Source organism: Devosia sp., assembly GCF_014860165.1.
Taxonomy (GTDB): domain Bacteria; phylum Pseudomonadota; class Alphaproteobacteria; order Rhizobiales; family Devosiaceae; genus Devosia.
Genome location: NZ_JACZKG010000059.1, coordinates 1 through 56185, shown reverse-complemented (window position 1 = coordinate 56185; position 56185 = coordinate 1). Strand labels below are relative to the sequence as shown.

Below are 56185 nucleotides of genomic sequence, written 5' to 3'. Positions count from 1 at the left end.
GCGAGGCTGATGGTCACGGGTTCGCCGCGGCTGGGCGGGGCCGTCCGCTGGTCGTTGAACGTGTCCAGGCTCAATGTGTTCCGGCCCAGCGCAATGCGCAAGCGGATCACCGAGCCGAGGAAGGTGACATCGGCAATGGTGCCCGTGAGGGTGATGTCATTGCCCTCGCGCGCGCCGACGGACAGCACTTCGGGGCGAAGCGTGAGCGAGACAGGCGCGCCGGCGCTCGCGGTCGCGGGCAGGGTGGGCACGGTGACCGTCTGGCCATCGATATCGACCAGCCCCGTGGCGGCGTCGACGACCGTTGCCTCGATGGTGTTGAGGTGGCCGACAAAGGTGGCGACGAAGCGGGTGGCCGGCTTGTTGTAGACTTCGTGCGGGGCGCCGAGCTGTTCGATACTGCCCGAATTCATCACCACGATGCGGTCGGAGATGGAGAGGGCCTCTTCCTGGTCGTGGGTGACGAAGACGGTGGTTATGCCCAGGTCGAGCTGGATGGCGCGGATTTCCTCGCGCAGGGAAACGCGGATCTTGGCGTCGAGGGCAGACAGCGGCTCGTCGAGCAGCAGCATGCGCGGACGGGGGGCGATGGCGCGGGCGAGGGCGACGCGCTGCTGCTGGCCGCCACTCATTTCATAGGGGTAACGCCTCTCGAAGCCGGGCAGGCCGATGAGTTTCAGCATTTCATCAACGCGGGCGCGGCGTTCCTCGGCCGGCATGCCCGCGATCTTGAGGCCGAAGCCGATATTGTCGCCGACATTGAGATTGGGGAACAGGGCATAGGCCTGGAACACCATGCCGAGCTGGCGCTGGTTGGGCTTGAGGGTGGTGATATCCTGCCCATCGACCAGGATGGAGCCGGAAGTCGGGGTCTCGAAGCCGGCGATCATGCGCAGGATCGTGGTCTTGCCGCAGCCGGAGGGACCGAGCAGCGAGATGAACTCGCCCTTGTCGAAGGCGAAGCTGACCTCCTTGACCACGGTGGTGGTGCCGAAGGTCTTGGTGAGGTTCTGGACGTCGAGAAAGGCTGCCATGGTCAGTCTGTCCTGGCGGAGGTGCGGGGGGCGAAGCGGCCGAGCACGTTGATCATGCCCATGGCACCCCAGGTGATGATGAAGGAAATGATGGCCAGGGCCGCCGGCTCATAGGCGCGGTTGGCGCCGATATTCTGCAGGTAGGGGCCGAAGGCCGGGCGGTTGAGGAGGCTGGCAATGGTGAATTCACCGATGACAATGGCGAAGGTCAGGAAGGCGCCAGACAGCACCGCCACCAGGATATTGGGCAGGATGATCCGGCCGATGATCTGGGCAGTGTTGGCGCCGGCAATCTGGGCGGCCTCTGTGAGGGTCTGGATGTCGATGGTGCGCATGCCGGTATCGACGGCACGATACATGTAGGGCAAAGCCAGGGTGACATAGGCGCAGGTCAGCAGGATATCGGTGCCGAGGGCGCTGCCGGTAAAGGGGATGATCGAGGAGGAATTGTAGAGCCGGATATAGCCATAGACGAGCACGATGGCCGGAATGATCAGCGGCATCAGCGTGATGAACTCGACAGCGGGTCTGAGCCACGGCAGGCGCAGCCGCACGAAGTAGACGGCCGGCACAACCACCAGAATGCCCACGACAATCGAGAACAGGCCGATGACGGCCGAATAGCCGAACGTTGCCTGGAAACGCGGGTCGGAAAAGACCGAGGCGTAGCTGTCGAAGCTGTAATAGCCGCGCCGCATGCTGAGCGAAAACATGAACGTGGCAACGAGCGGGATAATAAAGTAGGCGGCGCCCAGGCCGAAAACCAGCCAGGACCAGAATTTGTTGGGTTTCATTTCATCCACCTCTCGGCGCGGGCGGAGATGACGAGATAGATGATGTTGGCAGTGGCGGTGATCAGGATCATGCCCAAGGCCAAAGCGGCGCCCAGGCCCGGATTCTGCAGCGCGTCGCCGCGTATCTGGGCGTAGAGCAGAATGGGCACGATGTTGAGCGAGGAGCCGGTGAGGGCATAGGCGGTGGCGATGGCGCCGAAGGCATTTGCGAAGAGCAGGCTCAGCGTGCCCAGGAAGCTTGGCCACAGGATCGGCAGCCCCACATAGCGCCAGAACTGCCAGGGCGATGCCCCCAGGATTGCCGCCGCTTCGCTCCATTCCTTCTTGAGCCCGTCGACGGCTGGCGCAATGATGAGGATCATCAGCGGGATCTGGAAGTAGAGATAGGTCAGGGTCAGGCCCCAGAAGCTCAGCAGGTTGAAGCCCGACTTGTAGAGGTCGATGCCGATGAACTTGAGTATGACGGTCACCAGGCCCAGCCGCCCCAGGGTCGAGATAAAGGCGAAGGCCAGTGGGACACCGGCGAAATTGGACGCCACCCCGGAAAAGGTCATGACGGCGGCGCGCAGGCCCTCGGGCAGGCGGCCACGGATGATCGCCAGCGCAATCGCCAGGCCGACCAAGGCACCCAATATGGCCGAGGCGCCGGAAATGCGGATGGAAATCCAGTAGGCGGCGATGATCTGGTCGGTGAAAAGGCCGGCTATGTTTTCGAGGGTGAACTGGCCGTCGCGGCCAATGAAAGCGGCACCGACCAGATAAAGGGTGGGCAGCATCAGAAACAGCACGGCAAAGATGATGAATGGCGCCACACCGAGCCACTCGAACGAGAGGCGCCGCCTTGTACGCTGCCCTGCAGTGGTATCGGTCATCTTCCCTTGCCCCCAAGGACTCAACCCGTTCCGGACCACGTGCGGCCGGATAGAAAGTGCCTCCGCCGCATCGGCGGCGGAGGCGTTGAGCGGAATTACTCGGAGATGTTGGCGCCGACCACGGCGTCCCACTGGCCGGTAATGACAGCCTTGGCGGCGTTCTGCTGCTCGATGGTCGGGAACACGGCCTTGGCATAGGCTTCGGCAGCCGGGAGGGCGTCGAGCAGATCCTGAGGAATGTTGCCGGCTTCGGCGAGCGCGTTGAAGCGGATCGGGTGGCAATAGCCCTTCAGCCAGCCAAGCTGACCTTCGTCCGAGTAGAGGTATTCCATCCAAAGCTTGGCAGCGTTGGGATGGGGCGCATGGGCAGAGATGGCCTGCACATAGACGCCGGCGACAACGCCGGTTGCCGGGACGACGATCTCGGCGGCGGGGTTGCCCTCGAAGCTGTCGCGCCAGGCGAGCAGGTTGTAGTCCCAGGCGATCAGGATCGGGGTGGTGCCCTGGGCAACCGAGGCGGCTTTGCCGATGACAGGCACGAAGTTGCCAGCGTCGTTGACGGCCTTGAAGAATTCGAGGCCAGCCTCGGCGGCGCCTTCATGAGTGCCGGTCTTGCCCAGGCCAGCGGCATAAACGCCCTGGATAGCCTGGTTGGAGGCACGCGGATCGCCAGCAAGAGCGACCGAGGAGGCGTATTCCGGCTTGGTCAGGTCGGCCCAGTCGGCAGGGACTTCCGAGACGAGATCGGTATTCACCAGCATGGCCATGGCGCCATAGTAGTCGCCATACCAGAAGCCATCGGCATCCTTGGCGTCGTCAGGAATGTCTTCCCAGGTGGAGACCTTGTAGGCCTGAAGCAGGCCCTCATCCTTGGCCTGCGGGCCGAAGGAGAGACCGATATCGAGCACGTCGGGCGCCTGCGGGCCAGTATTGCCGATATTGGCGCGGACCGCTTCGAGCTCGTCGGCCGAGCCTGCATCGGGGTTCAGTTCGTTGACGGTGATGCCCGGATACTTGGCCTTGAAGCCGGCGATCACCTCGCCATAGCCGCACCAGGAGTGGGGCAAAGCGATGGTGGTGAGCTGGCCCTCGGTCTTGGCGGCTTCATAGAGCGCGTCGAGGTCGGTCTGGGCGAAAGCGGGGGCAGAAACGGCGAGTATGGCGAGCATCGAAACGGATGCGCCAAGGGTCTGCTTGATGGACATGTTCAGTCTCCCTGAAAGTCGTTCGAGATCGTCCATCTGGGGACGGTCCGGCGAACTGAGGAGGCAAGTAGTGTGGTGGTATGACAGTGCGATGACGGCCTGTAGAAGCGCACATGACGGCCGCAGGGCGGCCTGTGACGCCCACTCTTCAACCGATTGCGCGCAATCCCCCGCCCAAGCCCCAGCCTCCCTGCTGCAATTGTGACAGTGCCCGTTTGTGACAGTTTAGTCCAGATGGTCAAAAATTGGGTGAGGCGGATCGATCTTGCTGGTCGGGACGGCGGACGCAAGGGTGGCTTCGTACTTTAGACTCTCTCTAAACTATTGAAATTGAATTGCTTTATAAAGATGACAAAGGTAGTCCAGTTGGAAAATCACCTGGAGGATCGCTCATGATCTCGACACAGCGCACCCTGCGCAGCTTTGCCATTGCCCTGACGCTGTCCGTGGCACCAATGGCCGCCCATGCCCAAGCGCCCGATGATGCCGCTGTGCTGGCAAACTATGCCGACATCGCACTGGCGGGTTACGAGGATTCCCTGGTGACCGCCAAGACGCTGGACGCTGCCATCGATGCGCTGATTGCAAGCCCGAGCGAAGCGACACTCGCGGCAGCCAGGGATGCCTGGAAGGCGGCGCGTATTCCCTACCAGCAGACCGAGGCCTTCCGCTTCGGCAATCCAATCGTTGATGAGTGGGAAGGGCGGGTGAATGCCTGGCCGCTGGACGAGGGTCTGATCGACTATGTCGATGCCAGCTATGGCAGCGAGAGCGACAGCAATGGCCTCTATGTCGCCAATGTCATTGCCAATCCCAGGATCACCATCGATGGGGTCGAGCTGGACGCCAGCCTGATAACCCCAAGCTTGCTGCAAGAAAGCCTGCAGGAAGCTGCGGGCGTGGAGTCAAATGTGGCGACCGGCTACCATGCCATCGAATTCCTGCTCTGGGGGCAGGATCTGAATGGGACCGGTCCCGGCGCCGGGGCACGGCCGTTCACCGACTATTCGAGCGCCGAGTATGCCGATCGACGTGCGGCCTATCTCAAGGCGGCCTCGACGCTGCTGGTTGATGATCTCGAAGAGATGGTGGGTAACTGGACTGCTGAGGGCGCGGCTCGTGCGGCGCTGCCGGAACTGGGGATTTCGGCAATCCTGACCGGCATGGGCTCGCTGAGCTTTGGCGAGCTGGCCGGCGAGCGGATGAAGCTGGGCTTGCTGCTGCACGATCCGGAGGAGGAGCATGACTGCTTCTCGGACAATACGCATGTGTCGCATCTCAATGACGCGCTGGGCGTGCGAAATGTCTATCTCGGCAAGTATGTCCGCACCGACGGTTCGGTGGTCGATGGCCCGTCGCTGTCGGAGGTGATTGCGGCCAAGGATACGGCGCTTGATGCCGAAATCAAGGCGCTGCTGGATGACACCGTCGCCAAGATGAATGTGATGGCTGAGCGCGCCGAGGGCGGCGAGGCCTATGACCAGCAGATCGGCGAGGGCAATGCGGAAGGCAATGCCGTGGTGCAGGCGGCGATTGACGGTCTGATCGCGCAGACACGCGGCATCGAACGGGCCGTTGCGCTGCTGGAGCTTGAACATGCGGTGACGATCGAGGACAGCGACAGCCTGAGCAACCCGGATGCGGTGTTCCAGTAGGCGATAGCCTATCCACCAACCACGGTGTCACCCCGGCTCCGTCCGGGGTTCATCCTGAGGTCCTTTCCGCGTCCAGCGCGCGTGCAGTCATCTCAGGATGGATTCCGGCCTTCGCCGGAATGACATTGGGATTGTTTGAAACTGCGCCCAGCCAATAGAAGCACGCCATGAAAACCCGCCTCACTGCTACTCTCCTCGTCCTGCTCGCTGGAGGCCTGGCCATTGCGCAGGATCATCCGGTCCGCGCTGACCTGACGGCGGAAGACCTGGCGCGCGTGGTTGCCGTGACGGCGCCGACCACCGACTTTTCGCGGGCGGAGAATTTTGAAGCCAAGCCGGCGGGAGCAGGGACGACGACATTTGCGCCCAATGCCGATGCGTTCAGCCATTTCCTCGACAATCTGAGCTTTGAGCAGGAAGAGCAGTTCAAGCTGGGCAATGCGCTGTTCCGCAAGGTCTGGGTTTCGTCGCCCAGTTCGACGCAGGCGTCAGACGGGCTGGGGCCGTTGTTCAATGCGCGGGGCTGCCAGAGCTGCCACATCAAGGATGGGCGTGGGCACCCGCCGTTTGAAGGGCAGGCGGAGAATGTGTCGATGTTCCTGCGGCTATCGGTGCCGCCGGGCGCGGACGATACGCGGATGGCGCTGGACGGCGTGGTGGCCGGCGAAGTGGGTGACCCGACCTATGGCACGCAGTTGCAGGATTTCGCGGTGCCCGGACTCAAGGCCGAAGGGCGGATGGTGATCGACTACACGGAGCTGCCGGTTACGCTGGGTGACGGCACTCAGGTGACGCTGCGGGCGCCGCATTATTCGGCGGCCGACCTGGCTTACGGACCTTTGGCAGAGGACGTCATGCTGTCGCCGCGGCTGGCCAATCCGATGATCGGGCTGGGGCTGGTGGAGCAGGTTCCCGTCGAGGATATTCTTGCACTGGCCGACCCGGAAGACCGTGATGGCGACGGCATTTCCGGTCGGGCGAACTGGACCATCGAGCCCGTCAGCCAGAGTGTCATGCTGGGGCGGTTCGGCTGGAAGGCGGGGATGGCCACCATCCGCAGCCAGTCGGCGGCGGCGTTTGCCGGCGATATCGGCATTTCGACGCCGCTGGTCAACCGGCCGCATGGCGACTGCACCGAGAAGCAGGCGGAATGCCTGGCCATGCCCACGGGCGAGCAGGTGCGGCTGGGCGCCAGCGAGGCGCCGGACCCGGTGCTGGATCTCGTGACATTCTATGCGCAAACGCTGGGCGTGCCAGAACGGCGCGACGTGGACGATCCGGCGGTGCTGCGGGGTAAGGCGGCGTTTTATGGCGCGGGCTGCGCCAGCTGCCATGTGCCCAAATTCGTCACCAGCCGCACGGCCGTAAATCCGGCGCACCGGTTCCAGCTGATCTGGCCCTATGCGGATTTTCTGCTGCATGACCTGGGCGCGGGATTGGCTGACAATCGCCCCGAGGGACTGGCGGATGGCCAGGAATGGCGGACGCCGCCGCTCTGGGGCATCGGGCTCACCGAGACCGTATCCGGGCACACATTTTTCCTCCATGATGGCCGGGCTCGCAACCTCGTCGAGGCCATTCTGTGGCATGGCGGAGAGGCGCAAGCCGCGCGCGATGCCTTCGCGCAGATGTCTCAAGCCACGCGCGACGATGTCGTCGCCTTTCTGGAATCGCTCTGATGCGCCTGGTGCTGATCGTTCTGATGTTGTTCTGCGCGGGCCCGGCGCTGGCGCAGGCCATTACCCCGGCCCAGGTGTTGGCAGCGGCGGTGAATCAGGTGATCCGCCCCAGCGTTGCCGCGTTCAAGAACCGCGCCAACGGGCTGGAGAGCGCCATGGGTGGGCTTTGCGCCGCTCCTTCGGATCGGGCGCTCGGCATTGCCCGCCAGCAATTCGGCCTGACCGCACAGGCCTATGGGCGGATCGAGTTCCTGCGGATCGGGCCGTTGATGGAGGACAATCGCGCGGATCGGCTGCTGTTCTGGCCGGATCGGCGTGGCATCGGGCTCAAGCAGGTGCAGGCCATTCTGGCGGAAGAGGATGCCAGTGCGACCGAGGTAATGGGCCTGCGCGAGAAAAGCGTGGCGGTGCAGGGCCTTGGCGCGCTGGAATTTGTGCTGTTCGGCACGGATGCGGAGGGGCTGTTGGGGGCCGGTGGCGCCTTTCGCTGCCGCTATGGACAGGCCATCGCGGCCAATATCAGCAGCATTGCCGACCAGGTGGCGATGGGCTGGTATCGCTATGACGGGGTCGCTTCGCACCTGACGCGGCCAGTGCCTGAAAATGCCGATTACCGCAGCGAAACCGAGGCGCTGGAGGCCTTGGTGGGCCTGTTGTCCCATGGCCTGGAGGGGCTGCGCGACACCAGGATCAACCCGTTCATCGCCCAGGGCGATGCGGCGTCCAATCCGAAGCAGGCCCTGTTCTGGCGCTCGGGGCTGACCATGGCAATGATCGCCGCCAATATCGAGGGCATGGAGGCGTTGGTGGCGGGTTCGGGCCTGGCGCGGGCGGTCGGGGCCGAACATGGGGGGCTGGACAATTCGATTGCCTTCGAGTTCCGCAATGCCCATCGGGCGATCGGGCTGGTGACGTTGCCGGTGGAGCAGGCAGTGGCGGACGAGAAGCAGGCTCTGGCGCTCGACTACCTGGTTATCGTCACGCAATCGCTGCAGGGGCTGATCGGCGAACAATTGTCCGGGGCGCTGGGCCTTTCAGTGGGTTTCTCGTCGCTGGATGGCGACTGAGCCATGTGGCAGCGGCGGGCCTTTCTGAAGTCGGCCGGGGCGGGCTTCGCGGCGGGCTTGTTGCCGCGGCAGGTGCAGGCGCTGGAGCGCAACGAACTGGTCTTTGCCAGCGCGGTACAGACGGCAGGTGGTGGCTATGGCGCGGTGCTGCTGGGAGAGCGGGGCGATGTCATCGCGACAATCGACCTGCCGGACCGGGGGCACGATATCACCATCAGCCGCGAGGCCGGGCGGGGCGTGGTGTTTGCCCGGCAACCGGGGACGTTTGCCCTGGTGTTTGACCCTGCTGGCCGCGAGGCGCCGGTGACGCTTACCAGCGTGGAAGGGCGGCATTTTTTCGGGCATGGCCTGTTCTCGCCCGATGGGCGGCTGCTCTATGCGACCGAGAGTGATTTCGAGGCGGCACGGGGCGTCGTCGGGATCTATGACGCCACCGACGGCTATCGGCGCATCGGTGAATTTTCGACCTATGGCACCGGGCCGCATGAAATGCTGCTGATGCCCGATGGAGTGACTCTGGTCGTGGCCAATGGCGGGATCGAGACGCATCCCGATTTCGGCCGGGCCGAACTCAATATCGAGACAATGGACCCCTCGGTGGTGTTCATCGACAGGCGTGACGGGGCGCTAGTGGGGCAGTTGCGGCTCGATGCCGGGTTGCACCAGCTATCGATCCGCCACATGGCGATCGATGGACGCGGGCGGGTCTGGTTCGGTTGCCAGTACAAGGGCGCATCAGGGGACAGTCCGCAGCTGGTTGGCCATGCGACCATGGATGGCGAGATCAGCCTTATCGACCTGCCACCGGGCACGCTGGTCGACCTGCGCAACTATGTGGGGTCGGTTGCCGCATCGGCCGATGGCGCGATGGTGGCGGTGTCCTCGCCGGAAGGCGACCTGCTGGTGGCCATCGACGTCGAGGGCAGGCGGCCGGTGCTGGTGGAAACGCTGCGCAATGGCTGCGGGCTGGCGGCGGACGGCAGAGGGTTCGTGGCGACCAGCGGCGAGGGCGAGATGGTCGGCCTGGCCGGGTCGGAGCGCGCGCCGCAGAGGTTCGATTTTCTCTTCGACAACCACGTGCTGCGCGTGGACTAGCCTGAGGCGGGGGGGGCGCTATTGCGGCGCCGGTCCCGAGCTTTCGCGGAGGACCAGCTCGACCGGCCAGAGCTCATGCACATCGGCGACCGGCTTGCCGCCGAGGACCTGCAGGATCAGCTCGGCGATCCGCATGCCGGCCTGGCGGATGGAGGAGCGCGTCGTCGACATGCTGGGATACATGTTGTCGGCGTTGAGATAGGGGAAGACGTCGTCATGGGCGATCATGGAGACGTCCTTGCCCAGCACCAGCCCAGCCTGGCGGATGGCGCGGAACACGCCAAGGGCAGTCATCATCGAGCCGGCGAGGAAGGCGGTGGGGCGGGGGCGCAGCTCGAGCATGGCCTGGGCCATGCGGAACGCCACTTCGTCGGTGAAGAGTGAATTGCCCATCAGCGCTGCGTCGAAAGGCACACCGCGCGCCGACAAGGCCGCGAGGTAGCCGATTTCGCGGTGTTCGGCAAAGGTGCGGCCCTTGACGCCATTGAGCAGGGCGATGCGGCGGTGCCCCAGATCGAGGAGGTGGCCGGTGGCGCGCTCCATGGCGCCGGTATTGTCGATGTCGAGCCAGGCGATCGGCGCGCCGATATTGGTGCGGCCATGCATCACAAAGGGAATCTTGAGGTCGAGCAGCAGTTCGGCGCGCGCGTCGTGGAGCGTTGGCGAGTGGAGCACTATGGCGTCCACTTTCTGGCTGGCTGCCAGCCGCCGATAGGCGCTCATCTCATCCTGGAAGTTATCCACGGTGATCAGCAGGATGTCGATTTCCTCGGTGCTCATTCGGCCGCTCATGCCGGCCATGAACTCGCTCATATGCGGACCGAGTTCCCCCACCCCGCGCAGCACCAGGCCGATCGCGCCCGAGCGGCCGGTGGCAAGGCGCAGGGCGCTGGCATTGGGGCGGTAGCCCAGGCGCGCAGCCGTTTCGGCGACGCGCAGACGGGTGGTCTCATTGACTTCGGGATAGCCATTGAGCGCACGACTGACTGTGGTCTGCGACAGGCCGAGATGTTCGGCCAAATCCTTCAGTCTCATTGCTGCAACTGGCCCCATGGCACGACATGACCAACGCTTCTGGGCGGCGTCTCTGCTTGGGCGCGCACCCGGTCACCTTGCCTTTAGGGCAGGCAGGCCGCCTTGAACAGCGGTTCCTGCTCCCTCCTCCGTCGATCATTCAAAGCGATTTCAAATTTTGATGCAAGAGCCGAAATTGCAGCCAATTCTTTGAGGTGCGTACGTCAGTTAAAATGGCAGTGATATTCACCTATGAGGCAGCGGCAAGAGTATAAGATATTGATATATAACACTAAAATTCTGTTCAGTCGAAAATTTCACAAAAATCCGTTGAGTGACCGCTTGACAGAATTTCGGCGCTCTGGTTCCTTTTCGTTCAAAGCGCTTTGGAAATGTAGGCGGAACAGCCGCTGAAACGGGGCGCTTTTGCAGGGAGGAGAATCGCTCGGGGCCGGCGCCAAAAGCGCAGGGCCGGATCGGTGCGCCTCCCTGACAGTTGGTTCATTCGGGAGGATATCTAATGAAAATCAACAAGTTGCTCGTCGGTCTGTTGACGAGTGTGACGCTGGTGGTGGGCTCGGCCCAGGCTGCCGACCTGTCGATCGTGTCGGGCGACACCGGCAATGGCCTCGCATTCCTGCGCAGCCAGCTCGACAAGTTCGAGGCCGATACGGGCCACACCGTCACTGTCGTGCCGATGCCATCCTCGACCTCCGACCAGTTCGGCCAGTACCGCCTGTGGCTCGCTGCCGGCAATACCGACATCGACGTGTACCAGACCGACGTGATCTGGGCGCCGCAGCTTGCGGACCAGTTCCTCGACCTGACCGAAGCCGCCGCAGGCGTGGTGGGCGACCACTTCCCCTCGATCATCGAGTCACAGACGGTTGACGGCAAGCTCGTTGCCCTGCCGGCCTTCACCGACGCTCCGGCGCTCTACTACCGCAAGGACCTGCTGGAAAAGTACGGCAAGACCGTGCCGACCACCTGGGCCGAAATGGAAGCGACCGCCAAGGAAATCATGGATGCCGAGCGCGCTGCCGGTAACCCTGAAATGTGGGGTTTCGTGTTCCAGGGCAACGCCTATGAAGGCCTGACCTGCGATGCCCTCGAATGGGTCATGTCCAATGGCGGCGGCCAGATCGTGGAAGCCGATGGCACCATCTCGATCAACAATGAACAGGCTGCTGCCGCTATCGATCGCGCTGCCAGCTGGATCGGGACGATCTCGCCGGAAGGCAACCTGGCCTATCAGGAAGAAGAAAGCCGCGGCGTATGGCAACTCGGCAATGCCGTGTTCCACCGCAACTGGCCCTATGCCTATTCGCTCGGCAACGGCGATGACTCGGCGGTGAAGGGCCTGTTCGACGTGGCTCCGCTGCCCAAGGGCGACGGCCCGGACGCACGTTCGGCTGCAACCCTGGGCGGCTGGAACGTGGCCGTGTCCAAGTACTCGCCCGATCCGGAAGCCGCTATCGAACTCGCGCTCTTCCTGAGCTCGACCGAAGTGCAGAAGGAACGCGCGATCAACCAGTCCAACCTGCCCACCATCGTTTCGCTCTATGACGATGCGGATGTCGCGGCTGCCCAGCCGATCATCCCGAGCTGGAAGGATATCTTCCTCAATGCAGTGCCGCGTCCGTCGGCACCGACCAAGGTCAAGTACAACGAGGTCTCCTCGCTGTTCTGGAGCGCCGTGCACAACACCCTTTCGGGTAACGGCACCGCGGCGGAGAACCTCGAATTGCTCGAGGCCGACCTGACCGACCTCAAGGGCGGCGAGGCCTGGTAAGTCCTCCCAGGTCTCAGATGCAAGGCGGACGGCTGGGGTTTCCCGGTCGCCCGCTTTGCGCGATGATTGCCATAGGCGCATGGACCGTCAGGTGAATCCCTGGCGCACACCACAATAAGCGCAATAACGGGGAGGAGGCCGCAATGACGACCGATACGCTGGCGCCGCCGGTCACGGTGACTGTGCCGAAAATCAAATCGGAACTGATGCAGCAGCGCGTGCGCGCTGCACGGTGGTTCCTGTTGCCGATGCTGCTGGCATTGGCCGTGGTGGCGGGCTGGCCGCTTCTTCGTTCTATCTATTTCTCCTTCACCGATGCCTCGCTGACCGATCTCTACGGCGCCGAGTGGATCGGCTTCGGCAATTACCTGCGCTGGACCACGCTCGAAAGCGGCGTGACGCGCTATCGTGGCCTGCTGGTGGACCCGGCCTGGTGGAACGCGGTGTGGAATACCCTGCGCTTCGCTGCGACGTCGGTGTTCTTCGAAGCCATCCTCGGCATGATCGTGGCGCTGGTGCTCAATGCCGAATTCCGCGGCCGCAGCATTGTCCGCGCCGCCATCCTCATTCCCTGGGCAATTCCCACCATCGTGTCGGCCAAGATGTGGAGCTGGATGCTGAACGACCAGTTCGGCATTCTCAACGACCTTGGCCTGCGCCTTGGCCTGTTGAGCCAGAAAGTGGCCTGGACGGCCACCGCCGAGACCGCCATGCAGGCGGTGCTGATCGTCGATATCTGGAAGACCACGCCGTTCATGGCGCTGCTGATCCTGGCGGGCCTGCAGATGGTGCCTCGGGATATCTATGAAGCTGCCGATCTCGACGGTGTGCATCCGGTCAAGCAGTTCTTCCGCATCACGCTGCCGCTGGTTCGCCCCGCCCTGATGGTGGCGATCATCTTCCGCCTGCTCGATGCGCTGCGCATTTTCGACCTGATCTATGTGCTGACGCCCAACAGTACCGCCACCAAGACCATGTCTGTGCTGGCGCGGGAAAACCTCTTCGACTTCGACAAGTTCGCTTATGGATCGGCAATGTCGACCTTGCTGTTCCTGATCATTGCCGTCCTGACCATGCTTTACATCTGGCTGGGCAAGGTCCGGTTCGATGGGGGAGACCGCTGATGGGCGCGACGATCGATCTCTGGAAAATCACCAAGACAGTGCTGTTCTATGCGCTGGTGGTGTTCATCGTCGTGGTGAGCGTGTTTCCGTTCTACTACGCGATCCTGACGAGCTTCAAATCGGGCACGGACATTTTCCGCATCACCTATTGGCCGGTGTCGTTCAGCTTCGAGAACTACCAGGCGGTGTTCAGCCAGGGTAGCTTCCCGCGCAACCTGCTGAATTCGATCTTCGTGGCTTCGGTCACCGTGATCCTGGCGCTGTTCCTGGCGGTGACTGCCGCATTCGCGCTCAGCCGCGTCCGGTTTCGCGGGCGTGGTTTCCTGCTGATGGTGATCCTGGCAGTGTCGATGTTCCCACAGATCGCGGTGCTGGCCGGCCTGTTCGAACTGGTCCGGGCTGTGCGGATCGGCGACTGGCAGATGTACAACACGCCCTGGGCGCTCATCTTCAGCTACACGATCTTTACGCTGCCATTCACGGTCTGGGTGCTCACCACGTTCATGCGTGACCTGCCGGTGGAAATCGAGGAAGCGGCCATTGTCGACGGGGCGTCGCCCTGGATCATCATTACCCGCGTGTTCATGCCGCTGATGTGGCCGGCGCTGGTGACCACGGGCCTGCTCGCCTTTATCGGGGCCTGGAACGAGTTCCTGTTCGCGCTGACCTTCACCTCATCGAACGATACGCGGACCGTGCCGGTGGCCATCGCGCTGCTGTCGGGCGGGTCGCAGTATGAAATCCCGTGGGGCATCATCATGGCGGCCTCTGTCATCGTGACCGTGCCGCTGGTCATTCTGGTGCTGATATTCCAGCGCAAAATCGTCAGCGGTCTCACCGCCGGCGGCGTCAAAGGTTAGGGAGCATAGAAATGGCAAGCATCGAGCTTCGCAATATTCGCAAGGCCTTCGGCGCCGTCGAAGTGATCAAGGGGGTCGACCTCGAAGTCCGCAAGGGCGAGTTCATGGTGTTCGTGGGGCCATCGGGCTGCGGGAAGTCCACGCTGCTGCGGCTGATCTCGGGGTTGGAGGATATCACCTCGGGCGAGATGCTGTTCGACGGCAAGGTCGTCAACGCGTTGGCGCCATCCAAGCGCGGTATCGCCATGGTGTTCCAGTCCTATGCGCTTTATCCGCATATGACGGTCTATGAGAACATGGCTTTCGGGCTGACCCTCGAAAAGGGGCATTCGAAGGACGAGATCCAGAAGCGGGTCGAGAAGGCCGCCGACATGCTGCAGATCCGGCAGTATCTCGACCGCCTACCCAAGCAGCTTTCGGGCGGCCAGCGGCAGCGCGTGGCTATCGGCCGCGCCATCACCCGCGACCCCAAGGTGTTCCTGTTCGACGAGCCGCTGTCGAACCTCGACGCGGCTTTGCGCGTGGCGACCCGCATCGAGATCGCCAAGCTGCATGAGAGCATGGACAACGTGACCATGGTCTATGTGACGCATGACCAGGTCGAAGCCATGACCCTGGCCGATCGCATCTGCGTGCTGCGCGATGGCCTGGTCGAGCAGGTGGGGACGCCCATGGAGCTCTATGAGCACCCCAATTCGGTGTTCGTGGCCGGCTTCATTGGGTCGCCGAAGATGAACTTCATTTCCGGCGAGAAGGCCAAGGCGTTCAATGCCGATACGGTCGGCATACGCGGCGAGCATATCAACATCGTGCCGGGCAACGGCACCTGGACGGGTACGGTGATCCATACCGAAAACCTGGGCGCGGACTCCTATGTCTATCTGGAGATGGGCACCGAGGAGCCGGTGGTGGTTCGCCTCGACGGCGCCAATAACTACAAGAGCGGCGACACGGTGCATATCGCGCCGATGCCGGACAAGGTTCATCGCTTCGATGCGGCCGGCAAGCCGATCCGCTGAGCGATCACACTTTTGGTGACGGCCACATAGCCGTCACCGAGATCAACCACTGCGTCATTCCCGCGCGCGCGGAAATCTCCCTGAGGATTGGGGGATTCCCGCAGGCGCGGGAATACTGCAGAGAACAACGGAATGGCCGGTGCCTCCCCACTTGGCCAGTCAACCCAGGAGCCTGAAAATGCCGATCCGTACCCTGATCTGGGGCGAAAACGTCCACGAGCAGAAGAACAAGATCGTCGCCGACAATTATCCCACCGGCATGCACAACCAGATTGCGAGCCTGCTGGCCAAGGACAGCAACATCGTGACCAAGACCACGACGCTGCAGGAGCCCGAGCATGGCTGCACCGTCGAGGCGCTCGCCAATACCGACGTGCTGGTCTGGTGGGGCCATGCCGCCCATGGCCAGGTCGAGGACGAGATCGTCGAGCGTATCGCCAAGCGCGTCTGGGAAGGCATGGGTCTGATCGTGCTTCATTCGGGGCACTTCTCAAAGATATTCAAGCGCCTGATGGGGTCGCCCTGCGCGCTGCACTGGCGCGAGGCCGGCGAGCGCGAGCGCCTCTGGGTCACCAATCCGGGCCATCCGATCGCCAAGGGCCTGCCGGCCTATTTCGAACTCGAAATGGAAGAGATGTATGGCGAACCCTTCTCCGTTCCCGAGCCGCTGGAAACGGTGTTCGTCAGCTGGTTCCAGGGCGGCGAAGTGTTCCGCAGCGGGCTGACCTATCGGCGCGGCGCGGGCAACATCTTCTACTTCCGCCCGGGCCACGAGACTTACCCGACCTATCACGACGATACGGTCGGCCTAGTGCTGCGCAATGCGGTCAACTGGGCCTACAATGCCAACCAGCATCCCGAACTGCTCGAGGCGCCCAATACGCCGGTGGAAGAGTCGATCGAGCCGCTGGTGGAACGCGGCCCGAAGCTGCATCACGGCCGGGAAGAAGGCTTCCGGTAGGGATACGCTAAGCGGGCGCCGACTTCCTTCCTTCAGACCTCATGGTGAGCTTGTCGAACCACGAGGTCGGGCACACGGCGCCTGCCACGACCTCGTCCTTCGACAGGCTCAGGATGAGGTCTACTGATAACGAGAGCCTGACCACGAATTTGCGGACCAAACGGGTGCCGCCTAGGACATAGATTATGCGTATCCTCATTCTGGGTACCGGCGGCATGGCCAATCAGCATGCCAAGCATTTTGCGGCGATCGAGGGCGTGACCCTGGCCGGCGGCGTCGACGTCGACCCGGCGCGGGTCGAGGCGTTCTGCACGACACATAATATCGAGCGCGGGTTCGGGTCGCTGGATGCGGCCCTGGCCTGGGGCCAGTTTGATGCAGTGGCCAATGTGACGCCCGACAGCGTGCATCATCCGACGACGATGGCGGCGCTGAAGGCGGGCAAGCACGTATTCTGCGAAAAACCGCTGGCGACCGACCATGCCAAAGCGATGGAAATGACCGAGACTGCCGAACAGGCTGGGCTCATCAACATGGTCAATCTCACCTACCGCAATGTCAGCCAATTGCAGAAGATGCGCGAGATCGTACAGTCTGGCGCTGTGGGCAGGGTCAAGCATTTCGAGGCTAGCTACCTGCAGAGCTGGCTGGTGAGCAAGGCCTGGGGCGACTGGCGCACGGAAAGCCAGTGGCTGTGGCGCCTGAGCAAGAAGCACGGCTCCAATGGCGTGCTGGGCGATATCGGGGTGCATATCCTCGATTTCGCGGCCTATGGCGCTGGCAGCGATTTCTCGAGGGTGTTCTGCCGGCTGGAGACGTTCGAGAAGGCCGAGAACAATCGGATCGGCGAGTATGACCTGGATGCCAATGACAGCTTTGCCATGACGGCGCAGCTGGAGAATGGCGCGCTGGGCGTGATCCACGCGACGCGCTGGGCGACCGGGCATTTCAACGAGCTGCGCCTGCGCGTCTATGGCGAACTGGGCTCCGTCGAAGTGCAGCACCGGCACGACTGGTCCAAGCTTTTCACCTGCCTGGGCGCGGATGCGGAGACGGGGACCTGGACCGAAGTGGCGGTCGATCCGGTGCCGACCAACTACATGCGCTTCGTCGAGGCGGTGCGGTCGGGCCACAACCAGGAGCCGAGCTTCCGCCACGCAACCAATATCCAGAAGGTGCTGGACCTGGCGACGGTAACCGATCGCGACCGGACCGAGCACAAGGTCTGAGCCGCCAGACGCAATCGACATGAAAAAACCCCGGCTGCAAGGCCGGGGTTTCTCGTTCGCGCCAGAGATCAGGCGCGGTCGTCGACATAGACGATGACGGAGCCATCGGCATTGCTCTTGACGGCAACCACGTCGCTGGTGGCGTGGCCTTCGGCCTCGAGCTTGGCCTTGATGGTCGCATTGCCATCGATATTGGTGTGCAGCGTGGTCATGCCATCGGCATTGGCGGACAGCGCCTCATCGAGCGCGGCGGCCTCGGTGGCCGCATCGCCCTGCAGCGACGACAGCAGCACGATGGTGACCTTGGACTCATCGGTCACGGTCGACAGATCGACATCAGCCGAGCCCTGGATCGACGAGACAACCGAGCCATAGGTGTTGTCGGACATGCCGCCGGCATTGGCATTGGCGTTCGCATTGGCATCAGCACCGACGGCCGCATCCACGGCCGGGGTGTCGACGGTGACGCCGGCGCCGGTATCAACCTGGACGCCTGCATCCTGTGCCAAGGCCGGCAGGGAGGTCGCCGCAAGCAGGGTTGCGATGGTGGTGGCAATAATGGTCTTCTTCATATCTTGTACTCCTCAGTGGGATTGTGCCCCCCACTTGAACAGCGCCTTAACGAGCCCGCCGGGGATGAGTTGCACAAAAACTGATCACAATCCGGGCTGCGCGGCACCGGTCTTTGCCATGTTGCGATGTAGCAACGACGGTCGCTCTGCGATGGCTTTTGCCGCGGCAAACTCCTGAAAACCGGCGTCGGCGCCTATGGGTCTTGCAACCCGATACAGCGTTGCCGACTTATCCTGATACGGACACAAGGAGCGTCGTAATGGGTATTATCTGGGCCATCATCATCGGATTTCTGGCGGGACTGATCGCCAAATGGATCACGCCGGGCGACAAGAAGCCTGCCGGATTCATCCTGACCACCGTCCTGGGCATTATCGGCTCGGTGCTGGCCACATGGTTGGGCCAGGCTATCGGCTGGTACGGGCCCAATGATGGGGCCAACTTCATCGGCGCTGTCGTGGGTGCGGTGATCATCCTGCTGGCCTGGAACCAGATCGCCCGCAGAACCTGAGTACCCGGCCAGAATGAAAAAAGGGCGCCCATTGGGCGCCCTTCGCGTTTCACAGGCTAGGCCTTACTCGATGACGGTGATGCGGCCGTCGGTGAAGGGCGTGTATTCGCCGCCCTGCTTGGCGATGAAGTCGGCCAGCACCTGCTCCAGGGGCGGGCCGAAATCGTAGGCGTTGTCGCCCTCGGCGAAGGTGCCATAGCCGTCGCCGCCGCCACGCATGTAGTTGTTGGTGACGATGGTGTAGGTCGCGGCTTCATCGATCGGAGCCCAGCTGTCGCCGGAGCCGACCATCACGTCGCTGATGCGCTCACCAGCCGGCTTGGCCAGGGTGTAGCTGTATTTGAGCCCGGCAACCTGCGGGAAGCGGCCGGCGGCATTCTCGATATCGCTGACGCCATTTTCGAGCGCCTCGATGACGTCGGCACCGGTCAGGTCGACAGTGGCGAGCGTGTTGGAGAAGGGCAGCACGGTGATGACCTCGCCGACGGTGATTTCACCGGCGTCGATCGAGGCACGCAGACCGCCGCCATTCTGGATGGCAATGGTGACGCCCTGGTCCTTGACGCGGTCGAGCATGGCCTCGGCGACGAGGTTGCCCATCTGGCATTCAACGGCGCGGCAGGTTTCGCGGGCGCCATCGATGGCGGCCGTGGTGGTGCCGATGACGACGCCCATGGCTTCAGCGATGGGGGCAGCCAGTTCGGCGAGCTGGCCCTTGAAGTCCTCGTTGCCGATGACCGAGGCGTCGATCAGGAAGGGCTCGCCCTCGGCCTTGGTGACGACGCCATTGTCATCCCAGGTGATGGCGATGTCGCCCAGATACTTGCCATATTGATTGGCCTGAACGACCGGCACTTCGACGCCATCGGGGTTCTTGACCATGGTCGGGTAGGGGCCGGCGGCGCCTTCGGCGGTGTTGGACAGCAGGGTATGGCTGTGTCCGCCCACGATGACGTCGACCAGCGGCAGGGCCGCGGCTACGTCCATGTCGACGGTGTAGCCGATATGGCTGAGCAGGATGATCTTGTTGACGCCAGCGGCGTCGAGCGCTTCGGAGGCGCCGCGCACATACTGGATGACATCGGTGAACTCGACATTGGCACCGGGCGAGGCGATTTCGGGCGTGTCTTCGGTGGTGGCGCCGATGATGCCGATCTTTTCGCCGCCGACTTCAATGACGAAGGAGCCCTTGATCTTGCCGCGCAGGTTCTCATCGCGCGTGACGTCGAAATTGCCGCCGATAATGGGGAATTCGGCCGCCTCGATGAACTTCATGAACTCTTCCGGGCCGTCATCGAATTCGTGGTTGCCGGTGGCGACCACGTCAAAGCCCATCTGGTTGAAGAAGTCGGAGACCACCTTGGATTTGTAGGTGGTGTAGTAGAGCGAGCCCTGGAAATTGTCGCCGGCCGAGAGCAGCAGCGAATTGCCATCGGCATATTTGGCGCGGGTATCATCAATGATGGTCTTGAGGCGAGCAATGCCGCCGAAGCACTCGCCGGCAGCATCATCCTCGGCGTTGCAGTTGGAATCGCTGCCGGTGATCGGATCGAAGCGGGAGTGAAAGTCGTTGATGTGCAGGATGTTGAGCGTGAAATCCGCATAGGCGGCGCCCGAAAATCCGGCGCAGAGGGTGAGCGCCGTAGCGCCGAGAAGCAATCGTTTCATCCCTGTATCCCTTTGTTTGCTTTTGGCAGTCCGGGCCTTGCTGATGTCGGGCGTCCAGATAGACGGTCCCGCGCTTCGGCCAGGGCAGTGCCATGAGTTAACCAGTCTTTTGTGACAGTGAAAAGTGGACCTTTTGGTCAATTTTCACGCGGTCACGCTGCGTTCATGGGCCGCATGCAGCAATGGGGGTTCAACATCGGTCAACCATGACGCAAAACAGCGAGGCGTGGCGGCATGGATAAACCGACGGGAAAGGCCGGAGACGATAGTCTTCGCGTGGACCCGCCAGACGACAAGGACCAGGCCGATCATGAGCGCAGCCCTGCAGAGCCTGATGCGTGACGTGACCCCATCGCGGTCGAGAGCGCCGCTGTTTGGCGGGCTCATCGCCTTCATCACCATTGGTGCTGCCGGCGCGGCGGCCTTCGTGGTGCTGTCGACGGCGATGATCTGGCTCGATACGGGTGTGGCCGACTGGCTGGTCAATGCGGCGTGCTATGCCGCGCTGATCGTGCCGGTCTACACCATGCACCGGCGCTATTCGTTCGATTCCGACGCGCCCCACAGCCATGCGCTGCCGCGCTACATGGCAGTGCAGGGCATGGCGCTGCTGCTGGCGGCGCTGTTTTCCTTCGTGGTCCACGGCATGCTGGCCGTGCCGACGGTGGTGGCCTCTATGATCGTCATCGCCCTGACATCAGGCGTCAATTTCATGGTGTTGCGCAGCTGGGCCTTTGCCCGCGCGCAATGGGGCATTGTCGTTCCGGCGTGATGCCGGGGTTTCATTAGCGGTTCAGTCAGGTAATCTCCGCGCCGTTTGGTTTGCGGAGTTTGCGGCATGAAAAGCGCATTGATCGTCTATGGCGGCTGGTCCGGGCATGACCCGGAGGAATGTGCCGCCATCTATCGCCGATGGCTGCACGAGGACGGATTTTCGGTGCGCATGGCCACCGAAACCAGCGCTTTCGCCGATCCGTCCATCCATGAGTTGAGCCTGATCATCCCCATCTTCACGATGAGTAAGATCGAGAAGGCGGAGGTGGAGAACCTGACCAAGGCGGTCGAGGGCGGTGTGGGACTGGCGGGTCATCATGGCGGCATGAGCGACGCTTTCCGCGACGCGGTGGACTATCAATTCATGGTCGGCGGCCAGTGGGTGGCCCATCCGGGCAATATCATCGACTATACGGTGGACGTTGCCGATCCGCTCGACCCCATCATGGCGGGGATCAAGTCGTTTCGCTACACGTCCGAGCAGTATTACATGCATGTCGACCCCGCCAACCACGTGCTGGCGACGACGACATTCAGCGGCGAGCATGCGCCGTGGATTGCCGGCGTGAAGATGCCCGTGGTGTGGAAGCGCATGCATGGCAAGGGCCGGGTGTTTCACTCGACGCTGGGGCACCAGGCCAAGGAGTTCGATGTGCTGGAAATGGCCACGATCATGCGGCGGGGCATGAACTGGGCGGCACGGGAAGAGTGACGCAACCGTTTGGAACCGAGGGTGTCTGCGGCTTCGGGATCCAATTACCACCGAAGCAGCGGTCGACCCAGCAGGGCTCCCAATGCAGCTGTCGCCGCAACGCCTAGCGAGTACCAGACCGCCATGAACATCATGCCGGTTTCCCCGCAATAGAACGAATAGATGGCCGCACCAAAACCGCCGGCCAACAGCCCGGCAGCAAAGCCGGCCATGGTTGACGAGCGTGGGGCCATGGCTCGCAGGGCAACCAGCATCGCCGCCAGTATGGGGGTGCTCGTCAGCACGATCAGCCACGGGCAAACCATGGATGTGGCGCCCATAAGTTCGGACATGGACCAGTCTGTGGTCATCCAACTCATGGTGCCGAGAGTCAGGCTAGCCAGCAACAGGATGGCGGCGGAAGCCATGGGCCAGAGGATGCGCCCGTCGGGCCGAGCAAGCACTGGCAGCGCGGCGCAGCCGAGCAAGCCGAAAGCAATGGTATAGCCCGCCTTGACCCAGAACATCATGCCGCCCCAGGTGGCGCCCATGGGCCGGTCGAGCAGCAAGTGCAATACGGGATAGGCGAGCAACAGGGCAGCGCTCAGCCCTATCCCGACGGCGATCCACAGACGGTTCTGCAAGGCCTGAGGGGGCACCCGGTTGAGGTTGGAAGAGAGGCGCGCGATCAGCTCATCGGTCATTTCGGCCCCCCGCAAAGCGCGCTGCCAACGATTTGAGGCCGCGGTGGATGGAGACCTTGGCAGCCGTCTCGGTCATGCCATGGGCCGCGGCCGCCTCGGCCACCGAGGCGCCATCCACCCTGGTGCGGCGGATCAGGTCGCTGGTGCGGGGCGGGACGGCCTCAAGCACGGCATTCAGATCGCGCCGTGCGATGGCGTCGGCGCTGTCGTCATGAGCAAAGATCGGGGCGTCGTCCTCGAGCGGTACGGTGAGCCGGATCGACTGGCGGCGGACGTGGTCGACGAATTTGTGGTGCGCCACCGCATGCAGCCAGGCCGTGAAGGGGCGGCTGCGATCATAGGTCATGCGGCGGGTGTGAATGGCCAGCAGAGTGTCCTGCACGAGGTCCTCCGCGTGCGATGCAAAGGCGGGGGTGAGCCGCCGGGTGAAATACGGGCGCAGATGGCGACCAAGTTCGGTCAGCAGCGACCGATAGGCCGCGGCGTCGCCGTCCAGCGAAGCAAGCATCAGCGCCCGCAGTCGCTTCTCGGTCGGATCAGTCTGCATTACTCGCTCATTCGGCCCCATGGCCGATATGGTTACATCGCTAAGAGAAATCAGGGAATGGCGTTTTCCTGATCACGACCGCGTGAACGCGTAACGACCAACAGGAATCTCGCGAATGGCAGGGCATGAACCGCGCCACTTGGGCGTGGTCTATGTCCGGGAGACAACAATGACCTTTGCCCTGCGCACTCTTTCCTTTGCCGCCGCTACTGCCATTGCCTTTGCCGCTGTTCCTGCCAGCCTTGCGCAGGACGCCATGGCGACCGATGCCATGGCTGGCGACGCAATGGCGGCCGATGCCATGATGAGCGACGACGACCTCAAGCTCTGTCTTGAACAGGCGGGTATGATCACCTTCGCACATGTGATGGAGGTGGCGGTCGCCGCCTGCAACGAGGCCCATACCGGCATGATGGGCGATGCGATGGGCGGTGATGCGATGGCCACCGACGCCATGGCCACCGACGCGATGGCGCCTGCCACGAAGTAACGAATACGTGTTATCTGTGATTTTGCCCCGCGCGGAGCCGTTGCTCATGGTGCGGGGCAGTTTGGTCCCAAGACCAGCGGGGAAAGCATGAGCGAAACATCCGGCTTGTCGACGGCCAAGGGGCCGCTGATTTATCGCCAGTCGGTCTGGACGCGGGTGACGCACTGGATCTGGGCAATCTGCCTGTTCTTCCTGCTGCTGACCGGGCTGCAGATCTTCAATGCGCATCCGGCGCTCTATATCGGGCAGGAATCGGGGTTCGAATATGAGAACGCCATTCTTGAGATCGGCGCCATCAACACCGATGCCGGACCGCGCGGGCAGACGACAATCTTCGGCAACACGTTCGATACGACGGGCGTGCTGGGCATGAGCGGGGCGGCCGAGCGGCCCACCTTCACGGCCTTTCCCGGCGCATTGACCATTCCGGGCTATCGCGACCTCGGCACCGGCCGCGTGGTGCATTTCTTCTTTGGCTGGATATTCGTCGCCACGATCTTCATCTGGTTCGTCGCCAGCTTCGTCAACGGCCATATCCGCCGCGATATCGTGCCCAAGCCATCAGATATCGCGGGCCTGCCGAGGGATGTGGTGGATCATGCGACCCTGCGCTTCAAGCACGGCCGCAGTTATGGCCCACTACAGAAGCTGGCCTATTTCTCGGTCTTCTTCATCTTGTTCCCGCTGATCGTGCTGACGGGGCTCACCATGAGCCCGGGCATGGACGCGGCCTGGCCGTGGCTGCTCGACATTTTCGGCGGGCGGCAGACAGCGCGGACCATCCACTTCGTGGTCATGCTGCTGCTGGTGGCGTTCTTCATCGTCCATATCGTGATGGTGCTGGCGGCGGGGCCGTTCAACGAGCTGCGCTCGATGCTGTCGGGTTGGTACCGCGCCAGCCCTGGCACACCCACCGTCGAAGGAGACCGACCATGAGCCGGCTGATCACCCGTCGCAACTTCCTGCGCAGCTCGGCCGTGGCCGGTTCAGGGCTGATCCTGGCCGGTTGCGACCAGTTCAATTTCCTCGGCGACAAGACCAACCCGGTCCGCCATGTGATGGAACAGGCCAATGTGCTGACCTACAACGTGCAGCGCACGCTGATCGGCGACCAGACGCTGGCGCGGGAATACTCGGCCAGCGAGATTCGCCAGGGGCAGCGGCCGAATGGGTCCACCGATCCATCGACGCCGGAATACACGTTCCTCAAGATGCAGAATTTCGAGCCCTATCGGCTGACGATCAAGGGCATGGTCGAGCGCGAGGTGAGTTTCTCCCTCGCTGAATTGCGCAACATGCCCGTGCGCAGCCAGATCACGCGGCATGACTGCGTCGAAGGCTGGAGCTGCATTGCCAAATGGACGGGTACGCCGCTGGGGCCGATTCTGGACATGGCCGGGGTCAAGCCCCACGCGCGGTTCTGCGTCTATCACTGCTACGACAATATCCAGCGGACCCTATCGGGCGATATCCTCTACTATGAGAGCAGCGACCTGGTGGACGCCTATCATCCGCAAACGATCCTGAGCTATGGGCTGAACGATCAGGTGCTGCCGGTGGCCAATGGCGCACCGGTCCGCCTCCGGATCGAGCGGGCACTGGGCTACAAGCAGCCGAAATATCTGCACACGATCGAGCTTGTGGATGACCTCAGCGCGTTCGGCAAAGGCAAGGGCGGCTATTGGCCGGACCAGGGCTATGACTGGTATGGCGGGATTTGAGGGCGGGGTGTACCGATGCCACGACTTGCCCTGCAACCCCGCCATGCAGCGGCGCATCCGGAATTTCCTTGCTATTTCAGTCCCTATCCCCCATATGACACCCATCGTCACCGGCGCATGGACCTTCAATGGATCCGCTGGCGCCAGAACTTTGGTGACGGACTTCTCTTCTTATCCCCTGCGGTGAGCGGCGAAGTCAGCCCGGAAACAGTTTGTCCGGGTTCGAGCCAGCACCCGCGCGATATTTCCCTTTTATCGCCCGATTGCACCTGTTGATCCGTCGTTCCGCGTGGAACGGCGATTTGCGCGCTGCATAGTTCTGCGCGCCTGCAAGCGCCATATGGCGCAGAAAGACGTGTCTTTTGAACGACTTCATTTCCCTCGGCCTGCCGACCATCATCACCGACAGCCTGACTGCCGGCGGCTTCACCGAGCCCACCAAGATCCAGCTCCAGGCCATTCCCAAGCTCCTCGAGGGCAAGGACATGATGGGCATTGCCCAGACCGGCTCTGGCAAGACGGCGGCTTTCGGCCTGCCCATCCTGGCCGGTATTCTGGGCCTCACCGGCCGTCCGCGGCCGCTCACCACCCGTGCTCTTATCCTCGCCCCGACGCGTGAACTGGCCGTCCAGATCGACGAAGCCATCCGCAAGTTTGCCGGCTCCAAGATGAAGCTGGACACCGTGCTGCTGCTGGGTGGCGTGTCGCGCTACCACCAGGTCAAGCGCCTCGAGCGCGGCGTCGATATCGTCGTCGCCACGCCGGGCCGCCTCAAGGACCTGATGGACGACGGCAAGATCCGCCTCAACGAAACCCGCTGGCTCGTGCTCGACGAAGCCGACCGGATGCTGGACATGGGCTTCATTGCCCCGGTGCGTGCGGTGGCCAAGGCCATCGGCATCAAGCGCCAGACCATGATGTTCTCGGCCACCATGGCGCCCGAAGTGGCGGACCTGGCCAAGACCCTGCTCAATGACCCGGTGCGTGTGGATGCATCGGTTGCCGGTTCCACCGTGGTCAAGATCGACCAGCGCGTGATCCTCTCCGGCGCCAAGGCCAAGCGCGGCGTGCTCAACGAGCTGCTGCTGAGCGAAACCGAGAATATGGAACGCGTGATCATCTTCTCGCGCACCAAGCATGGCGCCGACCGCGTCGCCAAGAATCTCGAGATCGACGGCCACAAGGCTGCGGCCATCCATGGCAACAAGAGCCAGAATGCCCGCCAGGCGGCCCTCAAGGGTTTCGCCACGGGCGACGTGCGCATCCTGGTCGCTACCGATATCGCGGCGCGCGGCATCGACGTGCCCGGCATCACCCATGTGGTGAACTACGAGTTGCCCGATGATCCGGAGAACTATGTGCACCGCATCGGCCGCACCGGTCGTAACGGCGCTTCGGGCATTGCGATCACCCTTTGTGATGGCACCGAGCGCGGCAAGCTGCGCGACGTCGAGCGCCTGATCCGCCGCACGCTGCCCTACACGGGTGACCTGCATTCGGGCAACGAGACCGGCGTCGTCGAAGCGCCGCGCTCGGCCTACAAGAAGCCCTCGGGCGGTCGTCCGGGCCCGCGTTCGGCCAAGAATCCGCGCAAGGATCAGACCGATCGCCGCTCGCCGGCCGAGCGTCGTCCGTTTGCCGAGTTCGCCAAGGAAATTGGCGGCAAGGTCCAGCCGCAGCCGCATCACCAGCCGTCCGACACGCCACGCGCCCGCCCGGCCGAGGCTGGCCGCGGTCGTCCGGACAGCGCACCGCGCACCCGTCCGGTGGAAGGTGCTGCTCCGGCTCGGGGCGTGCGCCGCGACATGGAAACCGGCAAGCCCATGGCGGCAAAGCCAGCGGGCGACAAGACCAAGCAGCGCTGGGGCAAGACGCAGAAGGACGCCGTCCGCACCGGCGGCCGCTCCAATGCGGATCGCCAGCGCGGCCGCGCATAAACTCGCGCGGAATCGGATAATGAAAGGGCGGCCCCAGTGGCCGCCCTTTTTGTTTGGAGTATTGCCATGACCTCGATTGCCATTATCGGCCCCGGCGCCATCGGTGGAACGGTCGCTGCCTGGCTGGCGCAAAATCCTGCGCTCGATATCACCGTCTGCGCCCGCACACCGCTCGATGATATCAGGGTCGAGACCCCTGGCGGCGTGATCACTGCAAAGCCGACCGTATTGACCGATCCGGCCAAGGCGACACCGGTCGACTGGGTGATGGTGGCGACCAAGACCTATGACGCGGAGGCCACCAAGCCGTGGCTGGATCGGCTGGTCGTGCAGGGGACGCGCGTCGCCATAATCCAGAACGGGGTGGAACATGTGAGGCTGTTCAAGCATCTGGTGCCGGCCGAGCAGCTGGTGCCCGTCATCATCAACCTGCCCGCGGCGCGCCATGCCCCGGGGCGCATCACGCAGAGCCGGCATGGCCTCATCTGGGTGCCGGCGGGGGAGAACGGCGACGCGTTGGTGGCCCTGTTCGCCCATGCCGAGATCGAGGCGGCCGCTGACGCGGACTTTGCCACCCGCGCCTGGGTCAAGCTCTGCGGCAATTGCGGCGCTATCGTCCCGGCGCTGACGCTGCGCGCCACCGGCCCGGTCTGGAGCGACGAGCTTGAAGCCATTGTGCGCGGGCTGGCGGAGGAATGCGCCGCGGTGGGACGGGCCGAAGGCGCCGTCATTCCGCAAGCGGTGATCGACGGCGTGGTGGACAATGCCCGCAACGCGGCCGAAGGCTCGATCGCCGGCTCCATCCATGCCGACCGCCTGGCGGGGCACCAGATGGAGATCGACGCGCGCAATGGCGTCATCGTGCGGCTTGGCGAGAAGCACGGCATTCCGACGCCGATGAACAGGCTGCTGGTGACGCTGCTCGGGGCGTCGGGAAGTCCCTGGGTGAGCCACTGAAGCACCTTCACCTCTCCCCCAGAGGGAGAGGTGAAGAGGTTACAGCCCCTTGACCGGTGGGGTCATTGTCGCGCGATCGGCCGAGCCCGACGGACCGCCCATCTGGCCGCCCGCACCGCCTTCCGGCGGTTCCGGGCGGTCGCCACCAGGGGCGCCCATCGAGAAACCCACGGCCGACTGCGCCGCCGGATCGACTCCGACAATCATGGCGACCAGGTATTCCTCATCCAGTTCCTTGATGAAGGCAAAGGCGGTGCGGGTCGACTGTGCCGCGATGCTGTCATTGGAGTTGAGCGTATCGCGGGCGCTGGCCCGATCGTTGTAAGGCGCGACGTTGAGGTAGATGTATTCCGACAGAGCGTCGGGAAAAAAGATCTGGCCGGTGAGGATGTTGGTCTCGTCGAGGAAGATCTTGAAGTGGATATGGGTGGTGCGGCCACGATACCAACTGGGATAGACAGTCTCGAATTCGGCGATGCCGTTGTCGTCGGCAAACTGGGTGCCGCGCATGAAGGTCTCGCCCGTCGTATCGATCGAGCCGTCATCGCCCTGGCCGGCATAGCCCGAATAGACGCCTGTGGCATCGCAGTGCCAGATATCGACACGAGCGCCAGGCATGGGGACGCAACCTGCATCGACCACCTGCAGGCGGATACGGGTCGAGATGCCGGGTCGGCCTTCGGTGATATCGACGCGTTCCATGGCCGGGTCGAAGTAATAGGGTCCCTCGGTCACTTCGGGGACGATGGCGCAGACATCGGCGCCCTGCAACAGGCCTGCGGTCTGGCTGGTGCCGGCGCCGGCCTCCTGCGCGAAGGCCTGCTGGCTCATCAGCAATCCGCCCGAAGCGGTGACGGCAACAGCCCTCAGGGCGTCGCGGCGGTTCATCTTGGTCATGGTCATCCCCTTTCTGATCGCCGGGTCGTAGGCTCCGCCCAACACCGGCTGCGTGATGGGTGATAACGCGGGAAGAGCCGAAAGGGGCGTTACAAGGGGGAGAGGTGGATGACGGTTTGGTAAGGGGAAGCGGCGAGGACGGTGTTCTTCCTTCTCAAGCCACCGAGGCCAGATAGAGGATATCCCGCGTGCCCGTGCCCGCTGTCGATGCCGGCGCCAGCCGTTCGAGGAAATCCTTGGACCAGTCCTCGACATTGTGCTTGCGGGCGGCGGCCATCAGCGTCTGCCAGCGGGCGATACGTTCGTCGCGTGGCATGTCCAGCGCCATGCGCAGGGCCTCGGCGGTTTCGTCGGTATCGAAGGGATTGACCAGGATGGCGTCCTCGAAAATCTCGGCGGCGCCGGCAAAACGCGAGAGGACCAGAACGCCGGGATCGTCAGGGTCCTGCGCTCCGATGTATTCGTGGGCCACCAGATTCATGCCGTCGCGCAGGGGCGTGACCAGGCCTACCCGGGCCAGTCGGTACAGGCCGGCTAGGCTGGGCTGGCCATAGGCGCGCTTGACATAGGTCAGCGGTTGCCAGTCGGGCTCGGCGAAGCGTCCCATCACCCTGCCGCAAATGGCATCGAGGGCGTCACTGGTGGCCTGGTATTCCTTGATGGTGTCGCGCGAGGGCGGCGCCACCTGCAGCATATGCACCTGGCGGCGGAACCGGGTGTCGTTGGCCAGCAGCTTTTCATAGGCCTCAACGCGCTGCGGCAGGCCCTTCGAATAGTCGAGCCGATCAACCCCGAGGATCAATTGCTGGTCTTGGAGGGAGCGGTCCATGCGCCGGATCATCTTGACGGCGGCGGGGCTGGTGGCGAGGCGTGTAAAGGCGTCGGGATCCGAGCCGATGGGAAAGGCTGCGACCTCGGTGCGGCCAAAATCAACCGACTTCAGCGGCGAGCCCGACAGCGTGGAGGGCGTCTGGTGCTCGGCGAATTCGGTGAAAGCGGTGACGTCCCTGTTGGCCTGCATGCCGATCAGGTCATAGCGTGACAGGTCGCGCATCAGCTCCTGGTGGTGCGGGATGGCGTAGAGCGCGTCTGTCGTGGGGAAGGGGATGTGGAGATAGAAGCCGATGCGGTTGCGCGCACCCAGATTGCGCAGCTCGCTGGCCAGCGGGATCAGGTGATAGTCATGCACCCAGATGATGTCGTCGGGCTTGAGCAGCGGCAGCAGGGCGCGGGCAAACTGCTGGTTGACCCGGCGGTAGCCCTCATACCAATGAGCCTCGATGGTGGCGAGGTCGAGCCGCAGGTGGAAGCTGGGCCACAGGATGGAGTTGGAGAAGCCGGCATAATAGGCGTGGTGATCGTCGCGAGTCAGGTCGATCTGCGCCACGGAGAGGCCGTCAATGTCCTGAAACTTGGCTGAGGGCGCGGGATCATCCACCAGTTTGCCGGACCAGCCAAACCAGAAGCCTTCCCGCTCGGCCAGCGTCTTGCGCAGGGCGACGGCGAGGCCGCCGGCCGCCGGGCCCTTGCCCGGCGTTCGGTTGGAAACGACGATGATGCGGCTCATAAGGTCCCCCGGTTCAGTCCAGTCAATGCGTCAGTGCGACTTCGCGGTCGCGGGCGGCGATATCGCCCAGGCCCCTGATCAGGGCATGCACTGAGGCGACATCGGCGATGCGCATGCGCGCGGCCGTGTCCCCTTCGCCCAGCTTGATGCCGACGCCGCCCAGATCCTGGGCGGCAATGAAACCATCTTCATCGGTAACGTCGTCGCCGATGAAGATAGGCGTGCGGCCCAGGAAGGGTTCCTCGCGCATGAAGGCGCGCAGGGCCTCACCCTTGCTGACGGCGCGCGGCCGGGCTTCGAGCACCATCTTGCCGGGGACCAAGGTGAAATCGGTCACGCTGTGGACGGCCTCTTCCATGGCGATGCGCACGGCAGTTTCCAGTTCCGGCGCCTGGCGGAAGTGGAGTGCGACAGCGCCTTCCTTGATTTCCAGCAGCAGGGACGGATTGGCCACAACCAGCGGTGAGACAGCCTGGGCGATCTCCTCGGCAGCGAGGATCATCGCCGGGTCGGCGGTCTCAAGGACGCCATCGGCGCGGCGCCGCTGGGTGCCGTGGGCGCCGGCAATGGGCAGGTGGAGCGGGGCGAGGAACCGATCGATGTCGGCGATCTCGCGGCCGGTCAATACGGCAAAGGCACTGTCGAGCTCGCGCACGGCGTGGGCGAGCTGTTCTGCCAGCGTGTCGGGCACTTCGACAGCGTCGGGCGTCTCGGCGATCTCGACGAGCGTACCGTCGAAATCGGTGAAAATAGCCAATTGGGGAATAGCATTGGGGGCAACGGCATCGATCGACATCACAGGGCCTTCCGCGGAAATGATCCCTACAGCAACGCGCGGTGTCGACTTTGGTTCGGTCGGACATGGCTGGCATGCGGCAACCTGCATTCTGAACGGCAGATTAATGGCGCATTGGTCCTGCGTTCAAAGCGGGTCGACTAGAGGAGAGCAACGCTGACGCAAGCCCATCGCGGCCCGGTCAGCCAAAGCGTCAACGCCATGCCCGGAATGAAAAAGATGACCCAGCTCCTCCTCACCGCCCTGTTCGCCCTGTCGATCAGCTTCCTGACCTTTGCGGCGTCGTTTGCCGACGTGCCGCGCAGCGAAGTGCTGGTGATCGAGACGCACGAATAGTCTCGTGACACGCCTCGTGGTTCGACAAGCTCACCACGAGGCTACTCAAGGATCTCGGTCGATTTCATCCTGAGCCCGTCGAAGAGCGGGGTCAGGCCAGCGGGATGCCCTTGCTGCCCTTGCCGTGCTGATAGGTCGATGACAGGTCCGCATAGAGCCCGTTGAGATTGTCGAAGCGCTCCAGCAGGGCTTCCTTGTGGCTGCGGTCGAGGCTCGCGATCAGCTGCGCGATATTGTAGCTGGTCCAATAGGCATTGGTGCGGTTGTAGAGCGGTCTATCGTCAGGAACCGCGGTACGATCCGGGTCGGGCACGGCATAGACGGCCTTGAGGATCTGGATGTCATAGGGGATGGCAAAGCTGTCCCGGCTGTCCTGATGGCTGAACAGGTAATAGAAATTGTCAAAGCCCGACCAGGTGATGCCCGACAGGCAGAGCGAGCACGGCTCGTGGGTGGCGAGAAACAGGCAATCCTTGGCCTCCGGCCGCTGATCTTCCGGCAGTTCGAAGAAGCGCTTGATGGCGTGCATTTCGCCATGCCACAGCGGATTCTCGATTTCGTTGTTGGTTTCGGCCACCACGACCGACAGGTCGGATTTGCGCAGGATGGCGGCGCCGAAGAGCTTGTTGCCGCGCGCCACGCCTTGGCTCGTCACGGGTGCGATGTCGTGCTCGATGACGTCGAGCAGGCGGGAAATCAGATTGGCTTTGTCCATGATGGCTCCGGTGGCTCGCCGCAAAGCCTAGCCATGGCCGGCTGCGTTGGAAAGGCTCAGGGCGAGCGAACCAGCCCTGCGAGAGGAATACCGGCAGCATCCACCAGCTTCAGCGTATCGCCGACAAGATCATAGCCCGCCGTGGCGCCGAGCGCGGCGAAGAAGCGCGCCTCCTGGGTCATGACGACGCCATCGCAGGCCATGCGAGTTCCGGCGATGGGGCCGAAGACGAGGGGCGGGGCGCCGAAACTGGCCTCGGTGAAGTAGTTGTTGCAGCCGCCATTGCCGCCGGCACGGTGGTCTGATGCGATGGAGAAGGTCACCTCGGTCTGGGGCAGGACGGGCTCGCCACCAATGCTGGTGACCATCCACAGGACATCGAGCAGGGCATCGGGAGCCTCGACGGGCGGGGTGACCTGTTCAGCCGGATCGTGCGGCGGGGGCGGAAAGAATTCAACCTCGATGACATTGCCTTCTGGCTCAGCCACATCAACCAGAGCCGGCTGGGTGTTGCGGAAGACGACTTGGCCGCCGCTCGAGATTTCGGCCACGAGGCCATATTGGCCTCCGGCGGCGATGACGTCGCTGCGGACATTGAGAGTGAACTGGATGGGTGAGCCGGCCTTGCCACCAAGACTGGCATTGGCGCCGGCGATGCGGTGCTCGCCAGGGAGATTTACCAGGGTGATGGTCAGCGTCGCGTTAGAGGGCAGGCTCATCCGTTCGCGATAGGTCACCAGGCCTGCGAAGGTGATGTCTTCGGCCATGGCCGGGATGGCGAGTGCGAATGCGAGCAGGGCGACGATAATGCGGACCAGGCTCATGGCGACCTCCATTTCGCACGAGCTTAGCGCAGCAGTGTGACTGTGGCGAGGTGGTGGGCGCCGCCGGCCCAGGCTCCAGAGACCCTCATGGTAGCTGAGCGCGTGGAGGCATTGTGCCACGACCTCGTCCTTCGACAGGCTCAGGATGAGGTCTGCTGGAAAGGACGCGTTACCGCGTGATCAGCCACGGCTCTTGGAAGTCATGCTCTTCGAGATTGTTGCCGTCGCCGCCGCGGTCGACGACGAGGAAATCGGCTGCGACCTCAAGCGGGGTCAGGACGCCGTGCCAAGTGTTCATGGCGATATTGACGCCCTGGCCGGGGCCCGGCTGGAAGGCCCGGAGGCGGACCGGCCTGCCAGCTTCGTCCTCGGCTGTTATCACCAGCCAGGGACTGGCCGACAGCGGGTAGAAGGCCTGGCTGCCCAGAGGGTGACGCTCCACCAGCTTGAGCGTCAGCGGCAAAGCGTAGGGCTGGCCGCGGAAGATGGAAATCAGCGGGCGGGGATGCACGCCGCCTAACTCCACACGCGCCAGATCGTGGTAGCGCTCGGTCATCCCGCCATTGATCGGATAGTGATGCGCGCCATCGATCTCGATCACCTGGCCGAAGGGCGCGAAGGCCGCCGCGGTCAGCGGTTCGACGACGACCGTGTCCATGCTCACAGGCCCAGCTTCATGTGGCGGTTGACGTCCTTGTAGAGCAGGTAGCGAAATCTGTTGGGGCCAGCATAGCAGGCCTGGGGACAGAAGGCGCGCAGCCACATGAAATCGCCGGCCTCCACCTCGACCCAGTCGCGGTTGAGGCGATAGACCGCCTTGCCTTCGAGCACGTAGAGGCCGTGCTCCATGACATGGGTTTCCTCGAAGGGAATGACGGCGCCCGGCTCGAGGGTGACGATGTTGACATGCATGTCATGGCGCAGGTCGGTGGGGTCGACGAAGCGCGTGGTGCCCCAGGTGTTGTTGGTGCCTGGCATCCAGATGATGGGTTCGTCCTGCTCGTTGGCAACGAAGGCGGAGGGCGCCTCGATGCCATCGACGGCTTCATAGCGCTTGCGCACCCAATGAAAGCGGACCGGGACCGTGCCGCGATTGGCCAGCGACCAATTGCAGCCGGGCGGCAGGAAGGCGTAGCCGCCCGCCTTGAGCAGGTGGCTCTTGCCCTCGACGGTGAGGCTGGCCTGGCCATCGACCACGAAGAGCACGCCTTCAGCCGTCTTGTTGGGCTCGGGCCGAGTGCTGCCGCCGCCGGGCATCACTTCCACGATATATTGCGAGAAGGTCTCGGCAAAGCCGGTTAGCGGCCGGGCGATCACCCAGGCGCGGGTCTGGTCCCAATGGGGCAGATAGCTGGTGACGATGTCGCGCATCACCCCATGGGGGATCAGCGCATAGGCCTCGGTGAAGACCGCGCGGCCGGTATGGAGCGCCATTTGCGGCGGCAGGCCGGCTGAAGGCGAGGCGTAGGTGGTGTCGGCCATGAAGGTCCCGAGGTGGTGCCGGTTGGCGGTGAAGTCAGGCAGTCTGGCGATAATCGGCGACGATGCGACCGGCGGCAAGGGCCTCGCGCTCATAGGCGGCCTTGCGCCAGGTTTCCTTGAGCGCGGCGTCATACCAATCGCGCATCGAGGGCAGGTCGAGCAAGCGCTGCGCATAGGCGCGGGCGGGAGCGCTGAGCTGGAGATCGTAGATCTGCACGCGGAAGGCGACAGCCGAGAAGAAGGCGTCGACGGCGGTGAATTTGTCGCCGGCAAGGAACGGTCCGCCGAAGCGGGTCAGGCCATCGGTCCACAGCGCATCGAGGCGGACAAGGTCGGTGGCGAGGCCATCGGGGATGGATGCCAGCTCGACGCGGATGCCGACATTCATGCCGCAGATATTGCGCAGGCTGGCAAAGCCGGAATGCATTTCGGCGGCCGCCGAGCGGGCGAAGGCGCGGGCGGCCTTGTCGGCTGGCCAGACCTGGGGATGCGCTTCCGCCAGGTATTCGGTGATGGCGAGGGAGTCCCAGACCACGGTGCCGCCATCGACCAGGCAGGGGAAGCGGCCGCTGGGCGATACATCGCCAAAGGCCAAGGTCGGGCCGTCGTTGAAGGGGCGGACCTGTTCGTCGAATGGAATGGCCAGTTCGCGCATCAGCACCCAGGGGCGCAGCGACCAGGATGAGTAGTTCTTGTTGGCGACGTATAGCGTGTACATGGAGCCCTCCAGCGCCAAAGGCGCATAGCGCCTTGCCGCGGATGCTGCAAGTCAGACCGGGCTTTCCACCTGGCTCTTGAGCTTGCTCAGCATGGAGGCGGCATAAGCGGCGTAAGGGCCGATCCAGCGCTCGTGGATGGCGTGGATGGGCAGGGCATCGAGATGGTTCCAGCGCTCACGGCCGCGCCGTTCGGCGATGACCAATCCGGCCTCTTCGAGCACGCCCAGATGCTGCATCACCGTGCAACGATCGAGCTCGGGCAGCAGGTCGCAGAGCATGCCAGTGGTGCGCGGTTCGAGCTTGAGCAGATCGACGATCTTCCGCCGCGAGCGATGGCCCAAGGCCTTGAAAATCAGGTCGTTTTCGTCTTCGGTTGACATGTTATGTTTTTATAACATATTGTGCTGTCCGTCAAGCATGAGGAGTGGTAAATGCGTGCTGTCATCAGCAAAAACGAACGCGTTGCGCCGGAATTCAGGGTGTCCGGCCGGATCAGCAAGCCGGTGCATGAGGTTTTCGAGGCGGTGGTCGATCCCGCCCAACTCAGCGGCTACTTCACCACCGGGGGAGCCAAGGGGCGGCTGGAAACCGGCGCCACGGTGACCTGGGATTTCCACGATTTTCCCGGCGCGTTCCCGGTGCATGTGGTCGAGGTGGTGCAGGACAAGAAGATCGTGCTGCATTGGGGTGCCGCCGACGGCACACCCGACCAGGGTGGCTCCTATGACACGACGGTGACGATGACCTTCGAGGGCCTTGAGGATGGTCGCACGCTGGTGAGCATTGCCGAGAGTGGCTGGCGCGATAATCAGGCGGCGCAGAAAGCGGCCTTTGGCAATTGCGAAGGCTGGACCGGCATGCTGTGCGCGCTCAAGGTTTACCTCGAACACGGCATCAATCTGCGCGATGGCTTCTACAAGTAGGGGGGGCGATGAGCAGGTGGATAGAAGGCGGCATCAACATCGCCATGAAGGTGCCGACACATCAATACGCGCAGACCGTGGCGTTCTATCGGGATACGCTGGGTCTGGAGCCTTTCACCGAAAAGCCGGGCAATGTCGGCTTCATCCACGGCCCGAACCGGCTGTGGATCGACGAGGTGCACGGCTATTCGCAGGCCGAGGTATGGCTGGAACTGTTCACGCCGGATTTTCCCCGCGCGGCCGAGCAGCTCGGCGCAGCCGGGGTGGTGCGGAACGATGCGATCGAAGATCTGGGGGCGGGATTTCGCGGCGGCTGGTTCTTCAACCCGGCCGGCATCGTTCACCTGGTGCGGGAGGCGGATGCCTGGTAGTCGCCTAATCGCCTGTTAGGGTTACCAAATCTTCAAACATTGGGCCGATGCTACCGACATGGACGAGTTCAATACTCATGACGGGATCGTGCCCCATTCCTGGCTACAGCATCATCTGCCGTGGCTGGCATTGTTCGCGCTGGTGCTGGGCCTGTTTGGCGATCATCCCGAACTCGGCTTTGAGCCGGATGAGCTGAACGGGTAGGGCTGCCCGTAGCCAAACTTCAACATACTCGATCGTCACCCTCGGGCTTGACCCCGAGGGTATTGGTACTTGCCGGACGTCCAGCAAGAGAAGAGCCCTCGGGTCAAGCCTGAGGGTGACGTGCGGTGGCTGGCTCAGACCTGGTGCTCTACGGCAAAACCGCCTGCAGCCGCAGCAGCGCAATCCGCTCTACCTGCGCGCAGGCCGTGGCGAATTCCACCTCGGCGCTGTTGTTGATGCGTTGCTCAAAGGCGGCGAGGATGGACGACTTGGTGTTGTCGCGTACGGCGATGATGAAGGGGAAGCCGAACTTTTCCACATAGGCCGTGTTGAGCGCGGTGAAGCGCTCGCGCTCGGCATCGGTCAGGGCATCGAGCCCGGCCGAGGCCTGCTCCGCGGTCGAGGCTTCGGTGAGGCGCTTGGCGGCGGCCAGTTTGCCGGCGAGATCGGGGTGGGCCCGCAGCACGGCCAGGCGCTCTTCTGCTGTCGCCATGCGGAACTGGCTGCGCAGGGCGAAATGGAGGCCGATGGCCGTGTCGTTGGCCGGCGCCAATTCGCCCGCCCAGGCGCGCTCGGCGATCCAGTGCGAATGCTCGAAGATCGAGCCATAGCGCGTGACGAATTCGTCCTTGTCGAGCCGGGACGGGACCACTTCGGGCGCCACATAGGGGTGCTCCTTGGCCCAGTGCTCGGCAATGGCCAGGCGGGTGGGCACCCAAACTTTGTCGAAGCCCAGGATATAGTCGATGAACTTCTTGAGCCCCTGATAGCGGCCGGGCTGACCAACGAGACGGCAATGCAGCCCGATCGACATCATCTTGGGCGAACCGGCCTCGCCCTCGGCATAGAGGCAGTCAAAGCTGTCCTTGAGAAACTGGAAATAGGCCTCCCCATTGCCGAAGCCCGAGGCGGTGACGAAGCGCATGTCGTTGGCGCTCAGCGTATAGGGAATGATGAGCTGCGGCCGGCCCTGGTGGACGCGCCAGTAGGGCAGGTCGTCGTCATAGGTATCCGAGACATAGGCGAAGCCGCCTTCTTCCGAGACCAGGTCGACGGTGTTGAGAGAGCAGCGCCCGGTATACCAGCCGCGCGGGCGCTCGCCGGTGGCAATGGTGTGAAGGCGGATGGCCTCGGCGATCTGCTGCCGCTCCACATCCGGGGCCATATCCTTGTGCTCGACCCACTTGTAGCCATGGCTGGCGATTTCCCAACCGGCCTCCTGCATGGCCGCAAGCTGGGCCGGAGCCCGCATCAGGGCGGTAGCGACGCCATAGATGGTGACGGGAAGCTGCGTCTCGGTGAACAGCTTGTGCAGTCGCCAAAAGCCGGCACGAGCGCCGTATTCGTACATGGATTCGATATTCCAGTGGCGCTGCCCCGGCCAGGGCGCGGCGCCGACCACATCGGCCAGGAAGGCCTCGGAACCGGCATCGCCATGCAGGATGTTGTTTTCCCCACCCTCTTCGTAGTTGAGTACGAACTGCACCGCCACATGGGCGCCGCCGGGCCAGTTGGCGTTGGGCGGGTTAGGGCCGTAGCCGTTGAGGTCGCGGGGATAGCGCATGGCTGTGCTCTCGTCTGGTGATGCGGCGACAGTATGAATCCTGTGCACCGGATCAAGATGCACAAAAATGGACCAGATGGTAAAAAATGGGCATTGCGCATCGGGCCTGATGCGATAGTCTCGTGCTTCGGGGACGATATACGGAGCAGCAGATGGCGGGTAGTGGACGCCTTACGACGCATGTCCTGGACACCATGCACGGCAAGCCGGCGCGTGGCATGCGGATCGAGTTGCTGTTCGTGCACGGCGACCACAACCATCACATCGCCGACAGCTATACCAATGCCGATGGTCGGGTGGATCAGCCACTGCTGGATGAAGACCAGTTCCAGCATGGCGAGTTCGAGATCCATTTCCATGTCGGGCAGTATTTCGAAAGGCTCGGAGTGGAGCTCGAAACGCCGTTTCTCGACGTGGTGCCGGTTCGCTTCACCATTTCCGAGGACAAGCATTATCACGTGCCCCTGCTGGTGAGCCCCTTCGCCTATTCGACCTATCGGGGGAGCTAGGGATGACCGAGGTTTCGGGCGCCATCCGCTTCATCCTCAACGACGAGGAAATCAGCCTTACCGATGTGAAGCCCGATACGACGCTGCTCGACTGGCTGCGGCTCGACCGGCGCCTGCGCGGCTCCAAGGAAGGCTGCGCCGAGGGCGATTGCGGCGCCTGCACGGTGCTGGTCGGCCGGCTGATGGGCGACGACATCGTCTATGACTCGGTGACGGCGTGCATCCGCTTTGTCGGCAGCCTGCACGGCACCCATGTGGTGACGGTGGAACATCTGCGCGGCAAGGACGGGGTACTGCATCCCGTGCAGCAGGCGATGGTGGACCACCATGGCAGCCAATGCGGCTTCTGCACGCCGGGCTTCGTGATGAGCCTTTATGGCCTGTGGATGCGCGATCCCGATCCGAGCCAGGGGGCGATAGAGAAGGCGCTGCAGGGCAATCTGTGCCGCTGCACCGGCTATGCGCCCATCATCCGCGCCGGCAAGGCGATTTCCAGCCATGGCCGTCCGGAGGCTGACCCGCTCTGGGCCGAGCGCATCGCGCTCAAGAGCCAGATCGCTGCAATCAATGACGGCAGGCGCGTCGAGATCGGCGAGGGCGCCGATCGCATCATCGTGCCCGGCAGTCTCGACGATTTCGCCGCGATCTACGAAGCCAATCCCGATGCCACCATTGTCAACGGCTCCACCGATGTGGGCCTGTGGGTCACCAAGTTCATGCGGCCGATCGGGCCGGTGATCTTCATCAACCACCTGCAGGAGCTCAAGCGCATCGCCGAGAATGACAGCGAGGTCCGGTTCTATGCGGGGGTAAGCTATTCCGAGGCCCTGCCTGTCGTGGCCGCCAATTTCCCCGATATGGGCGAGTTGTGGAACCGCATTGCCGGCGAGCAGATCCGCAATATGGGCACTATCGGGGGCAATATCGCCAACGGTTCGCCCATTGGCGATACGCCACCACCCTTCATCGCGCTGGGGGCCAAGTTGCATCTGCGCAGGGGCGAGCATCGTCGCGAGATCAAGCTCGAGGATTATTTCCTGGCCTATGGCAAGCAGGACCGGCAACCGGGGGAGTTCGTCGAAAGCGTCACCATCCCGCGGCTGCCCGAGGGCGAGAAGTTCGCCGTCTACAAGATTTCCAAGCGCCGTGAGGAGGACATTTCGGCGCTATGCGGCGCATTCCGCGTTTTCGTCAATGACGCGGGTCTCGTCGGTATGGCGCGGGTGGCATTTGGCGGCATGGCGGCGACGCCCAAGCGCGCCAAGGCGGTCGAGGCGGCTTTGGTCGGCAAGCCGTGGACGCAGGCGACGGTGGATGCGGCGATGGCCGTGTTTGGCGAGGACTACCAGCCGATTTCGGACATGCGGGCCAGCGCCGACTATCGCCTGCTCACGGCGCGGAACCTGCTGCAGCGGTTTTTCCTCGAAACCACCGGCCACGGCCAGCGGCTCCGGCGGGAGGTGGCATGAACAAGCACGAAGCGCCCATCGCGCTGGCCTCGCTCCACACTTCGACCCGGCATGACAGCGGGCCCAAGCATGTTGCCGGCACGGCCGAATATATCGACGACATGATCGAGCCTGCGGGCACGGTTCATGCTTATCTGGCGCTGTCGACGCGGGCGCATGCGGAGATTGTCTCCATCGATTATGCGGCCGTGAAGGCGGCACTGGGCGTGATCGGCATTCTGACTGCCGAGGACATTCCGGGCGAGAATGACGTTTCGCCCAGCCACAAGCATGACGAGCCGGTTTTCGCCACCGACAAGGTGCATTTCTGGGGGCAGCCGCTGTTTGCCGTGGTGGCGGAGACGCGGGACCAGGCGCGGCGCGCCGCCCATCTGGCCAAGGTGGAGTACCGGGAACTCCAACACCATACCGATGTCCGCGCGGCGCAGGCGGCGGGCGGCAAGCTGGTGACCGAGCCGCTCAAGCTGGAGCGTGGCGATATCGAGGCGGGCCTGGCTGCGGCCCCGCACCGGCTCAAGGGCAGTATCGCGATCGGCGGGCAGGACCACTTCTACCTTGAAGGGCACATCGCCATGGCGGTGCCGGGCGAGGACGAGGACGTGACTGTTTTCTCGTCGACGCAGCATCCGAGCGAGGTGCAGTTGATGGTGGCGCAGGTGCTGGCCATCCGGCACCATGCGGTGACGGTCAATGTGCGGCGCATGGGCGGTGGCTTTGGCGGCAAGGAAACGCAGGGCAACCTGTTTGCCGCCGTGGCGGCACTGGCGGCCAAGAAATGGAACCGCGCCTGCAAGATCCGCCCCGACCGCGACGACGACATGACGGCCACCGGCAAGCGGCACGATTTCGTGGTCGACTATGACGTGGGCTATGACGACAGCGGCAAGATCCACGCGGTCGATGCCGTCTATGGCGCCCGCGCCGGCTTCTCGTCCGACCTCAGCGGCCCGGTGACGGACCGGGCGCTGTTCCATGCCGACAATGCCTATTGGTATCCGGCGGTGCGGGTGCGCAGCGAGCCGCTCTATACCAATACCGTCTCCAACACGGCTTTCCGTGGCTTCGGCGGGCCGCAGGGCATGATGGCGGCCGAGCGCTGGATCGAGGATATCGCCTATGCCCTGGGCAAGGATCCGCTCGAGATTCGCAGGGCCAATTTCTACGGCCTCGACACCAATAATGTGACGCCCTACCACCAGACGGTGGAAGACAACATCATCCACCGCATCGTGGACGAACTGGAGGCCAGCGCGGACTACCAGGCGCGCCGTGCGGCGATCCTGAGCTACAACCAGGGCAGCCCGATCCTCAAGAAGGGCATCGCGCTGACGCCGGTCAAGTTCGGCATCTCCTTCACCGCCACCTGGTATAATCAGGCCGGCGCGCTGGTGCATGTCTACAAGGATGGCTCGATCCATCTCAGCCATGGCGGCACCGAGATGGGCCAGGGGCTCTATATCAAGGTGGCGCAGGTGCTGGCCGATGCCTTTGGCGTCGGGCTGGACGTGGTCAAGATCATGGCGACGACGACAGGCAAGGTGCCGAACACCTCGGCTACGGCCGCGTCGTCCGGCTCCGATCTCAACGGCATGGCGGCCTATGATGCCGCCCGTCAGATCAAGGAGCGGCTGACTGCGCATGCAGCCAAGTTGCATCAGGTCGCCGAGGCCGAAGTGCAATGGGTGCAGGGCGGCATCCAGGCCGGCGCCAGGTTCGTGCCTTTCGCCGAACTGGCGGCGTCGGCCTATCTCAACCGCGTGCAGCTCTCGGCGGCCGGCTTCTACCAGACGCCGAAAATCCACTGGGATCGCGCCACGGGCCGGGGGCATCCGTTCTACTATTTCGCCTATGGCGCCTCGGTCAGCGAGGTGACCATCGATACGCTGACCGGTGAATACACGGTCGATCGTGTCGATATCCTGCATGACGTGGGCAAGTCGCTCAATCCGGCCATCGATATCGGCCAGGTCGAAGGCGGCTTCATCCAGGGCATGGGTTGGCTGACCACTGAGGAACTGGTGTGGGACGACAAGGGCCAACTGCGCACCAAGGCACCGTCCACCTACAAGATCCCGCTCGCCAGCGACGTGCCGGCGGTCTTCAACGTCAGGTTGGCCGAATGGTCCGCTAATGCCGAGCCGACTATCGGTCGCTCCAAGGCCGTGGGCGAGCCGCCGCTGATGCTGGCGATGAGCGTGGTCGAGGCGCTGAGCATGGCGGTGGCTGCTGTGGCGGACTACGGAATTGCGCCGCGGCTGGATACGCCGGTGACGCCCGAGCGGGTGCTGATGGGCTGTGAACGACTGAAGCGGGAGGCGCGAGGGTGAGGATGCATGCCGACGCCCGGGCGAGCGCCACATCACCTCTCCCTTCGGGGGAGAGGTCGACCCTCTTGGGTCGGGTGAGGGGGCCTTTCCCACGCACGGTATCCAGGAAAGGCCCCCTCACCCGGCCTTCGGCCGACCTCTCCCCCAAAGGGAGAGGTGAAGCAGGCGCCGCGCCGCCGAGTGCCACTGGGAGCCTGTCATGACCTCCCGCACCACCCAACTCACCCACTTCCTCGCCACTAACCCCGACGCGATCGTCTGCACCCTCACATCAGTCCGCGGCTCATCGCCCCGCGAACAGGGCACGTTCATGCTGGTCGGACGCACCGACCTGTTCGGCACCATCGGCGGTGGGGCACTGGAATATATGGTCATCGAGCATGCCCGCCGGTTGATCGCCAATGGGCAGGCCGAGGAGGCCATGGACGTGCCGCTGGGCCCCGAAATCGGCCAGTGCTGCGGCGGCCGGGTTGAGGTGAGCCTGCGTTATGCCAATGCCAGCCTGCGCGATCAGCTGACGGCGCAGATCGTCGCCGAAGACGCCGCCCTGCCGCATGTCTTCGTCTTCGGCGCCGGCCATGTCGGTCGGGCGCTGGCGCAAATTCTGTCGCTGCTGCCCGTGCAGCTTGAGGTGATCGATACGCGGCGCGAAGAACTCGAGCTGCTTCCAGAAGGCATTGCGGCTCGCGTCGTCGCCATGCCGGAGGCCGTGGTGCGCTCCGCGCCCGAGGGCAGCAGCTATGTCATCCTGACCCATGACCATGCACTGGATTTCCTCCTCGCGCAGGAAGCGCTGGCCCGCAGCGACAGCCCCTATATCGGCATGGTCGGCAGCCAGACCAAACGCGCCAGGTTCTCGAGCTGGTTCAGGGCCGAAGGTGGCGACGCCAGGGCGCTGGAGCGCCTGGTCTCGCCCATCGGACAACAGGGCCTTGGGGATAAGCGCCCCGCGGTCATTGCGGCACTGGCGGCAGCGGAAATTATGGTCCACATTGGGCAACGGGAAGCTGAGATTGCGCGGGCACGCGCCCCCAAATCATTGGGGGTGGTGATTGGACGCTAGTATGCCGTATCGGCTCGAATTGACCGGCATCACCAAACGCTTTCCCGGCGTTCTGGCCAATGACAACGTCACCTTTGCCGTCAAGCCGGGCGAAATCCATGCGCTTTTGGGCGAGAATGGCGCCGGCAAATCCACCCTGGTCAAGATGATCTACGGCATCATGCAGCCCGATGCGGGAGAGATCCGCTGGGACGGTTCGCCCGTGACCGTCGCCAATCCCAAGGCCGCCCGCAAGCTGGGCATCGGCATGGTATTCCAGCACTTTTCGCTGTTTGAAGCCCTCACCGTGCTCGAGAACATTGCGCTGGGCATGGACAGCAAAATCCCGTCGCGCCAGCTCGAAGCGCGCATCCGCGCGGTGATGACGCAATATGGCCTGCTGCTCGACCCGCACCGGACGGTGGCGACCCTGTCGGTGGGTGAGCGCCAGCGCATCGAGATCGTGCGGGCGCTGCTGCTGGAGCCCAAGCTGCTCATCATGGACGAGCCCACCTCGGTGCTGACGCCGCAGGAAGTCGAGCAACTGTTCGAAGTGCTGCGCAAGCTGGCCGCAGAGGGTTGTTCCATTCTCTATATCTCGCACAAGCTGCACGAGATCAAAGCGCTGTGCGACACCGCCACCATTCTGCGCGGCGGCAAGCTGGTCGATACCTGCGACCCCAAACAGGAGACCAGCCGGTCGATGGCCGAGAAGATGATCGGCGCCGGTCTCAAGGACATTGTGCGTGGCGAGGGGCGGAGCCTCGGGCAGCCCAAGCTGGTGGTGTCGCGGCTGTCGACGGCCAAGACCGGTCATTTCGATGTGCCGGTCGACAATGTGAGCTTCACGGTCCGGGCGGGCGAAATCTTCGGCATTGCCGGGGTGGCCGGCAATGGTCAGAACGCGCTGCTCGATGCGCTCAGCGGCGAAGTCCGCAGCGGCGACAAGGACGCGATCACCCTCGACGGGTTTCCGCTGGGCCTGCTCGATACGACGGGCCGCCGCAAGCGCGGCCTCTGCGCCGTGCCCGAGGAGCGCAACGGCCATGCCGCGGTGGGCGACTTCACGCTTTCGGACAATTCGGTGCTGACCGCGCGCGACCGCCTTGGCATGGTCATGCTGGGGCTGATCAATTCGGGCGCCGCCAAGACCTATACCGGCCGGGTCATCGCCGATTTCGCCGTCAAGGCACTGGGACCGGCATCGACCGCCGGCTCGCTGTCGGGGGGGAACCTCCAGAAATACATTATGGGCCGGGAGATTCTGCAGAAGCCGAGCGTGCTGGTGGTGAGCCAGCCGACCTGGGGCGTCGATGCCGGTGCGGCAGCGGCGATCCATCAGGCGCTGGTGGACCTGGCGGCGGCCGGCTCGGCTATCGTGGTCATCAGCCAGGACCTCGATGAACTCAGGGCACTGTGCGATACGCTGGCGGTGATCAATATGGGGCATCTGTCGCCCGCGCGCCCAACCGGCGAGATGAGCGTCGAGGAAATTGGGCTGCTGATGGGTGGCGTGCATGGACAGGCGGAGGCGCGCGATGCAGTTCCGGCTTGAAAAGCGGCGCGAGCCCTCGCAGGCCATGGTCTATGCCACCCCGGTGGCGGCCGTGGTGCTGACCATGGTGGTCGGGGCGATCCTGTTCTCGCTGATCGGCTATGACGGGGTGGGCGCGGTGCGGGAAATCTTCCTCACGCCGCTGACCAATTCGTTCAAATGGCAGGATCTCGGGGTCAAGGCGGCGCCGCTGATCATCATCGGCACGGGCCTGTCCATCGCCTATCGCGCCAATGTCTGGAATATCGGCGCCGAGGGCCAGTATATCATGGGGGGGCTCGCCGCGACCTGGGTGGCGCTGGCGACCTATGGCATGACGGGCTGGTGGATCCTGCCGCTGATGCTGGTGGCCGGCGTGCTGGGCGGGGCGGCCTATGCGGCCATCCCGGCGCTGCTCAAGACGCGGCTCAACGTCAACGAAATCCTGACTTCGCTGATGCTGACCTATGCCTCCGTGCAACTGATCTACTACCTGGTCCGTGCCCCCTGGAAGGACCCCATGGGCATGGGCTTTCCGCAGACCCGCATCTTTTCGGAAGCGGCGCGGCTGCCCACCATCATCCCCACCACCATCGTGCATCTGGGCGTGCCCATCGCCATCGTCGTGGCCCTGGTGGCCTGGTTCGTCATGTCCCGCTCAGTCTTCGGCTACCAGATGAAGGTGGTCGGCGCGGCGCCGCATGCGGCGCGCTATGGCGGGTTTTCGGAGAACAAGACGATCTGGCTGGCGCTGCTGGTCAGTGGCGGGCTTGCCGGCATGGCGGGCATGCTCGAAGTGGCCGGACCATTCCAGCGCATGGTGCCGGGCTTTCCGACTAATTACGGCTTCACCGCCATCATCGTGGCCTTCCTGGGCCGGCTCAATCCGCTCGGGGTCATCTTTGCCGGCATCGTCATGGCCATCACCTTCGTGGGCGGCGAAGTGGCGCAGACCAGCATCGGGCTCTCCAATTCGGCGACCGGCGTGTTCCAGGCGATGATGCTGTTCTTCCTGCTGGCGGGGGATATCCTCATCCGCTACCGCATCAGGCGCGTGGCGCCGCAGGCGGCAGGGGTCGCCCCATGAGCACGGACCTGATCATCGCCGTCATCATCACCGTGGTCGGCGCATCGACACCGATCCTGATCGCGGCTCTGGGCGAGTTGGTGGTGGAACGCGCCGGCGTGCTCAACCTGGGCGTCGAGGGCATGATGCTGGTGGGGGCGATCACCGCCTTCGTCATCGTCTTCGTTACCGGCAACCACTACCTGGCGATCCTGATGGCAGCGGCGGCAGGCGTGGCCACATCGCTTATCTTCGGCTTTCTCACCCTCAGCCTCTCCGCCAACCAGACCGCAACCGGACTGGCGCTGACCATTTTCGGCACCGGCCTGTCGGCCCTGGCGGGGCAGGGCTATAGCGCCAAGCCGGTGACCCTGCTGGGTCCGCTGTTTCCGGGCCTCGCTGCCGATCCGTTCTGGCGCGTGCTGTTCGGCTATTCGGCCCTGGTTTATTTCGCGCTCTTCATGGTCGTGGCCATCTGGTATTTCCTCAAGAGAACGCGGGCCGGCCTGATCCTGCGCGCCGTGGGCGAGAATGACCTTTCCGCCCACTCCATCGGTTATTCGGTGATTGGCGTGCGCTACATGGCGGTGATGTTCGGTGGCGCCATGGCCGGCATTGCCGGGGCCTGCTTCCCGCTGCTGCTGACACCGCAATGGGCCGAGCGCATGACGGCGGGACGCGGCTGGATCGCCGTGGCGCTGGTGGTGTTCGCGTCGTGGCGGCCGTTCCGGCTGCTGGCGGGCGCCTATCTCTTCGGGCTGGTCATGACCATGGAGCTCTATGCCAAGGCCGGCGGCGGTCCGCTCAGCGCCATTCCTTCCGAGCTCTGGGCCGCTCTGCCCTACCTTGCCACCGTCGTCGTGCTGGTGCTGATCTCGATCCGCCGCGACGCCTCCACCAATGCACCGGCCTGTCTCGGCAAGCCGTTCCTGCCCAGCAATTGAGGGCTGCCCAGTGGCCCTCGATCAACCAAGAAAAGTCATTCAGGAGAGACAGATGACAATCACCCGCCGCAATATCCTCAAGGTCGGCGCCGCCGCCGCGGCCCTGCCGCTGCTCGGCACCAAGGCCTTTGCCCAGACCGAGCCGCTCAAGGTCGGCTTCATGCTGATCGGCACCGTCAACGACAATGGCTGGAACTTCGGCCACGCTACCGGCGCCAAGTACATGAAGGACCAGCTGGGCGATGCCGTCGCCGAGCCCACCGTCGTCGAGAACGTGCCCGAGGGCCCGGACTGCGAACGCGTGCTGCGCGAACTGGCCCAGTCCGGCCACAAGCTGATCTTCGCCGCCAGTTTCGGCTATGGCGACTATGTCATCAAGGTTGCCCAGCAGTTCCCGGACGTGAAGTTCGAGCATGCCACCGGCTACCAGCGCTCGGATAATGTCGCGACCTACAATGCCCGCTTCCATGAAGGCCGCGCTGTCTGCGGCACCATTGCGGGCCACCTCTCCAAGACCGGCAAGGCCGGCTATATCGGCTCGTTCCCGATCCCGGAAGTGGTGATGGGCATCAACGCCTTCACTCTGGCGGCCCGCAAGGTCAATCCTGACTTCACCATGACCCCGGTCTATATCTCGACCTGGAATGACCCGGCCAAGGAAGCCGATACTGCTCGCGCCATGATCGACCAGGGCATCGACGTGATCGCCCAGCATACGGACGGTCCGGCCGCCCTGCAGGTTGCCGAGGAACGCGGCATTGTCGGCGGCTTCGGCCAGGGTGCCGACATGAGCGCCTTCGCCCCCAATGCCCAGTTGACCTCGATCATCGACAATTGGGGCCCGCACTATGTCGAGGCAGCGCAGGCGGTTATCGACGGCAGCTGGACCTCGGGCGACCGTTGGCCGGGCCTCAAGGAAGGCGAAGTGCAGATCGGGCCCTATGGTCCCAAGGTCACTGACGAGGTCAAGGCGGCCGCCGAGGCCATCAAGCAGGGCCAGATCGATGGTACTTTCAACATCTTCACCGGCCCGATCAATGACCACACCGGCGCCGAGCGCGTCCCGGCCGGCGTGACGCTGACCGATGCCGAACTGCTCAGCATGGACTGGTATGTCGAAGGCGTGAACCCGCCGGCATAAGGCTGATCGGAATGACAGAGGGGCGGGCGTTGGCCCGCCCTTCTTTGCCACCAGGGCTGGGGTGGTGCCCTTCTCCCGTTGCGGGAGAAGGTGCCCGAAGGACGGATGAAGGGGAGGGCACAGCGGCTGAGGCACTGTGCTAAACCCCTCACCCGTCTCGGCCTATCGGCCGATCCACCCTCTCCCGCAAGGGGAGAGGGAGAGGCCCCGGCGGTTGAGGACGAGGACGAATGCCCGATTACGTAATTGCCTATGAATGGCTGATGTTTGCCGTGCGCTGGCTGCATGTCATCACGGCCATCGCCTGGATCGGCTCGTCCTTCTATTTCATCGCACTCGACCTGGGTCTGCGCAAGACGCCGAGCCTGCCGCCACTGGCGCATGGCGAGGAGTGGCAGGTGCATGGCGGCGGCTTCTACCACATCCAGAAATACCTGGTGGCGCCCGAATTCCTGCCCGAGCACCTGACCTGGTTCAAATGGGAAAGCTACTGGACCTGGTTCTCCGGGCTGATGCTGATGGCGCTGGTCTATTATGTCGGCGCCGACATCTATCTCATCGATCGCAACGTGCTCGACGTGCCGGCCTGGCAGGCGATTGGGCTGTCGCTGGGCTCGATCGTGCTGGGCTGGGTGCTCTATGATAGCCTCTGCAAGTCGCCCATCGGCAATTCCACGTCAGGCTTGATGCTGGTGCTGTTCGCGATCCTGGTGGCCATGAGTTGGGGCTATACGCAGCTCTTCACCGGCCGCGCCGCGATGCTCCATATGGGCGCCTTTACGGCGACCATCATGGCGGCCAATGTGGCCATGATCATCATCCCCAACCAGAAGATCGTGGTGGGTGATCTCAAGGCCGGGCGGGTGCCCGATGCCAAATATGGCAAGATCGCCAAGCAGCGGAGCCTCCACAACAACTACCTGACGCTTCCCGTCATCTTCTTCATGCTGTCGTCCCACTATCCGCTGGCCTTTGCCACGCAGTGGAACTGGATCATCGCGTCGCTGATCTTTCTCGTCGGCGTGGTGATCCGGCACTATTTCAACACCCGCCATGCGCGGAAGGGCAATCCGCACTGGACCTGGCTGGCCGCCGTTGTGTTGTTCATCATCATCGCGTGGCTGTCCACCGCGCCAAAGCTGCCGGGCTCGGCGGGAGAGGAGGTGGCGTCTCGGGCGGCCGAACCCTTTCTCGCAGCAAGCCATTTCAGCGCTGCCAGCCTGACCGTGCAGACGCGCTGCGCCATGTGCCACACGGCGGAACCGGCCTGGCCGGGTATCTATGAGGCGCCCAAGAACGTGATCCTCGACAATGACATCGCCGTCGCCAACCACGCCCGGGAGATTGCGATGCAGGCCGGCTATGCCCATGCCATGCCGCCGGGCAATGTGAGCGAAATGACTGATGAGGAGCGGACGCTGATCGTTGAATGGTTCCGCGAGGGCTCGGGGCTATGAGGCGGACCATCCTGCGCGGCCGGGTGCTGACCTTCATCAGCGAGCCGCTGGGGCTCGATGACAACGCGAGCTATCGCTATCTCGAGGATGGCGCCATCACCATCGCGGATGGCAAGATCGTCGCCGTGGGCGACTATGCGCCCGATGGCGAGGCCGAGGTGATCGACCATCGACCGCATCTGATCCTGCCCGGCTTCATCGATACGCACCTGCATTATGTGCAGAGCCAGATCATTGCCTCCTATGCCGGCTCGCTGCTGGAATGGCTCAATACCTACACCTTTTTGGAGGAACAGAAGTTCAGCCAGCAGGGCCATGCCGGCACCATTGCCGCGGCGTTTTATGACGAGCTGATCCGCAACGGCACGACCACGGCAGTCGCCTATTGCTCGAGCCATCCGAGTTCGGTCGACGCCTATTTCGGCGAAGCCGAAAGGCGCAACATGCTCATGATCGGCGGCAAGGTGATGATGGATCGTAACGCCCCCGAGGCGCTCTGCGACACTGCCAAGTCCGGCTATGACGACAGCAAGACACTGATCGAGCGCTGGCATGGAAGGGGAAGGGGGCTCTATGCCATCTCGCCCCGTTTTGCCATCACCTCGACACCAGCGCAGCTTGAGGCCGCGCGGGCGCTGGTGGCCGAGCATCCCGATTGTTATGTGCAGACCCATCTCAGCGAAAATGACGTCGAGATCACCAATTCGATGGCGCTCTATCCGAGCTCGCCCGACTACACCGGGATTTACGAGGACTATGGCCTGCTGGGTCCCAAGACCCTCCTCGGCCATTGCATCCATCTCAACCATCGCGAGACCAGGGTATTGGCGGAGACCGGCTCGGTGGCGGTGTTCTGCCCCACATCCAATCTCTTCCTAGGCTCGGGCCTGTTTGACCGCGAGCGGCTGAGCAAGGCGGGCGTGCGCATCGGGGTCGCCACCGATATCGGCGGCGGCACCAGCTATGGCATGCTGGAGACCATGGCCGAGGGCTACAAGGTGCTGCAGCTGCGCGGCCAGCGGCTGACCCCGCTCAACTCGTTCTACATGATGACGCTGGGCAATGCCCGGGCCCTGTCGCTCGAAGGCACCATCGGCGCCATCGCGCCCGGCAATGCGGCGGACCTGGTCGTGCTCAATGCGGCAGCCACGCCCGCCATGGCGCTGCGGAAGGCCACGGTGACCTCGCTGGCCGAGGAATTGTTCCTGCTGCAGACGCTGGGCGACGACCGCGCCATAGCCGAGGTCTATGTGGCTGGCGCAAGGGCGAAGTCGACTTTAGGCGGGTTGTGAGGCCAGGCACGGTGCCCTAGGTTGCCCTCGGGCTTTCTCACCTCTCCCTTGGGGGAGAGTTCGGCGCGCAGCGCCGGGTGAGGGGGCCTTTCTTGGTCGAGTGCGTGGAAAGGCCCCCTCACCCGACCGAAGACGATCGACCACTCCCCCAAGGGAGAGGTGAAGAAAAGAAGGCTCAGACAATGACCACCTACCTCCCGAAATCGAACCTCTCCGTCCATCCGCTGCTGGTCGATTTCGTCGAGAAGGAAGCGCTGCCGGGTCTTTCGGTAACGGCCGAGCAATTTTGGGGCGGGTTTGCGGCTCTTGTTGCCGAGCATATGTCCACCAATGCGCGGCTGTTGGCGCGGCGTGATGAGTTGCAGGCTGATATCGACGATTGGCATCGCAAGTATGGGCCGGTGGCCAACAATGCGCAGGGCTATGAGTTCTTCCTTCGGGACATCGGCTATCTCGTCCCGGAGCCTGCGGATTTCATCATTGAAACCAGTGGCTTAGACCCGGAAATCACCACGCTGTGCGGGCCGCAGCTGGTGGTGCCGGTGTCCAATGCTCGCTATGCGCTCAATGCCGCCAATGCCCGCTGGGGCAGTCTTTATGATGCGCTCTATGGCACCGACGTTATTGCCCGCGATGGCGAGCTGGCGCCGGGCAGGGGCTATAATCCGTCGCGCGGCGCGGCAGTGGTGGAGCATGCCGCGAGATTTCTTGATGATTTCCTGCCGCTTGCCTCGGGCAGCCATCGCGATGTGACTGGCTATCACGTGGTCAAGGATGGCGACGTCAGGCACCTCGAAGTGGACATGCCCGCCGGACGGACCGGCCTGCGCGATCCCGGCGCCTTTGTCGGCTATGGCGGCACCGAGGCCAGTGGCGAGATCGTGCTGCGCCACCATGGGCTGCATCTGATCCTGGTCATCGAGCCGGGCAGTGTCATCGGCGGCACCCATAAGGCGGGGCTCAGCGATGTCATCGTCGAGGCGGCGCTGACCACGATCCAGGACTGCGAGGATTCGGTCGCGGCGGTCGATGCCGAGGACAAGGTCGGGGTCTATCGCAACTGGCTGGGCCTGATGAACGGCACGCTGGAGGATACGTTCGAGAAGGGCGGCAGGACGGTTACCCGCAAGCTCAATGCCGACCGGGTCTACAAGGATGTCAACGGCGCGCCGCTGGTGCTCAAGGGCCGCTCGCTGCTGCTGGTGCGCAATGTCGGCCATCTGATGACCACGGACGCGGTGCTGTTCGAGGGTAAGCCCATCGGCGAGGGGCTGATGGATGCGGCCGTCACCGTGCTTTGCGCCATGCAGGACAAGGTCAACAGCACGACCGGCGCCATCTATATCGTCAAGCCAAAGATGCACGGGCCCGAGGAAGTGGCCTTTGCCTGCGCCATCTTCGCCTCGGTCGAGACGATGCTGGGCCTAAAGCCCAACACCATCAAGATCGGCATCATGGATGAGGAGCGCCGCACCTCGGCCAACCTCAAGGCGGCGATCTACGAGGCCCGGAGCCGGGTGTTCTTCATCAATACCGGGTTCCTCGATCGCACGGGCGATGAAATCCATACGGCGATGGAGGCGGGCGCCGTCTTGCGCAAGGACGAGATCAAGTCCGAGCGCTGGCTCAGCTCCTATGAAGACCGCAACGTGCTGATCGGGCTGGCCTGTGGCCTTTCCGGCCGGGCGCAGATCGGCAAGGGCATGTGGGCGCGGCCCGACGACATGGCGGCGATGATGGCCAGCAAGGCCGGCCATCCCAATGCCGGCGCCAATACCGCCTGGGTGCCGAGCCCGACCGCAGCGACGCTGCATGCGCTGCACTACCATCAGGTTGATGTGTTCGAGGCGCAGAAGCGCCGCCACAACCAGGCCGTGCCTGCGCTCAGCGAGCTTTTTTCCATGCCGGTGCAGGCGCCGTTCTCCCTGAGCCGCGAGGAGATCAACCGCGAGCTCGAAAACAACGCCCAGGGCATCCTGGGCTATGTGGTGCGCTGGGTGCAGCAGGGCGTGGGCTGTTCCAAGGTGCCAGACATCAACGATGTCGGCCTGATGGAGGATCGTGCCACCTGCCGGATTTCCAGCCAGGCGGTGGCCAACTGGCTGCGCCACGGACTGGTCAGCCGCGATGAGGTCACATCGACCTTTGAACGTATGGCCAGCGTGGTCGATGCTCAGAATGCGGGCGATCCGCTCTATCGACCGATGGCGGAGAATTTCCAGTCCATCGCGTTCCAGGCGGCGCTGGACCTCGCCCTGCATGGGGCAGATCAGCCCAGCGGCTATACCGAACCACTGCTGCATGCGGCACGGCGGAAGGTGAAGGCGCGGGACGGGAACTAGGGTGGAGCCCGCCTTTCGGCGGGCTCGGTTCGTCACTGGCAGGTGAAGCTCTCGTGGCTGGCCTCGTCGCCGCCCGTGTAGCGGGGGATCATCGGGTAGGGGCAGAGCTTGCGCGTCACGCCGATCAGCTCGGGCACATACTGGTTGTCCGGCGTGGCGGTCGCGACCAGATGGCTCGGCGCGACGCCATTCTCAACCCAGTCGACAAGGGCGTCGAACGCATCGAATTTGTCGGTTGCCGCGCCGCCTGGGCCATGACCCATGCCTGGCACGGTGTAGAGGACAGCGAAGTCTTCTGCCGCGCCGCCATTGTTGGCATCGAGTTTCTCATACCAGTTGATGGTGTCCATCACCGAGAAGACCGGGTCGCTGTTGCCGTGGAACACGATCAGCTTGCCGCCAGCGTCGCGGAAGGCCGACAGTTCAGGGTTGTCCACGTCGGTTGGAGTCATGAATTCGAGCGGCGACTCTGTAAAGACGTCGTCGCTGGCGCCAATCGTGGCGTCGGTGTCGAAATCATAGTCGAGCAGGAACTGCTCGAGCGAAGCCGGGTCGCCGGCCACATCCACCGGCGGGCTGGAAAAGACCATGGCCAGCGACGATGCGCCCATCGTGGCGATCAGGGGCATGTTGTTCCACGGTGGAATGGGGCTTTCGAGCTTCCAGAAGCGCCAGTCGCCGGTGGCGATGCCGCGGTCCCAGGCCCAGTTGCTGTAGAGCGCTTCGCCGGCCGAGTTGGTCGGGCCGGCATGGATGCGGCGCAAGGCCTCGACCTGCGCAGCACTGAGGCAGGCATTGGCGCCGTCAGCCGAACAGGTCAGGGTCCCGATATCGAATGTCGTCTGGCAAGCCGGGCTGTCGGCAATGATGCCGTCCTCCAGGCCATCGAGACCGTCGCAGGCCGCGACCACCGCTTCGCCCACCAGCGCGAGGTCTTCGGGCTTGAAGGCGGTGCGGATGTCACCTGTGACAGGCTTGAAGCTCTGGACGTCCCAGGCGTGCTGCACGGCGGCGCGAGGCAGGTTGAAGCCGGGATAGCCGGCCAGGATGCCATTGAAGGCATCGGGAGAGCGCGTAGCCTGGACCATGGCGTGGCGACCGCCATTGGATCCGCCGACGCCGTAGCTGAAGGCGATAGCCTCGCCATAATAGTCCTCGACAAGCTTGGTCGCGACCGGGTTCAACTTCATCACCGCGCCGTAGCCATAATCGGCGCGAGCCTCTGGATCAAAACCAAACCTGGCGCCGCCCGCAAGGCCGGCCTCAGGGTGAGCCGCGCCATCGTGGCCGGCATCGCTGGAGACAACCGCATAGTTTCGGGCAAGGGCCGAGTCTGCCGGGTCGGCATTCATCAGGTTGCCGAGCGCCGGCACGACGGCCCCGTCATTGCCACCGTTGAACTGGTGCACGAAACGGCCATTCCAGTCGTCGGGCAGGCGCAGTTCGAAACTCACCTTGTAGGTATTGCCATCCGCACCGGTGCGCTCGCCGACATGGCCCTGCACCAGGCAGTGGGCAACTGGCGCATTCTCACCCACCGGGGTGGGCGTCGCCGCCGTCACCACCAGGTCAGGTACGCCGAAATCGTGCCCGACAATGTCGGCGCAATCGAGCGCCTGAGCGTGTGCCGTTGCTGCCATGCCCATCGCGGTGAGCAAGGTTGCGAACGCCACGGAATTCCTCCAGACCGTGTTCATTCAATCCTCCCTTTCTTGCACGTGAGTGCAGGGAGTATTGTTATGTAGAATAACTAATTTGGCAATGACCCGATCACACTGGCGCGCCGTCTCCTGTGCGGGGGCGTCAGTAGTAGATGATCCTGGTGTCGTTCAGCAGGACGCGCAGGACCCGGTAGGCGTAGAAGAACGCGGCGATGCCCAGCGTTACGATGATCAGCAGCACCCAGATGATGACGTGGCCGATGGACGAGGCCAGGTTGAACTGGCAGTCAAGCTTGCCGATGGCGCGGCCGCCGGCATCGATAACCTCGGTGCGGTTCAGCACAACTTTGTTGAAGTAATAAGGAAAGACGATCAGGGCCAGGCCCAGCGTCACGATGGTCAGCAGGATCCAGATCAAGACCTGCCCGATCGTCTCCATCACCCCGAAGTCGCATTTGAAACGAATTGGCCGGCCGGAACCGGCCGCGTCCGCGAATGTCATGTCTGCCCCCATTTGCCTCGCTGGCGGGCGGACTATACGGCGGTGACAGGCAGGCCGATAGACGCGTCGATGATGTCGACGTCATTGGCCACCATCGTCGTGGCCGTGCCCACGGGTTCGTCGGTGCCCAGATTGCGTGCGTATCTGGGATGGGCGCCGGATGAGACCTGCAGCCGCAAGCGATGGCCGGCGCGGAAGCTGTGTGCTGCGGCGTGCAGGGTGAAGCCGAGGCGCCAGCTGCCGTCTGCTTGAACAGGGGTTTGGGGTGTGACCCGGATCAGGCCGTCGCAGATGTTGATGGAGATGCCGTCCAGACCCACGTCGCAGAGCCGCAGGAAGAAATCGGCATGCGGTATGCTGGCACGGGCGTGTAACGTCACCTGCGTCTGGCCGATGATAGTGAGGTCTTCGGTCAGCGGCTCGGACGTGTAGCTAAGCACGTCGGTCCGGCTTTCGCGCGGCGCGTTGTCGACAGGGCCGGCGCCGGTAAAGGCGAACATGTTGCCGCCGATATTGGGGGTGGGGTC

54 protein-coding genes (1 of these 54 cut by a window edge) are annotated in these 56185 nt (G+C 63.6%); 32 read left to right on the top strand and 22 right to left on the bottom strand.

Going from position 1 to position 56185, the window contains the following annotated elements; genetic code table 11:
- From IH615_RS14660 to IH615_RS14645, 4 genes are all read right to left on the bottom strand, one after another.
- On the bottom strand, positions 1 to 1034 hold the 5' portion of the coding sequence (locus tag IH615_RS14660; RefSeq protein ID WP_291362783.1) for an ABC transporter ATP-binding protein. It extends 25 nt beyond the left edge of the window; only the first 1034 of its 1059 coding nucleotides appear in the window; the start codon lies at positions 1032 to 1034; its stop codon lies beyond the left edge, outside the window.
- 2 nt (positions 1035 to 1036) lie between these two features.
- Positions 1037 to 1828 carry an ABC transporter permease gene (locus tag IH615_RS14655; RefSeq protein ID WP_291362782.1) on the bottom strand — a complete coding sequence of 264 codons (792 nt, stop codon included), beginning with the start codon at positions 1826 to 1828 and terminating at the stop codon, positions 1037 to 1039.
- Complete coding sequence (locus IH615_RS14650) at positions 1825 to 2700, bottom strand: ABC transporter permease subunit (protein ID WP_291362781.1); 876 nt, start codon at positions 2698 to 2700, stop codon at positions 1825 to 1827. The genes IH615_RS14655 and IH615_RS14650 overlap by 4 nt, the downstream gene beginning before the upstream one ends.
- Positions 2701 to 2795: 95 nt before the next feature.
- Positions 2796 to 3869 carry an ABC transporter substrate-binding protein gene (locus IH615_RS14645; RefSeq protein ID WP_291362790.1) on the bottom strand — a complete coding sequence of 358 codons (1074 nt, stop codon included), beginning with the start codon at positions 3867 to 3869 and terminating at the stop codon, positions 2796 to 2798.
- 428 nt (positions 3870 to 4297) lie between these two features.
- Between IH615_RS14645 and IH615_RS14640 the strand changes: the two genes are divergently transcribed.
- From IH615_RS14640 to IH615_RS14625, 4 genes are all read left to right on the top strand, one after another.
- Entirely contained in the window at positions 4298 to 5560 is a 1263-nt protein-coding gene (locus IH615_RS14640) for an imelysin family protein (protein WP_291362779.1), read from the top strand.
- Positions 5561 to 5727: 167 nt separating this feature from the next.
- On the top strand, positions 5728 to 7239 hold the full coding sequence (locus IH615_RS14635) for a di-heme oxidoredictase family protein (RefSeq protein WP_291362778.1): 1512 nt from the start codon (positions 5728 to 5730) through the stop codon (positions 7237 to 7239).
- On the top strand, positions 7239 to 8306 hold the full coding sequence (locus IH615_RS14630) for an imelysin family protein (protein WP_291362775.1): 1068 nt from the start codon (positions 7239 to 7241) through the stop codon (positions 8304 to 8306). Before IH615_RS14635 ends, IH615_RS14630 begins: the two co-directional genes overlap by 1 nt.
- A gap of 3 nt (positions 8307 to 8309) precedes the next feature.
- On the top strand, positions 8310 to 9401 hold the full coding sequence (locus IH615_RS14625; RefSeq protein ID WP_291362773.1) for a DUF1513 domain-containing protein: 1092 nt from the start codon (positions 8310 to 8312) through the stop codon (positions 9399 to 9401).
- 18 nt (positions 9402 to 9419) lie between these two features.
- Here the strand turns inward: IH615_RS14625 and IH615_RS14620 are convergent, their stop codons facing one another.
- Positions 9420 to 10436 carry a substrate-binding domain-containing protein gene (locus IH615_RS14620; protein WP_291362772.1) on the bottom strand — a complete coding sequence of 339 codons (1017 nt, stop codon included), beginning with the start codon at positions 10434 to 10436 and terminating at the stop codon, positions 9420 to 9422.
- A gap of 499 nt (positions 10437 to 10935) precedes the next feature.
- Here IH615_RS14620 and IH615_RS14615 point away from each other — a divergent pair, with 499 nt between their 5' ends.
- The 6 genes from IH615_RS14615 (at position 10936) to IH615_RS14590 (ending at position 17400) form a co-directional block, all read left to right on the top strand.
- Positions 10936 to 12207 (top strand): ABC transporter substrate-binding protein, encoded by a 1272-nt coding sequence (locus IH615_RS14615; RefSeq protein WP_291362770.1) that lies wholly within the window; start codon positions 10936 to 10938, stop codon positions 12205 to 12207.
- A 143-nt stretch (positions 12208 to 12350) separates the two neighbouring features.
- Positions 12351 to 13331, top strand: a complete 981-nt coding sequence (locus IH615_RS14610) for a sugar ABC transporter permease (RefSeq protein ID WP_291362768.1) — start codon at positions 12351 to 12353, stop codon at positions 13329 to 13331.
- Positions 13331 to 14191: a carbohydrate ABC transporter permease gene (locus tag IH615_RS14605; protein ID WP_291362766.1), complete on the top strand. Its 861-nt coding sequence runs from the start codon at positions 13331 to 13333 to the stop codon at positions 14189 to 14191. Before IH615_RS14610 ends, IH615_RS14605 begins: the two co-directional genes overlap by 1 nt.
- A gap of 11 nt (positions 14192 to 14202) precedes the next feature.
- Positions 14203 to 15210 (top strand): ABC transporter ATP-binding protein, encoded by a 1008-nt coding sequence (locus IH615_RS14600; protein ID WP_291362764.1) that lies wholly within the window; start codon positions 14203 to 14205, stop codon positions 15208 to 15210.
- Positions 15211 to 15388: 178 nt separating this feature from the next.
- On the top strand, positions 15389 to 16171 hold the full coding sequence (locus IH615_RS14595; protein ID WP_291362762.1) for a ThuA domain-containing protein: 783 nt from the start codon (positions 15389 to 15391) through the stop codon (positions 16169 to 16171).
- A gap of 185 nt (positions 16172 to 16356) precedes the next feature.
- Positions 16357 to 17400, top strand: a complete 1044-nt coding sequence (locus IH615_RS14590) for a Gfo/Idh/MocA family oxidoreductase (protein WP_291362761.1) — start codon at positions 16357 to 16359, stop codon at positions 17398 to 17400.
- Positions 17401 to 17468: 68 nt separating this feature from the next.
- Here the strand turns inward: IH615_RS14590 and IH615_RS14585 are convergent, their stop codons facing one another.
- A complete protein-coding gene (locus IH615_RS14585) occupies positions 17469 to 17972 on the bottom strand; it encodes a hypothetical protein (RefSeq protein WP_291362760.1) in 504 nt (167 codons plus the stop codon).
- Between the two features lie 260 nt (positions 17973 to 18232).
- Between IH615_RS14585 and IH615_RS14580 the strand changes: the two genes are divergently transcribed.
- Complete coding sequence (locus tag IH615_RS14580) at positions 18233 to 18484, top strand: GlsB/YeaQ/YmgE family stress response membrane protein (protein ID WP_291362758.1); 252 nt, start codon at positions 18233 to 18235, stop codon at positions 18482 to 18484.
- A 63-nt stretch (positions 18485 to 18547) separates the two neighbouring features.
- Here the strand turns inward: IH615_RS14580 and IH615_RS14575 are convergent, their stop codons facing one another.
- Positions 18548 to 20152, bottom strand: a complete 1605-nt coding sequence (locus IH615_RS14575) for a bifunctional metallophosphatase/5'-nucleotidase (RefSeq protein ID WP_291362756.1) — start codon at positions 20150 to 20152, stop codon at positions 18548 to 18550.
- A gap of 310 nt (positions 20153 to 20462) precedes the next feature.
- Here IH615_RS14575 and IH615_RS14570 point away from each other — a divergent pair, with 310 nt between their 5' ends.
- Complete coding sequence (locus IH615_RS14570; protein WP_291362754.1) at positions 20463 to 20924, top strand: GtrA family protein; 462 nt, start codon at positions 20463 to 20465, stop codon at positions 20922 to 20924.
- Between the two features lie 66 nt (positions 20925 to 20990).
- The gene (locus IH615_RS14565; RefSeq protein WP_291362752.1) at positions 20991 to 21638 is read left to right on the top strand and encodes a ThuA domain-containing protein; all 648 of its coding nucleotides are present in this window, start codon (positions 20991 to 20993) and stop codon (positions 21636 to 21638) included.
- Between the two features lie 44 nt (positions 21639 to 21682).
- On the opposite strand, the gene IH615_RS14560 is transcribed toward IH615_RS14565, so the two are convergent.
- Positions 21683 to 22321 (bottom strand): DUF1109 domain-containing protein, encoded by a 639-nt coding sequence (locus tag IH615_RS14560; RefSeq protein WP_291362750.1) that lies wholly within the window; start codon positions 22319 to 22321, stop codon positions 21683 to 21685.
- Positions 22311 to 22841: a sigma-70 family RNA polymerase sigma factor gene (locus IH615_RS14555; protein ID WP_291362788.1), complete on the bottom strand. Its 531-nt coding sequence runs from the start codon at positions 22839 to 22841 to the stop codon at positions 22311 to 22313. The genes IH615_RS14560 and IH615_RS14555 overlap by 11 nt, the downstream gene beginning before the upstream one ends.
- Positions 22842 to 23037: 196 nt before the next feature.
- On the opposite strand from IH615_RS14555, the gene IH615_RS14550 reads away from it, so the two are divergent.
- The 5 genes from IH615_RS14550 to IH615_RS14530 all read left to right on the top strand — a co-directional run bounded on the left by IH615_RS14550 (position 23038) and on the right by IH615_RS14530 (position 27973).
- Positions 23038 to 23358 (top strand): pentapeptide MXKDX repeat protein, encoded by a 321-nt coding sequence (locus IH615_RS14550; RefSeq protein ID WP_291362748.1) that lies wholly within the window; start codon positions 23038 to 23040, stop codon positions 23356 to 23358.
- A gap of 87 nt (positions 23359 to 23445) precedes the next feature.
- Entirely contained in the window at positions 23446 to 24294 is an 849-nt protein-coding gene (locus IH615_RS14545; RefSeq protein WP_291362746.1) for a cytochrome b/b6 domain-containing protein, read from the top strand.
- Positions 24291 to 25079, top strand: a complete 789-nt coding sequence (locus IH615_RS14540; protein ID WP_291362744.1) for a molybdopterin-dependent oxidoreductase — start codon at positions 24291 to 24293, stop codon at positions 25077 to 25079. The genes IH615_RS14545 and IH615_RS14540 overlap by 4 nt, the downstream gene beginning before the upstream one ends.
- A gap of 362 nt (positions 25080 to 25441) precedes the next feature.
- On the top strand, positions 25442 to 27016 hold the full coding sequence (locus tag IH615_RS14535) for a DEAD/DEAH box helicase (protein ID WP_316355842.1): 1575 nt from the start codon (positions 25442 to 25444) through the stop codon (positions 27014 to 27016).
- A 66-nt stretch (positions 27017 to 27082) separates the two neighbouring features.
- Positions 27083 to 27973, top strand: a complete 891-nt coding sequence (locus IH615_RS14530) for a 2-dehydropantoate 2-reductase (RefSeq protein ID WP_291362743.1) — start codon at positions 27083 to 27085, stop codon at positions 27971 to 27973.
- 39 nt (positions 27974 to 28012) lie between these two features.
- Here IH615_RS14530 and IH615_RS14525 read toward each other — a convergent pair whose 3' ends face one another.
- From IH615_RS14525 to IH615_RS14485, 9 genes are all read right to left on the bottom strand, one after another.
- Positions 28013 to 28870 carry an intradiol ring-cleavage dioxygenase gene (locus tag IH615_RS14525; RefSeq protein WP_291362742.1) on the bottom strand — a complete coding sequence of 286 codons (858 nt, stop codon included), beginning with the start codon at positions 28868 to 28870 and terminating at the stop codon, positions 28013 to 28015.
- A gap of 154 nt (positions 28871 to 29024) precedes the next feature.
- On the bottom strand, positions 29025 to 30437 hold the full coding sequence (locus tag IH615_RS14520) for a trehalose-6-phosphate synthase (RefSeq protein WP_291362741.1): 1413 nt from the start codon (positions 30435 to 30437) through the stop codon (positions 29025 to 29027).
- Positions 30438 to 30459: 22 nt separating this feature from the next.
- Entirely contained in the window at positions 30460 to 31233 is a 774-nt protein-coding gene (otsB, locus tag IH615_RS14515) for a trehalose-phosphatase (protein WP_291362740.1), read from the bottom strand.
- A gap of 427 nt (positions 31234 to 31660) precedes the next feature.
- The gene (locus tag IH615_RS14510) at positions 31661 to 32284 is read right to left on the bottom strand and encodes a nucleoside deaminase (protein WP_291362738.1); all 624 of its coding nucleotides are present in this window, start codon (positions 32282 to 32284) and stop codon (positions 31661 to 31663) included.
- A gap of 56 nt (positions 32285 to 32340) precedes the next feature.
- Positions 32341 to 33108 carry an META domain-containing protein gene (locus IH615_RS14505; RefSeq protein WP_291362736.1) on the bottom strand — a complete coding sequence of 256 codons (768 nt, stop codon included), beginning with the start codon at positions 33106 to 33108 and terminating at the stop codon, positions 32341 to 32343.
- A gap of 169 nt (positions 33109 to 33277) precedes the next feature.
- A complete protein-coding gene (locus IH615_RS14500) occupies positions 33278 to 33766 on the bottom strand; it encodes an ureidoglycolate lyase (RefSeq protein WP_291362734.1) in 489 nt (162 codons plus the stop codon).
- Between the two features lie 2 nt (positions 33767 to 33768).
- Positions 33769 to 34590 carry a bifunctional allantoicase/(S)-ureidoglycine aminohydrolase gene (locus IH615_RS14495; RefSeq protein WP_291362732.1) on the bottom strand — a complete coding sequence of 274 codons (822 nt, stop codon included), beginning with the start codon at positions 34588 to 34590 and terminating at the stop codon, positions 33769 to 33771.
- 34 nt (positions 34591 to 34624) lie between these two features.
- On the bottom strand, positions 34625 to 35308 hold the full coding sequence (locus IH615_RS14490) for a glutathione S-transferase family protein (protein WP_291362731.1): 684 nt from the start codon (positions 35306 to 35308) through the stop codon (positions 34625 to 34627).
- A 51-nt stretch (positions 35309 to 35359) separates the two neighbouring features.
- Positions 35360 to 35689, bottom strand: a complete 330-nt coding sequence (locus IH615_RS14485; protein WP_291362730.1) for a metalloregulator ArsR/SmtB family transcription factor — start codon at positions 35687 to 35689, stop codon at positions 35360 to 35362.
- A gap of 51 nt (positions 35690 to 35740) precedes the next feature.
- Between IH615_RS14485 and IH615_RS14480 the strand changes: the two genes are divergently transcribed.
- The 3 genes from IH615_RS14480 to IH615_RS14470 are packed head-to-tail and all read left to right on the top strand — an operon-like array spanning position 35741 to position 36808.
- Positions 35741 to 36232, top strand: coding sequence for an SRPBCC family protein (locus tag IH615_RS14480; RefSeq protein WP_291362728.1), 492 nt, complete (start codon positions 35741 to 35743; stop codon positions 36230 to 36232).
- 8 nt (positions 36233 to 36240) lie between these two features.
- Positions 36241 to 36603 (top strand): hypothetical protein, encoded by a 363-nt coding sequence (locus tag IH615_RS14475; protein WP_291362726.1) that lies wholly within the window; start codon positions 36241 to 36243, stop codon positions 36601 to 36603.
- Between the two features lie 58 nt (positions 36604 to 36661).
- Positions 36662 to 36808 carry a hypothetical protein gene (locus IH615_RS14470; protein WP_291362725.1) on the top strand — a complete coding sequence of 49 codons (147 nt, stop codon included), beginning with the start codon at positions 36662 to 36664 and terminating at the stop codon, positions 36806 to 36808.
- A gap of 148 nt (positions 36809 to 36956) precedes the next feature.
- Here IH615_RS14470 and puuE read toward each other — a convergent pair whose 3' ends face one another.
- Positions 36957 to 38372, bottom strand: a complete 1416-nt coding sequence (gene puuE, locus IH615_RS14465) for an allantoinase PuuE (RefSeq protein WP_291362724.1) — start codon at positions 38370 to 38372, stop codon at positions 36957 to 36959.
- Between the two features lie 152 nt (positions 38373 to 38524).
- On the opposite strand from puuE, the gene uraH reads away from it, so the two are divergent.
- The 11 genes from uraH (at position 38525) to IH615_RS14410 (ending at position 53495) form a co-directional block, all read left to right on the top strand.
- On the top strand, positions 38525 to 38881 hold the full coding sequence (gene uraH / locus IH615_RS14460) for a hydroxyisourate hydrolase (RefSeq protein ID WP_291362722.1): 357 nt from the start codon (positions 38525 to 38527) through the stop codon (positions 38879 to 38881).
- Positions 38882 to 38883: 2 nt separating this feature from the next.
- Entirely contained in the window at positions 38884 to 40350 is a 1467-nt protein-coding gene (gene xdhA, locus IH615_RS14455; protein ID WP_291362721.1) for a xanthine dehydrogenase small subunit, read from the top strand.
- A complete protein-coding gene (xdhB, locus tag IH615_RS14450; protein WP_291362719.1) occupies positions 40347 to 42677 on the top strand; it encodes a xanthine dehydrogenase molybdopterin binding subunit in 2331 nt (776 codons plus the stop codon). Before xdhA ends, xdhB begins: the two co-directional genes overlap by 4 nt.
- A 199-nt stretch (positions 42678 to 42876) precedes the next feature.
- Complete coding sequence (xdhC, locus tag IH615_RS14445; RefSeq protein WP_291362718.1) at positions 42877 to 43740, top strand: xanthine dehydrogenase accessory protein XdhC; 864 nt, start codon at positions 42877 to 42879, stop codon at positions 43738 to 43740.
- Between the two features lies 1 nt (position 43741).
- A complete protein-coding gene (locus IH615_RS14440; RefSeq protein ID WP_291362717.1) occupies positions 43742 to 45274 on the top strand; it encodes an ABC transporter ATP-binding protein in 1533 nt (510 codons plus the stop codon).
- Entirely contained in the window at positions 45258 to 46340 is a 1083-nt protein-coding gene (locus IH615_RS14435; RefSeq protein WP_291362715.1) for an ABC transporter permease, read from the top strand. Before IH615_RS14440 ends, IH615_RS14435 begins: the two co-directional genes overlap by 17 nt.
- Positions 46337 to 47263, top strand: a complete 927-nt coding sequence (locus IH615_RS14430) for an ABC transporter permease (RefSeq protein ID WP_291362713.1) — start codon at positions 46337 to 46339, stop codon at positions 47261 to 47263. The genes IH615_RS14435 and IH615_RS14430 overlap by 4 nt, the downstream gene beginning before the upstream one ends.
- 52 nt (positions 47264 to 47315) lie before the next feature.
- On the top strand, positions 47316 to 48404 hold the full coding sequence (locus IH615_RS14425) for a BMP family ABC transporter substrate-binding protein (RefSeq protein ID WP_291362711.1): 1089 nt from the start codon (positions 47316 to 47318) through the stop codon (positions 48402 to 48404).
- A 230-nt stretch (positions 48405 to 48634) separates the two neighbouring features.
- On the top strand, positions 48635 to 49861 hold the full coding sequence (locus IH615_RS14420; RefSeq protein ID WP_291362709.1) for a urate hydroxylase PuuD: 1227 nt from the start codon (positions 48635 to 48637) through the stop codon (positions 49859 to 49861).
- On the top strand, positions 49858 to 51153 hold the full coding sequence (gene guaD / locus IH615_RS14415; protein WP_291362706.1) for a guanine deaminase: 1296 nt from the start codon (positions 49858 to 49860) through the stop codon (positions 51151 to 51153). Before IH615_RS14420 ends, guaD begins: the two co-directional genes overlap by 4 nt.
- Before the next feature lie 182 nt (positions 51154 to 51335).
- Positions 51336 to 53495, top strand: coding sequence for a malate synthase G (locus IH615_RS14410; protein ID WP_291362704.1), 2160 nt, complete (start codon positions 51336 to 51338; stop codon positions 53493 to 53495).
- A 32-nt stretch (positions 53496 to 53527) separates the two neighbouring features.
- On the opposite strand, the gene IH615_RS14405 is transcribed toward IH615_RS14410, so the two are convergent.
- From IH615_RS14405 to IH615_RS14395, 3 genes are all read right to left on the bottom strand, one after another.
- A complete protein-coding gene (locus IH615_RS14405) occupies positions 53528 to 55192 on the bottom strand; it encodes a tannase/feruloyl esterase family alpha/beta hydrolase (protein ID WP_291362702.1) in 1665 nt (554 codons plus the stop codon).
- A 106-nt stretch (positions 55193 to 55298) separates the two neighbouring features.
- Entirely contained in the window at positions 55299 to 55658 is a 360-nt protein-coding gene (locus IH615_RS14400) for a DUF6693 family protein (protein ID WP_291362701.1), read from the bottom strand.
- 32 nt (positions 55659 to 55690) lie between these two features.
- The coding region (locus IH615_RS14395; protein ID WP_291362700.1) for a CocE/NonD family hydrolase at positions 55691 to 56185 on the bottom strand (495 nt) is incomplete at its 5' end.

Excerpts from the sequence above, each read along its gene's own strand:
- IH615_RS14655 (WP_291362782.1), bottom strand. The coding sequence starts at position 1,828 with ATGAAACCCAACAAATTCTGGTCCTGGCTGGTTTTCGGCCTGGGCGCC.
- IH615_RS14650 (WP_291362781.1), bottom strand. The coding sequence starts at position 2,700 with ATGACCGATACCACTGCAGGGCAGCGTACAAGGCGGCGCCTCTCGTTC.
- IH615_RS14645 (WP_291362790.1), bottom strand. The coding sequence starts at position 3,869 with ATGCTCGCCATACTCGCCGTTTCTGCCCCCGCTTTCGCCCAGACCGAC.
- IH615_RS14640 (WP_291362779.1), top strand. The coding sequence starts at position 4,298 with ATGATCTCGACACAGCGCACCCTGCGCAGCTTTGCCATTGCCCTGACG.
- IH615_RS14635 (WP_291362778.1), top strand. The coding sequence starts at position 5,728 with ATGAAAACCCGCCTCACTGCTACTCTCCTCGTCCTGCTCGCTGGAGGC.
- IH615_RS14630 (WP_291362775.1), top strand. The coding sequence starts at position 7,239 with ATGCGCCTGGTGCTGATCGTTCTGATGTTGTTCTGCGCGGGCCCGGCG.
- IH615_RS14625 (WP_291362773.1), top strand. The coding sequence starts at position 8,310 with ATGTGGCAGCGGCGGGCCTTTCTGAAGTCGGCCGGGGCGGGCTTCGCG.
- IH615_RS14620 (WP_291362772.1), bottom strand. The coding sequence starts at position 10,436 with ATGAGACTGAAGGATTTGGCCGAACATCTCGGCCTGTCGCAGACCACA.
- IH615_RS14615 (WP_291362770.1), top strand. The coding sequence starts at position 10,936 with ATGAAAATCAACAAGTTGCTCGTCGGTCTGTTGACGAGTGTGACGCTG.
- IH615_RS14610 (WP_291362768.1), top strand. The coding sequence starts at position 12,351 with ATGACGACCGATACGCTGGCGCCGCCGGTCACGGTGACTGTGCCGAAA.
- IH615_RS14605 (WP_291362766.1), top strand. The coding sequence starts at position 13,331 with ATGGGCGCGACGATCGATCTCTGGAAAATCACCAAGACAGTGCTGTTC.
- IH615_RS14600 (WP_291362764.1), top strand. The coding sequence starts at position 14,203 with ATGGCAAGCATCGAGCTTCGCAATATTCGCAAGGCCTTCGGCGCCGTC.
- IH615_RS14595 (WP_291362762.1), top strand. The coding sequence starts at position 15,389 with ATGCCGATCCGTACCCTGATCTGGGGCGAAAACGTCCACGAGCAGAAG.
- IH615_RS14590 (WP_291362761.1), top strand. The coding sequence starts at position 16,357 with ATGCGTATCCTCATTCTGGGTACCGGCGGCATGGCCAATCAGCATGCC.
- IH615_RS14585 (WP_291362760.1), bottom strand. The coding sequence starts at position 17,972 with ATGAAGAAGACCATTATTGCCACCACCATCGCAACCCTGCTTGCGGCG.
- IH615_RS14580 (WP_291362758.1), top strand. The coding sequence starts at position 18,233 with ATGGGTATTATCTGGGCCATCATCATCGGATTTCTGGCGGGACTGATC.
- IH615_RS14575 (WP_291362756.1), bottom strand. The coding sequence starts at position 20,152 with ATGAAACGATTGCTTCTCGGCGCTACGGCGCTCACCCTCTGCGCCGGA.
- IH615_RS14570 (WP_291362754.1), top strand. The coding sequence starts at position 20,463 with ATGAGCGCAGCCCTGCAGAGCCTGATGCGTGACGTGACCCCATCGCGG.
- IH615_RS14565 (WP_291362752.1), top strand. The coding sequence starts at position 20,991 with ATGAAAAGCGCATTGATCGTCTATGGCGGCTGGTCCGGGCATGACCCG.
- IH615_RS14560 (WP_291362750.1), bottom strand. The coding sequence starts at position 22,321 with ATGACCGATGAGCTGATCGCGCGCCTCTCTTCCAACCTCAACCGGGTG.
- IH615_RS14550 (WP_291362748.1), top strand. The coding sequence starts at position 23,038 with ATGACCTTTGCCCTGCGCACTCTTTCCTTTGCCGCCGCTACTGCCATT.
- IH615_RS14545 (WP_291362746.1), top strand. The coding sequence starts at position 23,446 with ATGAGCGAAACATCCGGCTTGTCGACGGCCAAGGGGCCGCTGATTTAT.
- IH615_RS14540 (WP_291362744.1), top strand. The coding sequence starts at position 24,291 with ATGAGCCGGCTGATCACCCGTCGCAACTTCCTGCGCAGCTCGGCCGTG.
- IH615_RS14530 (WP_291362743.1), top strand. The coding sequence starts at position 27,083 with ATGACCTCGATTGCCATTATCGGCCCCGGCGCCATCGGTGGAACGGTC.
- IH615_RS14525 (WP_291362742.1), bottom strand. The coding sequence starts at position 28,870 with ATGACCAAGATGAACCGCCGCGACGCCCTGAGGGCTGTTGCCGTCACC.
- IH615_RS14520 (WP_291362741.1), bottom strand. The coding sequence starts at position 30,437 with ATGAGCCGCATCATCGTCGTTTCCAACCGAACGCCGGGCAAGGGCCCG.
- otsB (WP_291362740.1), bottom strand. The coding sequence starts at position 31,233 with ATGTCGATCGATGCCGTTGCCCCCAATGCTATTCCCCAATTGGCTATT.
- IH615_RS14510 (WP_291362738.1), bottom strand. The coding sequence starts at position 32,284 with ATGGACAAAGCCAATCTGATTTCCCGCCTGCTCGACGTCATCGAGCAC.
- IH615_RS14505 (WP_291362736.1), bottom strand. The coding sequence starts at position 33,108 with ATGAGCCTGGTCCGCATTATCGTCGCCCTGCTCGCATTCGCACTCGCC.
- IH615_RS14500 (WP_291362734.1), bottom strand. The coding sequence starts at position 33,766 with ATGGACACGGTCGTCGTCGAACCGCTGACCGCGGCGGCCTTCGCGCCC.
- IH615_RS14495 (WP_291362732.1), bottom strand. The coding sequence starts at position 34,590 with ATGGCCGACACCACCTACGCCTCGCCTTCAGCCGGCCTGCCGCCGCAA.
- IH615_RS14490 (WP_291362731.1), bottom strand. The coding sequence starts at position 35,308 with ATGTACACGCTATACGTCGCCAACAAGAACTACTCATCCTGGTCGCTG.
- IH615_RS14485 (WP_291362730.1), bottom strand. The coding sequence starts at position 35,689 with ATGTCAACCGAAGACGAAAACGACCTGATTTTCAAGGCCTTGGGCCAT.
- IH615_RS14480 (WP_291362728.1), top strand. The coding sequence starts at position 35,741 with ATGCGTGCTGTCATCAGCAAAAACGAACGCGTTGCGCCGGAATTCAGG.
- IH615_RS14475 (WP_291362726.1), top strand. The coding sequence starts at position 36,241 with ATGAGCAGGTGGATAGAAGGCGGCATCAACATCGCCATGAAGGTGCCG.
- IH615_RS14470 (WP_291362725.1), top strand. The coding sequence starts at position 36,662 with ATGGACGAGTTCAATACTCATGACGGGATCGTGCCCCATTCCTGGCTA.
- puuE (WP_291362724.1), bottom strand. The coding sequence starts at position 38,372 with ATGCGCTATCCCCGCGACCTCAACGGCTACGGCCCTAACCCGCCCAAC.
- uraH (WP_291362722.1), top strand. The coding sequence starts at position 38,525 with ATGGCGGGTAGTGGACGCCTTACGACGCATGTCCTGGACACCATGCAC.
- xdhA (WP_291362721.1), top strand. The coding sequence starts at position 38,884 with ATGACCGAGGTTTCGGGCGCCATCCGCTTCATCCTCAACGACGAGGAA.
- xdhB (WP_291362719.1), top strand. The coding sequence starts at position 40,347 with ATGAACAAGCACGAAGCGCCCATCGCGCTGGCCTCGCTCCACACTTCG.
- xdhC (WP_291362718.1), top strand. The coding sequence starts at position 42,877 with ATGACCTCCCGCACCACCCAACTCACCCACTTCCTCGCCACTAACCCC.
- IH615_RS14440 (WP_291362717.1), top strand. The coding sequence starts at position 43,742 with ATGCCGTATCGGCTCGAATTGACCGGCATCACCAAACGCTTTCCCGGC.
- IH615_RS14435 (WP_291362715.1), top strand. The coding sequence starts at position 45,258 with ATGCAGTTCCGGCTTGAAAAGCGGCGCGAGCCCTCGCAGGCCATGGTC.
- IH615_RS14430 (WP_291362713.1), top strand. The coding sequence starts at position 46,337 with ATGAGCACGGACCTGATCATCGCCGTCATCATCACCGTGGTCGGCGCA.
- IH615_RS14425 (WP_291362711.1), top strand. The coding sequence starts at position 47,316 with ATGACAATCACCCGCCGCAATATCCTCAAGGTCGGCGCCGCCGCCGCG.
- IH615_RS14420 (WP_291362709.1), top strand. The coding sequence starts at position 48,635 with ATGCCCGATTACGTAATTGCCTATGAATGGCTGATGTTTGCCGTGCGC.
- guaD (WP_291362706.1), top strand. The coding sequence starts at position 49,858 with ATGAGGCGGACCATCCTGCGCGGCCGGGTGCTGACCTTCATCAGCGAG.
- IH615_RS14410 (WP_291362704.1), top strand. The coding sequence starts at position 51,336 with ATGACCACCTACCTCCCGAAATCGAACCTCTCCGTCCATCCGCTGCTG.
- IH615_RS14405 (WP_291362702.1), bottom strand. The coding sequence starts at position 55,192 with ATGAACACGGTCTGGAGGAATTCCGTGGCGTTCGCAACCTTGCTCACC.
- IH615_RS14400 (WP_291362701.1), bottom strand. The coding sequence starts at position 55,658 with ATGACATTCGCGGACGCGGCCGGTTCCGGCCGGCCAATTCGTTTCAAA.